This is a genomic window from Streptomyces sp. NPDC031670, assembly GCF_055580545.1.
In genome coordinates, this window is sequence record NZ_JBVILC010000015.1 from 112427 (window position 1) to 168774 (window position 56348).

The following is a 56348-nucleotide window of genomic DNA, read 5'->3' on the forward strand; positions in this document are numbered from 1 at the left end:
CCCGAGGACAGCACGCTCTGGCTGGTGGCGGGCGGCGCCTTCGGCCCCGAACCCGTCGCCACCCTCAAGGGCCGCTGCTCGGGCGGTGTCTGGCTGGACCGCACCGGGCGGATGCTCGCGGTCGACCGGGAGCTGGACGGGCGGACCAAGGCGGTCGCGGTGGACCTGGAGCGCGGCGGCGAGGTGACCCCGCTCCTCCAGATCACCGAGGAGAGCGAGGACCGGCTGCTGCTGGCGGACCCGGACACCGGTCTGCTGCTGCTGCGCTCCGACGCCCCCGGCCACGACCGGCTCGGCTGGGGCGTGCTCGGCTCCACCCTGCCGGTCCGCTTCCCCGAGTGCCTGCGGCTCGCGGACGCGGCGGTGACGCCGTTCGCCGTGCAGCCGGGACAGGTGCTGATGCCGGAGAGCTGCGCGGTGGCGCTGCGGATCGACGCGGCGGCGGGCACCTGGCTGGGGCTGTGGCGCCCGGCGGGCCGCCGGCTGCACCAGCTGGCGGCGCCCGGCGGGTGGCTGGCGGGCTCGGGCCTGTGGACGCGGGACGGGGTGCTGCGGCTGCCGTGTACTACGCCCGCGGCGCCCTGTTCGGTGGCGGCGGTCCCGGCTCCGGCGGACCTCCCCCGGCCCGCCCCCGTACCGCTGAAGCCGCGGGTCCCCCGGCCCGTACCGCTCGCGCAGGCACCGCTGACCGGCCGTCAGTAGGCCGGGAGCGGCTGGTTAAGATCCACGGCGAACGCAAGGACGAAAACACAACGGGGTGACTGCACCACATGTCCGAGACACTGACCGCCGTGTCCGCCGAAGCCATGACGGACGCGGGCGGCCACGGCCGGCACCGGGGCGGCGCCGCGGTGACCGAGGAGCCGACCGCCGAGGGCCACGGCCGCCACCGGCGGGGCGACGGCGACGGGGGCCGCGACGGCCGCTGACGCCGGCGAAGAGGGGTGAAGGGCCCGGGGAACGGTCGGTCCCCGGGCCCTTCACGCATGACCGGGGTGCCCGGCCGCCCGTTCCCTCGAATCGCTAGCCGCGTTTGAGGCCGAGGACCTCCGCCGCCGCGAAGGTCTCGTTCGCCGGGCGGTCGGCGTAGTACGGCGTGAGCAGCTCGTCCAGTTCGCCGTACGAGAAGGTCTCCTTGGCGGCGTCGAACTTGGCGGCCACCTTCGGCCGCTCCACGACCGCGACCATCCCGCCGTGGACCACCATGAGCTGGCCGTTGACGCGGACGGCGGCGGGGGACGCCAGATAGCCGACGAGCGGTGCCACGTGCTCGGGCGCCAGCGGGTCGAGCCGGCCCTCCCCCGGCTCCTCGCCGCCCGGACCCGCGGGCATGGCGGCGAAGACGTCCTCGGTCATCCGGGTGCGGGCGCGCGGGCAGATGGCGTTGGCGGTGACGCCGTACTTGGCGAGGGCCAGGGCCGTGGAGGTGGTGAGGCCCACGATCCCGCCCTTGGCGGCGGCGTAGTTGGGCTGGCCGGCGGAGCCCGCGAGGAACGCCTCCGAGGAGGTGTTGACGATCCGGCCGTAGACGGCGTGGCCGGCGGCCTTGGACCGCTCGCGCCAGTGGGCGGCGGCGAAGTGGGTGGTGTTGAAGTGGCCCTTGAGGTGGACGTGGATGACCGCGTCCCACTCGGACTCGGTCATGGAGAAGATCATCCGGTCTCGCAGGATGCCCGCGTTGTTGACCAGGATGTCCAGTTTGCCGTACCGCTCAATCGCCAGCGCGACCAGTTCCCGGGCCTGTTGGTGGTCGGCGACGTCTCCGGTGTGGGCGACCGCCGCGCCGCCCGCCGCGCGGATCTCGGCGGCGACCTCCTCGGCGGGGCCGGACGAGGCGGCGCCGGTGCCGTCACGACCCGGCTGCCCGAAGTCGTTGACGACGACGGACGCGCCCAGCCGGGCCAGTTCCAGGGCCTCGGCCCGGCCCAGGCCCCGCCCGGCGCCGGTGACGATCGCGCTGAGCCCTTCCAGTGGCAGTGCCATCGGTCGACCGTGTCCTTTCGGGGATGCGGTGGATTCAGAGCTGATTCAGAGGGTGATGCTGGTGCGCAGGGCCTCGCCCGTGCGCATCTGGTCGAGGGCGTCGTTGATCCCGGCGAGCGGCACCCGGTGGGTGATCAGCCGCTCCAGGTCGATCCGGCCCGCCCGCCACAGCGCCACGGCCCGCTCGTAGGAGCGCAGCACGTCGCCGCCGCCGTACAGCGAGGGCAGGATCCGCTTCTCGTCGAAGAACAGCTCGAACATGTTGAGCGGGAAGAAGTCGTCCATGGCGCCCGCGCCGACCACGCACAGCGTGCCGCCGCGCCGGGTCGCGCCGTAGGCGGTGCGGGCGGTGGCGGACTTGCCGACGACCTCGAAGACGTAGTCGAAGCCCTCGCCGGCGGTGATCCGCTGCTTGGCGTCGTCGAGTTCGCTGGGCGAGACGGCCTCGGTCGCCCCGAAGGTGAGCGCGGCCTCGCGCCGGGAGGCCACCGGGTCGACGGCGACGATCTGCGCCGCGCCCCGGACCCGGGCGCCCTGGATGGCGGAGATGCCGACCCCGCCGCAGCCGATGACGGCGACCGACGAACCGGCCTCCACCCGCGCGGTGTTGATGGCGGCGCCGAGGCCGGTGGTCACCCCGCACCCGATGAGCGCGGCGATCTCGTACGGCACGTCGTCGGGGATCGGGACCGCGCATCCGGCGGCGACCACGACCTCCTCCGCGAAGGTGCCGGTGCCCGCGAAGCCGAAGACCTCCACGCCCGGCCGCCTGAAGTTGGGGGTGCCCGCGTTCATGAACCCGGCGAGGCAGAGGTGGGTCTGGCCGCGCCTGCACGAGGCGCAGACACCGCAGGCGGGCAGCCAGCACACCAGGACGCGGTCGCCCGGGGCGAGCGAGGTGACGCCGTCGCCGACGTCGAGGATCTCGCCCGCGCCCTCGTGGCCGGGGACGAAGGGGGCGGGCTGCGGTAGCACGCCGGACATCGCGGAGACGTCGGAGTGGCACAGCCCGGTCGCGCGGATACGGATGCGCACCTTCCCGGGCCCGAAGCCCACCGCCTCGACGTCGTCGAGCACATCGAGCTTGTCCTGGCCGATCTCGTGCAGTACGGCTGCGCGCATGGTGCGGCTCCTTGGATCAGGCGGTGGAGACGTGACCTGAGGCGTGTGACCTCCGGCGTGACCTCAGACGTGTTCGACGAGCGTGTCGGAGAGCACCGGGGCGTCGTCGCGTTCGACGGCCGTCACCGACACCTGGACACGGCCCGGCGCGGCCCACATCCGGATACGCAGGGTCTCGCCCGGGTGAACGACGCCGGTGAAGCGGGTGGTGTACGAGCGGACGCGGGCCACCTCGCCGCCGAGGAGCGTGTCGACGACGGCCTTGAGCGTCATGCCGTACGTGCACAGCCCGTGCAGGATCGGCCGGTCGAACCCGGCGAGGGCGGCGAAGTCGGGGTCGGCGTGGAGCGGGTTCCAGTCGCCGGAGAGCCGGTACAGCAGCGCCTGGTCCTCGCGTACCTTCCGCTCGACGGTACGGTCGGGGGCGCGCTCGGGCCGCTCGGTGCGGGCGGAGGGGCCGCGCTCGCCGCCGAAGCCGCCTTCGCCGCGTACGAAGATCTGGGCGTCGCTGGTCCACAGCGGCCCCTCGTCGTCGGCGGCCTCGGTACGCAGCACCAGGACGGCGGCCTTGCCCTTGTCGTAGACGGCGGCCACCTTGGAGGTGGAGAGCGCCTTGCCGCGCACCGGGATCGGGCGGTGCAGGACGATGCCCTGGCCGCCGTGGAGTACGGCGGCGAGGTCGATCTCGATGCCGGGGGCGGAGAGGCCGCCGACCACGCCCATGCCGGCGCCGGCGACGGTGGCGAAGGAGGGGAGCACGTGCAGCCGCGACTCCAGGGTGTAGCGCAGCTCGTCGGGGTCGGTCGCCGGGACGCCCGCCCCCAGTCCCAGGTGGTAGAGCTGGATGTCCTTGTGATCCCAGACGATCTCGGTGGACCGGGGCTCGGCGGCGAGCGCCTTGGCGACGTCGATGGGCATACGGGAGCTGCTCCTGCTCTTGGGGGTGGGAAGACCTCGGCGCGGCCGTCCGCACCGTCGGCCGCGCCGAGGCCGCCGGGGGGTCGGCTCGGAGCCGGTATCTAGAACGCGTTCTAGGCTTGATGGGGCCTATGTATAACGCAGCGGCGAGCAATAGGGAACAGTTCTGACGTGCCGTCAGGTGCGGCCGGGGTCCGCCTGCGGGCCCTGATGTGCCCGGGGTTCGTCTGCGGGCCGGTGGGTGGTTACTCGCGCAGTTCCCCGCGCCCCTGAAGGGCCCGGAGGTCGGCTGCCGGTCGTGGTGGGCTGATCGCGCAGTTCCCCGCGCCCCTCAAAGGCCCGGAGGTCGGCCGCCGGTCGTGGGTGGTTGCTCGCGCAGTTCCCCGCGCCCCTCAAAGGCCCGGAGGTCGGCCGCCGGTCGTGGTGGGCTGATCGCGCAGTTCCCCGCGCCCCTCAAGGGCGGGGCCTGCGGCCCCTGTCCTCTCGGCGCCGGGTCACCCCAACCCCCCAGGGGCGCGGGGAACTGCGCGACCAGCCACACCCGACCCGCAGACAAACCCCGGGCCTAGAAGGGGCGCGGGGAACTGCGCGAGCAACCCCACCGGTCCGCAGACGAACCCCGGGCCGGGACATTTGTCCTGGGTGACCCCGTACAAGAACATCTGCCACCCACCCCCGCCGCATCCGTAGCGTCAGCCGTATGACGCACACCCCGCCAACCCCCCGCCCCGCCCCCGCCATCCGCTTCACCGGCGTGACCAAGGCCTATGGCCACGTACGGGCCGTCGACGGCATCGACCTCGACATCGCCCGCGGCGAGACCGTCGCCCTGCTCGGCCGCAACGGCGCCGGGAAGTCCACCACCATCGGCCTGCTGCTCGGTCTCGACGAGCCGGACGCGGGCGAGGTGCGGCTCTTCGGGCGGACGCCCGAGCGCGCGGTGCGGGCCGGGCTCGCGGGCGCGATGCTCCAGGAGGGGCAGCCCATCCCCCGCGTCACCGTCCGCGAGCTCGTCGCCTTCGTCGGCTCCACCTATCCCGAGCCGCTGCCCGTCGACGAGGCCCTCGCGCTCGCCGGGCTCACCGAGTTCGCGGACCGCCGCGTCGACAAGCTCTCCGGCGGCCAGGCCCAGCGCGTCCGGTTCGCGGTGGCCGTCGCGGGGGCGCCCGCGCTGCTGGTCCTGGACGAGCCGACCGCCGCGCTCGACGTCGAGGCGCGCCGCGCCTTCTGGGACGCGATGCGCACCTACGCGCACCGGGGCAACACCGTGCTGTTCTCCACCCACTACCTGGAGGAGGCGGACGCCAACGCCGACCGGATCGTGGTCGTGGACCACGGCCGGGTCGTCGCCGACGGCCCCGGCGAGCGGATCAAGCGCGCGGCTGGCGGCAGCCTGGTCTCCTTCGATCTGGCGGGCGGCCCCAGCGCCGGCCTGACCGCGCTCCCGGGCGTCGTCTCGGTCGAGGTGCGCGGCGACCGCGCCCGGCTGCGCACCGACGACTCCGACGCCACGGTCATGGAGCTCGCCCGGCTCGGCGCGGTCCGGGGCCTGGAAGTCGCCCCGGCCAGCCTGGAGGACGCGTTCCTCTCCCTCACCTCCGCCCTCACCTCCGCCGTCGGCCCCACCCGCGAGAGCGAGACCGTCTGATGCCCGGCTACGTCATCCTCGAAATCCGCCGCACCTTCCGCGACGCCTCCTTCGTCCTCTTCGGCATCGGCATGCCGGTGCTCATGTATCTGCTCTTCACCAACATCGGCTCGGGGGACGGCGATTCGGCCGACTGGAAGGTCGCCTCGATGGTCGGCATGGCCGCGTACGGCGCGCTCGGCGCATCCCTGAACGCGGGCGGCGCCGTCGCCTCCGACCGGAGCGCGGGCTGGCTGCGCCAGTTGCGGATCACCCCGCTGACGCCGTCCCGGGTGGTGGCGGGCCGCGCGGTCAGCGGCTCCGCGACCGTGCTGCCGGCGGTCCTGGCGGTGCTCGCGGCGGGCGCGCTGGTCAACGGCGTACGGCTGGCCGTCTGGCAGTGGGCGGCGCTGGCGCTGCTGCTGTGGGCCGGGGCGCTCCCCTTCACCCTGCTGGGCCTCGGCAACGGCTACCGGCTGAGCCCGCAGGCCATGGGCGTGGTCAATGTGGCGTGTCTGATGGGGCTCGCGGTGGTCGGCGGGCTGTGGTTCCCGCTCTCCTCGTTCCCCCACTGGCTCGCCTCCGTCGCCGCGTACACCCCGGCGCACCGCTTCGGTGACCTCGGCTGGGCGGTCTCGAACGGCTCGGCCCCCGGGGCGGGGACGGTCGCGGTGCTCGGCGGCTGGCTGCTGGCGTTCGGCTCGTACGCCGTGATCTCCTACCGACGGTCCGCGAGGACGGTGTGAGCACGATGAACGGGGAGAACGAGACTGTGGCACGACTTCTGCCGAAGGGCCCGGTGCGGGCGGCGGCCGACGCGCGGGCGAAGAAGGGCTGCGACCGCGACGCCGATCTCCCCGGCCCCCCGGCCAGCGCGTACACGCTGCTGCCCTGGCTGCTGATGGGCCTGGGCGCGTTCTCCAGCCTGGTCGAGGGCACGACCCCGAACCCGTGGATCGGCGGCACCGGTCTGCTGGCCTTCAACTCGCTCTACGTCACGGTCGCCTTCCGCGCCTTCGTCAAGGAGAAGCGGGAGAGCCGCTCCACGCTCGCCGTCCTGGCCGCGATGGCCGCGATCACCTACGGCCTGGCCATCTCCTACGGCGGCACCTGGCTGTTCTTCTTCCCGCTGCTCTCGCTGGCCTGCGGCGCGGTGCTGCGGGAACGGAAGCTGGGTCTCGCCGTCATGGTGCTGGCGTCCTCGGCGGGCGCCATCTCCGGCATGGAGGCCGGGGAGGTGTGGGACAACGTGACCATCGCGTACGGCACGTTCCTCTCCGGCATGGTCACGGCGGCGGTCCTCTCGCTCTCCCAGACCGTGCGCGAACTGCGCGACACCCGCCAGGAACTGGCCCGTACCGCCGTGGAGAAGGAACGTCTCCGCTTCTCCCGCGACCTGCACGACCTGCTCGGCCACACGCTGTCGGTGATCGTGGTGAAGTCGGAGGCGGCCCGCCGCCTCGCCCCGCGCGACCTGGACGCCGCGCTGGGCCAGGTCGCCGACATCGAGTCGGTCGGCCGCCAGGCGCTCACCGAGATCCGCGAGGCCGTCACCGGCTACCGCGAGGGCAGCCTCGGCACCGAGCTGGACCGGGCCCGCTCGGCGCTGCTCGCGGCCGAGGTCGAGCCGGTGGTGCGCCTGTCGGGGCCGCCGCTGCCCTCGCAGGTGGAGGCGCTGCTCGGCTGGGTGGTACGGGAGGCGGTCACCAACGTCGTACGGCACAGCGGCGCGACCCGCTGCGAGATCGTGGTCGACGGCGCGCCCGAGCGGGTACGGCTGAAGATCACCGATGACGGGCGCGGCGTACCATCCGTACAGCCCGCGGCCCCCGGCCCCCGGATCGGCGGCACGGGTCTGAAGGGTCTCACCGAACGCCTCGCGGCGGCCGGCGGCTCACTCGACGCGGGCCGCGGGCCGCGCGGCGGCTTCCAGGTGAGCGCCGAGCTCCCGGTCGACCCGGCCGACGCCGCGCTCGAAGCCGAGCTGGGGCTGGGGACGGAACACGGGGCCGTACACGGATGACGGCCCGCACGAGGGGAAGAACGGCATGATCAGAGTCCTGCTCGCGGAGGACCAGGGCATGATGCGGGGCGCGCTGGCCCTGCTGCTCGGCCTGGAGGAGGACATCGAGGTGGTCGCCCAGGTGTCGGCGGGCGACGAGATCGTGTCCACCGCGCTCACCGCCCGCCCCGACGTGGCGCTCCTCGACATCGAACTGCCCGGCCGCAGCGGGCTGGACGCGGCGGCCGACCTGCGCGAGGAGTGCCCGGACTGCCGGGTGTTGATCCTCACCACGTTCGGGCGGCCCGGGTATCTGCGGCGCGCGATGGAGGCGGGCGCGGCGGGGTTCCTGGTGAAGGACGGGCCGGTGGAGGACCTGGCCGAGGCGGTCCGGCGGGTGCTGCGCGGCGAGACGGTGATCGACCCGGCGCTGGCCGCGGCGGCGCTGAGCGCGGGCGCCAACCCGCTGACCGCGCGGGAGCGGGACGTGCTGAACGCGTCGGTGGACGGCGCGACCGTGGCCGACATCGCGGGCAGGCTGCACCTGTCGGAGTCGACGGTGCGCAACTACCTCTCGTCGGCGATCGGCAAGACCGGCACCCGCAACCGCATGGAGGCGGTACGGGCGGCGCGGCAGCAGGGCTGGCTCTGAGTCACTTCCTCGGCGCCGTCGCCCTGGGCAGCCACACCAGCGCGACCACGGTGCTGGCGAGCAGCACGAAGCCGCCGGTGCGGAAGGCGAGCGCGTAGCCCTCGGTGAGCGCTTCGGGGGTCGGGGTGTCGCCGGTACGGGCGGTGGCGACGGTCGACAGGACGGCGAGGCCGAGCGCGCCGCCCATGGTGCGGGAGGTGTTGATGAGCCCCGACACCAGCCCCGCCTCGCCCGGCGCCGCGCCGGAGGTGGCGAGCGAGGCGAGCGGCGTGGTGGCCAGGCCCGCGCCGGTCATCATCAGCGTGCCGGGCACCAGGATGGACATCCAGTACGGGTCGTGCGCGTGCATCGTGGACTGCCAGCCGAAGCCGGCGGCGGCGATCAGCACACCGAGGACGGTGAGGTTGCGGGTCCCGGTCACCGGCATCAGCCGGGGTGCGATCTTGGCCCCGAGGACGATGCTCAGGGAGCTGGGGATGAGGGCGAGTCCGGCGCCCAGCGGGGTGTAGCCGAGCACGTTCTGCGCGTACAGGGTCATGAAGTACCAGGTGCAGAAGGTGGCCGAGCCGCAGGCGAACATCACGACGTTGGCGGACGACACCGCCCGGATGCGCAGCAGCCGCAGCGGCATCAGCGGCGCCGCCGCGCGCGCCTCGACGGCGAGGAACGCCCCCAGCAGCGCGAGGCCGCCGAGCAGCGGGGCGAGCGTCTGCGGCGCGGTCCAGCCGGACTGCTCGGTCTGCACGATGCCGTACGCGAGGACGGCGAGCCCGCCGGTGACGGCGACCGCGCCGGGCAGGTCCAGGCGGTCGCGGGTGGCGGCGCGGCTCTCCGTGATCCACAGGGCGGCGCCGGTGAGGACGAGGGCGCCGACGGGCACGTTGATGAGCAGCACCCAGCGCCACGACAGGGTGTCGGTGAGCACCCCGCCGACCAGTCCGCCCGCCGCGCCGCCGCCCGCGCCGACCGCCGCCCAGGTCCCTATGGCCCTGGTACGGGCCGCGCCCTCCGGGACGGCGGCGGTCAGGATGGTGAGCGTGGAGGGCGCGAGCACGGCGGCGCCGAGCCCCTGCACGCCCCGGGCGACCAGCAGTTGCCACCCTTCCTGGGCGAGTCCGCCGGCCAGGCTGGCGCCGGTGAACAGCGCGAGTCCGACGAGGAACATGCGCTTGCGTCCGAAGAGGTCTCCGGCGCGTCCGCCCAGGAGCATGAACCCGGCGTACGCGATGGAGTAGGCGTTGACGACCCATTGCAGGCCCGTCGGGCTCATACCGAGCCCGGTCCGCATCGAGGGGAGCGCCACGTTGACGACGGAGACGTCGAGGACGACGAGGAACTGCCCGGCACAGGCGGCGAGGAGGACGAGCCAGGTGCGGGTGGGGTGGGTGCGGGTGGGTATGGCGGCGGTTTCCGGGGGCGCTTGGACCATGGGGGTCATGGTCGCACGGGGGGTGCGTTTCCCCACCCCGCCCCTTCCCGAAAGCCCTCTGGCGGGCGACCTGTTGCGGCTCCGGCCGCGGGGCGGCAACCCGGCACGCGGGTGGAGGGGGACGGGGCCGGGGCCGTACCTACTGCGGCCTCCGCAGGAGCGTCACCACCGCCGCGCCGCCCAGACCCACGTTGTGTGCCAGCCCCACCCCCGCACCCCCCACCTGCCGCGCCCCCGCCTCGCCCCGCAGCTGTGTCACCAGTTCCGCCACCTGTGCCAGCCCCGTCGCCCCCAGCGGATGCCCCTTGGAGATCAGGCCCCCGGAGGGGTTCACCACCCACCGGCCGCCGTACGTCGTCGCCCCGGACTCCACCAGCTTCCCGGACTCCCCCTCCCCGCACATCCCCAGCGCCTCGTACGTCAGCAGCTCGTTGATGGAGAAGCAGTCGTGCAGCTCGACGACGTCGACGTCCTCGATGCCCAGGCCGGAGCGCTCGAACACGGACCGCGCCGCCGCCCGAGACATGCCGACCCCGACCACGTCGATGCACCGGCCGGACGCGAAGGACTCCTCCGTGTCCGTCGCCATCGCCTGCGCGACGATCTCCACCGCCCGCTCCGCCAGGCCGTGTTCCGCCGCGAACCGCTCGGAGACGACGACGGCCGCCGCCGCCCCGTCCGAGGTGGGCGAGCACTGCAGCCGTGTCAGCGGCCGGTGGACCGGCGGTGACGCGAGCACCTGCGCCACCGAGTACTCCACCTGGAACTGCGCGTGCGGATTGTGCACCGAGTGCCGGTGGTTCTTGGCGCCGACCGCCGCGAGCTGCGCCTCGGTCGTCCCGTACAGCTCCATGTGCTCGCGCGCCGCGTTGCCGAAGATCTGCGCCGTCGGCGGGGTCGCCTCGAAGCCGTGGGCGGCGGCCATCACCCCGTAGTGGCGGGCGACCGGGGACGTGGCGAAGTCGCCGCCGTCCGCCCCGCCGCCGAGCGCGCCGCGCTTCATCTTCTCGAAGCCCAGCGCCAGTACGCACTCGCTCACCCCGCCCTCCACCAGCTGTCGCGCCAGCATCAGCGCGCTCGACCCGGTGGCGCAGTTGTTGCTGACGTTGTGGACGGGGACACCGGTGAGCCCCAGTTCGTACGCCGCCCGCTGGCCCGCCGTCGACGGCTGGAAGCAGTAGCCCGCCAGTACCTGTTCCACCTGCCCGTAACCGATCCCGGCGTCCGCGAGCGCGGCCGTCCCGGCCTCGCGCGCCATGTCCCAGTACTGCCGGGGGGCCTGCCCCTCCCGCGACTCGGGCTTCACGAAGTCCGTCGTCCCGACCCCGGCCACCAAACTCTTCACGTACCTGCTCCTTCGGCTCGTTCAGTCTCGCGGCAGGCCGAGGATCCGCTCGGCCACGACATTGAGCTGGACCTGCGTGGTACCGCCCGCGATGGTCAGACAGCGGGACATCAGATAGCCGTGGACGGCCTGCCGCGCCGGGCCCTCGGCCGTCGCGCCCGCGGGTCCCAGCAGCTCCAGGGCGAGGTCGGCCACCTTCTGCTGGTGGAGCGTCTGGACGAGCTTGCGCACGCTCGCCCCCGCGCCGGGCTCCAGCCCGGACACCCGGCGCAGGGTGGTGCGCAGCCCGACGCAGGCGAGGGCGTGCGCCTCGGCCGCCAGCGCGCCGATCCGGGCGCGGCAGGCGCCGTCGAGGCCGTCGGCGCGGGCGAGCAGTGCCTCCAGACCGGTGTCGAAGGTCAACTGGTCGGCCATGTGGACGCGTTCGTTGCCGAGGGTGTTGCGGGCGACCCGCCAGCCGCCGCCCGGCTCGCCCACGACCGCGTCCGGCGGCAGGAGCGCCCCGTCGAAGTACACCTCGTTGAAGAGCGCGTCGCCGGTGATCTCCCGCAGGGGCCGGATGTCGATCCCGGGGGTGTGCTTCATGTCGACGACGAAGTACGTCAGGCCCTCGTGCTTGGGCGCCCCGGGGTCGGTCCGGGCGAGCAGGATTCCGTGGTCCGCCCACTGGGCCGCGCTGGTCCACACCTTCTGGCCGGTGATCCGCCAGCCGTCCCCGGTGCGTTCGGCGCGGGTCCGCAGGCTCGCGAGGTCCGAGCCCGCTTCCGGCTCCGAGAACAGCTGGCACCACAGCAGGTCCCCGCGCAGGGTCGGCAGCAGATAGCGCTCCTGCTGCTCCTTCGTGCCGTAGGCGAGGAGCGAGGGCACCACCCAGGTGCCGATCCCGAGCTCCGCGACCTTCACCCCGGCCGCGCGCAGCTCCTCCTGGACGACGAGCTGCTGCACGGGCCCGGCGCCCAGGCCGTACGGCGGCGGCAGGTGGGGTGCGGCGTATCCGGTGGGGGCGAGGGCGCGCCGGGCGGCGGCCGGGTCGAGGCCGCGTACGGACTCCGCCGCCGCGCGGGCCGGGCCCCGGAACGCCCGTGCCTCCTCGGGGAGTTCGAGCCGCAGCTCGCGGCGCGCCCCGGCCCCGGCGAGCCGGACGGCCCTCTGGCGGTGGGCGTCGCCGGCGCCGAGGAGCTGGCGGGCCACCAGGGCGCGGCGCAGATGGAGGTGGGCGTCGTGCTCCCAGGTGAAGCCGGTGCCGCCGAGGATCTGGACGCAGTCCTGGGCGCAGGTGAGGGCCGCGTCCAGGGCCGTGGCCGCCGCCAGGGACGCCACCAGGCCGCGCACCTCGGCCCGCTCCGGCCCGGCCGCCCGCGCCGCGTCCCACACCAGTGCCCGCGCCTGCTCGACCCGGACCAGCATGTCGGCGCAGAGGTGCTTGACCGCCTGGAACCGCCCGATGGGCCGGCCGAACTGCTCGCGCGTCCTGGCGTGGGCGACCGCGGTCTCCAGCGCCCGGGAGGCGGTGCCGCAGGCCTCGGCGGCGAAGAGGACGGCCGCCAGGTCGTGGACGAGCGCGGGGTCCACGGCGAGCGCCCGCCCCTGCGGGACGGCGAGGCGGCGGGCGGTGACCTCGGCGGTGGGGCGGGTGGGATCGGCGCCGTCGTGCGCCCGTACGTCCAGGTCCGCCGCGTCCACCAGCAGCCACAGCACCTCATCCCCCGCCCGCGCGGCCAGGACCAGCAGCTCGGCCTGGGCCGCGGCGAGGACCGGCGGCGCGGTCCCGTCGAGCGTCCAGCCGTGCGGGTCCGGTACGGCGGTGAGTCCGCCGGGGCCGAGCGCCACCGCCGCCGTGCGCGCGCCGGTCGCGATCGCCTCCACCGCCTCCGCGTGCCCGGCCCGCTCCAGCACCGCCGCCGCGAGCACACTGGGCAGATACGGACCCGGCAGCGCGGCCCGGCCCGCCTCCTCCAGCACCACGGCGAGCTCCACGAGGCCACCGCCCCCGTACCGCTCGCCCAGATGGATCCCGAGCAGGCCCTGCGCGGCCAGCGCGTCCCAGAAGGGCGGCCGGGAGGCGGGGGCGCCGTCCGCGTCGAGCAGCTTCCGCACCTCCTCGGGGGGGACGGCCCGCGCCAGCCCGCCCCGTACCGCCTCGGCCAGCTCGCGCTGCTCCCGGGTGATCCCGATGCCCATCCGCACTCCCCGCCGTGGCCGCCGCTGGAACGGCGACAGACTAGAACACGTTCCATTCTGACGGAAGGTCAGATCGAGGGCGGGATCGGCCGGGGATTAGGATGTGGCGCCCGGCAGCGCGAGCACCGGCCGCCGCATCCGTACGAAGCCCCGCGTCCGAACCCCCAGGAGCCCTGACCATGGCGACACCCAAGCCGGAGATCCTCGCCGCCTTCGAGGCCGCCAAGGGGTTCATGCCCGTACGCGAGGGGCTCGCCCTCTACGAGGCGGCCGTCCGGGCGGGCGCGCTGGGCCTGCCGCTCCTGGAGGTCGGCACCTACTGCGGTCGCTCCACCCTGCTGCTCGCGGACGCGGCCCGCGCCACCGGGACCGTCGCCGTCACCGTCGACCACCACCGGGGCAGCGAGGAGCAGCAGCCCGGCTGGGAGTACCACGACCCGTCCGTGGTCGACCCGGAGGTCGGTCTGATGGACACCCTGCCCACCTTCCGCCGCACCCTGCACCGGGCCGGCCTCGAAGAGCACGTGATCGCGGTCGTGGGCCGCTCGCCGCAGGTGGCCCGGGCCTGGGGCGGCCGGGTGGGGCTGGTCTTCATCGACGGCGGCCACACCGACGAGCACGCCACCGGGGACTACGAGGGCTGGGCCCCGCACCTCGCCGAGGGCGGCCTGCTGGTGATCCACGACGTCTTCCCGGACCCGGTCGACGAGTTCACCGGCCAGGCGCCGTACCGCGTCTATCTGCGGGCCCTGGCGTCCGGCGCGTTCAGCGAGGTCTCGGCCACCGACTCGCTGCGCGTCCTGCGCCGGAGTGTGACGGCACCGACACCCCGGGGCCGGAGCCGACCGGATCAACCGCGCAGGCCCTAGCATCACTGCGTGTCGTACGACAGCGAGTCCCCCACCCCGTCCCGGCGCCGTCTGCGCGGCAACCTCGTCATCGTGACCGCCGCGTTGGCCCCGGCCGCTCTGGCCGGCTGGCTGGTGTGGCAGGCCATGGGCGGCTCCGGCGGCCATGACGACAAGCCGCCCCAGGTGCTGCCGCTGCCCAGCGCGTCCGCCGCGCGGCCCTCGGGGAACGGCGGCGCCAAGCCGCCCGCCGTGACCGGGCCGGCCACCCCGGCGCCCTCGGCCTCGGCCTCGGCCTCCACCCGGTCCGCCCGGCCCACCGGGCCGCTCGCGGGGCGGGTCGTGGTGATCGACCCGGGGCACAACCCGAGCAACTTCCAGCACACCGCCGAGATCAACCGCCAGGTCGACATCGGGACGAACAAGAAGGAGTGCGACACCACCGGCACCGACACCGCGGAGGGGTACACCGAGGCCGCGTTCACCCTGGACGTCTCGCACCGGCTGCGGGCGCTCCTGGAGAAGCAGGGCGCGACCGTCACGTACACCCAGGACGCCGACCGGCCCTTCGGTCCGTGCGTGGACGAGCGCGCGGCGATCGGCAACCGGGCCAGGGCGGACGCGGTGGTCTCGGTGCACGCCGACGGCTCGGCGCAGGGGAACCACGGGTTCCATGTGATCCTGCCCGCGCTGGTGAACGCCGGGAAGGCGAACACCGCCCCGATCGTGGGCCCCTCGCGTGAGCTGGGTGTGAGGATCGCGGGGAAGTTCGTGCACGCCACCGGCATGCCGCCCTCCAACTACGTGGGCGACGGCACCGGGTTGGACGTCCGCAAGGACCTCGGCGGGCTCAACCTGTCGACCGTGCCGAAGGTGTTCATCGAGTGCGGGAACATGCGTGATTCCGGTGACGCGGCCCTGCTGACGAGCGCGGACTGGCGCCAGCGGGCGGCCCAGGGCATCGCGGACGGGATCGGCGACTTCCTGCGCAAGTGAGGGGCGCGCCGACGGGAGCTGTCGGCCGCGGGTCGGTCACGGTCTGAGCACCGGGGGGACTTCCCACCCGGTCAGACGATAGATTCTCCTCCGGGTGGGGAACCACCCCCGTGCTTCGCGCCGTGTGCACGTACACCGGCGGCAGCGATGACCGCCCCGACGAGACGACCCAAAAAGGACTATTACGTGAACATCCGCTCCCTCACGCGAGGCGACGGCGTGGTGATCGGAGCAGCGGTGGTGCTGTTCATCGCCTCGTTCCTCGATCTCTACTCGGTCGACAACGCTTGCGTCGGCACCATCTGCTCCCACGCCAACGTTCCGAACGCGTGGGACGCGCTGGGTCTGCTGATGAGCATGTTCCTGGCCGGCATCATCGGCGCGGTCCTCATCGTCGTGGCCCGCTCGCTGCCGCAGCCGCGGAAGTTCGCCGGGATGGACCTGGGCCAGTTCGGCACCGCCTTCACGATCTTCTCGGCGTGGACCGCGTTCTGGACCATCATCGACATGGACAGCGCCGGCGCCGGCATGATCCTCGGCCTGATCGCCGCGCTGGTGCTCGCCGCGGGCGCCGTGGCCGGCCCGATGGTCGCCGCGCTCAAGGCCCCGCTGATGGGCAACCCGAGCCCGGCCGTGGCCCCGTACGGCGGCCAGCCCTACGGCAACCAGCCCGCCGGTGGCTACGGCTACCCGGGCGCCCCGCAGCCGCAGCCGTTCGCGCCCCAGGGCGCCGACCAGAGCCAGGGCGGCCAGACCCCGGCGCCCGCCGCGGCCCAGCAGCAGCCCGCCGCCGGTGCCCCGGCCGGGGACTTCGCCCCGTTCTGGTTCGCCGTCCCGGTGGCACGCCAGCTGTACCCGGAGGACGGCTCGGCCACGCCGATCGCGGAGCTCGCGCCCGGCACCTGGTACCTCGCGGTGGAGCAGCGCGGCGCGGCCCTGGTCGCGCAGACGCAGGACGGCCGCCGCGGTGTCCTGCAGGACACCACGGGCATCCAGCGCGGCTGACCGCGTGTACCGCCGGGAACGGCCCCCCACCCCTTCCGGGGTGGGGGGCCGTTCCCGTACGCTCCCCTGACGATCCGTCAGATACGGACAGGGGGCGGCGGTATGCGGCTGGGACTCGCACTCGGCTACTGGGGCCGCGGCCCGAACCCCGGACATGTGCGGCTCGCCCAGGAGGCGGAACGCCTCGGGTACACCTCGGTGTGGACGGCCGAGGCCTGGGGCTCGGACGCCTTCACCCCGCTGACCTGGATCGCCGCGCACACCTCGCGGATCGGTCTGGGCACGGCCGTCGCGCAGATGGCGGCCCGCACCCCCACCGCGACCGCCATGCACGCGCTCACCCTGGACCACCTCTCGGGCGGCCGGATGACGCTGGGCCTCGGGCTCTCGGGGCCGCAGGTGGTGGAGGGGTGGTACGGGCGCCCCTTCCCCGCCAGCCCGCTGACGGCGACGCGGGAGTACGTGGAGGTGATCCGGCAGGTGCTGCGGCGCGCCGCACCGGTCGAGCTGGACGGCCGCTTCCACGCGCATCCCTACCGGGGCGCGGACGGCACCGGCCTCGGCAGACCGCTGAAGCCGATCACGCATCCGCTGCGGGCGGACCTGCCGGTGCTGCTCGGCGCCGAGGGCCCCAAGAACATCGCGCAGACGACCCGCATCGCGGACGGCTGGCTGCCGCTGTACTGGTCGCCGACCCGCCTCGACGCGTACCGGGCGTCCCTCGACGCGATGCCCGAGGGCTTCACCGTCGCCCCCATGGTCCGCGCCCACGTCTGCGCCGACGTGGCCGAGGGGCTGCTGCCGGTGAAGGCGATGCTCGGCTTCTACATCGGCGGCATGGGGCACGCGGCCCGCAACTTCCACGCGGATCTGATGGCGCGGATGGGGTACGAGGCCGAGGCCCGCCGCATCCGGGCGCTGTTCGCCGAGGGCCGCCGCGAGGAGGCGGTGCGGGCGGTGCCGGACGCCTTCGCGGACGAGATCTCGCTGGTCGGACCGCGTGAGCGGATCGCGGAGCGGCTGGAGTCGTGGCGTACGGGCCCGGTGACGGACCTGCTGGTCATGTCACCGGACCCGACGACACTGCGCGTACTGGCGGAGCTGAACGGCTGACGGTGTGCGGGGCCGGTGGTCAGCCGCCGCTGAGCTGCGAGGCGGACGGCACCTGGTCCTTGACGTCCGCGCCGGCGCTCTTGCCCGCGCCCTTCACGCCGTTGATGACGTTCTCGAACATCCCGACGTCCGCGTCCTTGGCGTCGCCCTTGCGCAGCTTGCCGCCGAGGCCCTTGAGGGACTCGATGCCGGAGCTGAGGGGGGCGACGGCCTTGGAGAGGAGGGGGTCGCCCTTGGCGTTGTTCACGGCCGCCTTCAGCCGGTTGTACGTGAAGGCCCCGGCGAGGCCCGCCTTCACCAGGGCGAACGTCCGGCCCTTGGCGCCCTTCTTGAACTTGCCCGCCTTGTAGGGCTTCACGATCCACTGGTAGGCGGCACCGGCGGCGAGGCCCGCGTTGGCGACGAACCGCGTCTTGGCGAGCTTCTGCTTCTCGAAGGTGCTGGACGGGGAGGCGCTGGCCTCCGCCGCGGTCAGGCTGTTGCGGGCGCTCTTGGTTTCGCCTCCGCAGGCGGTCGTCGACACCAGGAGAGCGGTGGAGAGGACGACCGCCGCGAGTATGCGGCGGAGCGGGAGCGTACTGGGCACGATGACCTCCGGGGACGTTTGGGTCTCCCCGGCAGCGTCACCCGCCCGGCGGCACCGGGCCACCCGGCTGGGCCATTCGAGTCCGGGGCCGGCCACACACGGCCCGCGGGGGAAAACGGGGCCCGACCAGCCACCCACCCCCAGAGGGCCCCCGGCGCTTCAGGAGACGGGCGGGGCCGGGGATCCGCAGCAGTCCGGGGCCAGCCCCCGGGGCAGCCGGTCGCCCGCGAAGACCGCCGCCGTCGCCTCGTCACCCCCCAGCGCCGCCACCGCCAGCAGCAGCGACCCTGCCGTCCACGTCGTCAGCTCCTCCGGCCACACCGCCCGGTTGCCCTCGAAGACGTACCCCGTCCAGTACAGGCCGTCCCCGGCCCGCAGGTGCTGGATGGACTGGAGGATCTCCAGGGCGCGGTCCGACTCGCCCACCACCCACAGCGCTAGCGCCAGTTCGCAGCTCTCGCCGCCCGTCACCCACGGGTTGGGCAGGACGCAGCGCACCCCGAGGCCGGGCACCACGAAGTCGTCCCAGCGCGACTCGATGCGCGCCTTCGCCTCCGCGCCGGTCACCGCGCCACCGAGGACGGGGTAGTACCAGTCCATCGAGTAGCGCGACTTGTCGAGGAAGCGCTCGGGATGGCGGGCCACCGCGTGCGCGAGCGCGCCCGTGGCCAGCTCCCAGTCCGGCTGCGGCTCCTCCCGCTGCTCGGCGATCGCCAGCGCGCACCGCAGCGCCTGGTGGATCGAGGAGCTGCCGGTGAGCAGCGCGTCGGTGACGGGCGAGCCGTCCTCCTCGCGCTTCCAGCCGATCTGCCCGCCGGGCTGCTGGAGCCGCAGCACGAACTCCACCGCCGCGTACACCACCGGCCACATCCGGTCGAGGAAGGTGTCGTCGCCGGTGGCGAGGTAGTGGTGCCAGACCCCCACCGCCACGTAGGCGACGAAGTTGGTCTCCCGCCCCCGGTCGGTGACCTGCGCGAAGTCCCCGTCGTGGTAGGCCGCGTACCAGGACCCGTCGTCGTTCTGGTGCCGCGCGAGCCACTCGTAGGCGCGCCCCGCCGCCTCGTGTTCGCCGGCCGCGTCCAGGGCCATCGCGGCCTCGGTGTGGTCCCAGGGGTCCAGATGGTGCCCGCGGAACCACGGTATGGCGCCGTCCTCGCGCTGCACGGCCAGGATGCCGGCCACGGTCGTGGCGGCCTGCGCGGCGGTGAGGACCCCCGGCAGGACCAGGTGCTCGGTCCGCTCCGGTGAGGTCACTTGGCGCCGGCCTTGCGGGTCGCGGCGAGCGGGGCCTCGGCGCCGAGCGGGGCCTCGCCGTCCAGCGGGGCGAGGTGCGGCTTCGTCGCGTACGCCACGAAGCTCTTGCCCACGACCGGGTTGAGCGCCTGCTCGGCCAGCCGCGTCACCAGCGGCTTCTTCATGATGTCCCAGACGAGCAGCTTGTGGTACGCCCGGACCGGCAGCGCCTTGTCGTTGTCCACGCCGAACGCGCACTTGAGCCACCAGTACGGCGAGTGCAGCGCGTGCGCGTGGTGCGTGCCGTACGGCTTCAGGCCCGCCTCGCGCATCTTGCCGAGCAGTTCGTCCGCCTTGTAGATGCGGATGTGACCGCCCTCGACCTCGTGGTACGCGTCGGAGAGCGCCCAGCAGACCTTCTCCGGCCCGTAGCGCGGCACCGTGACCGCGATCCGGCCGCCCGGCTTGAGGACGCGGACCATCTCGGCGAGCACGCCCTTGTCGTCCGGGATGTGCTCCATCACCTCGGAGATGATCACGACGTCGAAGGACGCGTCGGGGAAGGGCAGGTTGAGCGCGTCGCCCTCCATCGCGGTGGCGGTCGCCCCCTCGGGCGCCTCCCCGGCCTCCTTCATCGCCGCGAACCACTTGGCGACCTCGCGGATCTCCTCGCCGTTCTGGTCCAGCGCCACGACCCGCGCACCGCGCCGGTAGCACTCGAAGGCGTGCCGGCCCGCGCCGCAGCCCAGGTCGAGCACGCGGTCGCCCGGGGCGAGCGGGAAGCGGGAGAAGTCGACGGTCAGCACGGGGTCTGCCCTTTCGGATGGAGAACTGCGGGGGCCGCGGAGCGGCCGGGGGGTGGGGGCGCGGAGCGGCCGGGGGGTGGGGGCGCGGAGCGGCCGGGGCCGGTTCGGTGCGGGATCACCCTGCGGGCTTCTTGGCCGCGGAGCGGCCCTTGCCGGCGATCGCGGAGCGATAGAGCTCGACGGTGCCCTCGGCCGCCCGCGCCCAGGTGAACCGGTCGAGCACCCGCTGCCGCCCGGCCGCGCCGAGCCGTGCGCGCAGCCGCGGGTCGCCCAGCAGCCGTACGAGCGCGGCGGCCAGCGCCTGCGGGTCGCCCGGCGGCACGGCGAGGCACGTCTCGCCGTCGGGCCCGGCCACCTCGGGGATCGCGCCCCCGGTCGTGGCCACCAGCGGGGTCCCCGTCGCCATCGCCTCGGCGGCCGGCAGCGAGAACCCCTCGTACAGCGAGGGAACACAGCTGACCTGCGCCGACCGTACGAGGTCGACGAGCTCCGCGTCGGTGATGCCCTTGACGAAGCGGACCGCGCCGCCGAGCCCGTACTTCTCGATGGCCTGGGCGACCGGTCCGTCCTCGGCGCGCTTGCCGACGACGACGAGGTGCGCCTCGGGGTGCTCGGCGCGCACCTTGGCGAGCGCCTCGACGAGGAAGACGAGTCCCTTGAGCGGTACGTCCGCGCTGGAGGTGGTGACGATACGTCCGGGCACCTCGGCCACCGACGGGTCCGGGGACCACAGCCCGGTGTCGGCGCCGATGTGCACCACCCTGATGCGGTCCTCGCGCACCCCGAGGTGCTCGACGATCTCGCGCTGGGAGGAGCCGGAGACGGTGAGCACGGACGGCAGCCGCCGCGCGACCCGCTTCTGCATCCGGGTGAAGCCGTACCAGCGGCGTACCGAGGAGCGGCGCTTCCAGTCCTTGGCGGCGTCCAGTTCCAGCTGCCGGTCGACGGTGATGGGGTGGTGGATCGTGGTGACCAGGGGCGCGCCGAGGTCGGCGAGCAGGCCGTAGCCGAGCGTCTGGTTGTCGTGGATGACGTCGAACTCGCCCTTGCGGGCGGCGAGGTGGCGCCGGGCCCGCAGCGAGAACGTCAGCGGCTCGGGGAACCCGCCGGTCCACATGGTGGCGACTTCCAGCGCGTCGATCCAGTCCCGGTACTCGTCCTTCCCGGGCGTGCGGAACGGGTCCGGCGAGCGGTACAGGTCCAGACTGGCGAGCTCGGTGAGCGGTACGCCCTCGTCCAGGACGGGGTACGGCTGCGCGCCGATGACCTCCACGCTGTGCCCCAGACGGGCGAGTTCGCGGGAGAGGTGGCGTACGTAGACGCCCTGGCCGCCGCAGAACGGATTGCCCTTGTACGTCAGGAGGGCGATCCGCAGCGGGCGGTCACCCGCACGGGCCGGCTCCCCGGTGTGCGGGTTTGCCTCTATGGCCTCTGCGGTCACTCGCGGCCCCTTCATCGCTGCGTTTCGCCGGAGCGTAACCGCTCGCGCTAATCTAGAACAAGTTCCAGACTTGATCCTTCTTGATCTCCGTCCGGAGCCTGGGGAAGCTTTGAATCTACCGGCAGGTAGCGCGCGTGTGAGGGCCGGATCAGGTGATTCGCGCCACCACCGGGGCCCCTGCCATGCTGTGCCCCCGGAATCGGGCCGCCGGGCCCACCGGAACAGCGCGAATCGGACGACGGAACGGGACAGATGACAGCGGAAGCCAGAGCGGCCATCGCCGCGTCGCCCGTCCTGACCGAGCGCCAGGAGGCGCGCCGCCGCCGCATCCTGCACGCCAGCGCCCAGCTCGCCAGCCGGGGCGGTTTCGACGCGGTGCAGATGCGCGAGGTGGCCGAGGCCGCGGGGGTCGCGCTCGGCACGCTCTACCGCTACTTCCCTTCCAAGATCCATCTGCTGGTCGCCACCATGCAGGACCAGCTCCAGCATCTGCACTCCACGCTCCGCAAGCACCCGCCGTCCGGCGACTCGGCCGCGCAGCGCGTCGCGGAGACGCTGATGCGGGCGTTCCGCGCGCTCCAGCGCGAACCGCACCTCGCCGACGCGATGGTGCGCGCCCTCACCTTCGCCGACCGCTCGGTCAGCCCCGAGGTGGACACCGTCTCCCGGCAGACCACCGCGATCATCCTGGACGCGATGGGGCTGGACCACCCGAGTCCGCAACAGCTCTCGGCGGTCCGCGTCATCGAGCACACCTGGCACTCGGCCCTGATCACCTGGCTGTCCGGGCGGGCCTCGATCGCCCAGGTGAAGATCGACATCGAGACGGTGTGCCGGCTGATCGACCTCACGGCGCAGGACGACGGCCTTCCCGACCGAGGGGCCTGAACCGGACCGCTCCGAACGTGCCCGGACCGGCCCGAGCCGGTCCCGGCCGGGTTGGTTCGGCCCGATCCGGCCGTTCTGACCGGTCCCCCGCAGCCGTCGGTCCCGCCGATTTCGACCCGCCGGACCCGATATGGGCTCATCCGTCGGTGACCCGGCCAGCGCCCGGCGTGCAGGTCCAGCGCCTGGCGGCCATCCGTGCCCACTCTGTGCGCCGTACGCGCCCCCGTGCCACCCCATGGCCGATTATGCGGCTTCCTCTCTCCCGGCCCCCGGATAGAAATGTTTCGCGTGCCAGAGGAAGGCAACCGGTAGGCGGGGAGCTGGAGGGGGCTGAAACGTGATCCGGGTACTTCTCGTGCACGATGCTTGTCTGATGCGGTCGGCGCTGGCCGACCGCCTGGGCCGGGAACCCGGTCTGGAGGTCCACCACGCGCCCTGGAGCAGCGCACCCGCCCGGGCGCGGGTGCTGCGGCCGGATGTGTGCGCCGTGGACCTCGACTGCTCCGACTCGTACGGCATCGCGCCGCTGGGGGAGTTACAGAGCCGGCACCACGGGTCGCGGAACGCGCGCCTCGTCGTGCTGGCCAGCCCCAACCGGCCCGGGCTGCTGCGCCAGGCCGTGGAGGCGCACGCCCTCGGGTACGTCGACAAGGACGCCACCCCGGAGCGGCTGATCGGCGCCATAAGACGGGCCGCCGCAGGTCAGCGATTCGTCGACGACTCGCTGGGCTGCGGTTTCCTGCGGGCGGCCGAGATGCCGCTCACCAGACGGGAGCTGAGCGTGCTCTCACTCGCCGCCGAGGGCGCCTCCATCGCGGACATCGCGCACCGTCTCCATCTGTCCAACGGGACCGTGCGGAACTACATGGCGGCGATCACCCGCAAGACCGGCGCCCGCAACCGTGTGGACGCCATCCGCATCTCCCAGGGCGAGGGATGGGTGTAATCCGGTCAGCTCCCGGTAGAACGCGGACTTTCGCAGCAGTTCGTCGTGTGTCCCGCACTCGACCCCCGCGCCGCCCAGCACCAGCACCTGCCGGGCCCGGCGCGCGGAGCCGGTCCGGTGCGCCACGACCACCAGCGCCGTCCCGGGCCGCCGGGCGAACGCCCGCTCGGCCCGTGCCTCGGCCGCCGGGTCGAGATGGCAGGTCGCCTCGTCGAGCAGGACCAGGGGCGCGGGAGCCGCGTACGCCCGGGCCAGCGCGATCAACTGCCGCTCCCCGGCCGAGAGTCCGGACGGGACCACGGTCGCGTCGAGCCCGCCGAGCCGGTCCACGAGCTCACGGGCGCCCACCGCCGCGCAGGCGGCCAGCAGGGCGTCGTCCCCCGGCGGTCCGCCAAAGGTGCCTCCCCCGGACCCCGCCTCGCACGAGCCGTCCCGAGCCCCCGCGTCCTCGTGGCCGGCCGGGCACAGATAGGTGAGGTTGGCCCGGACGGTGTCGGTGAAGACGTACGCCTGCTGGGGCACCAGGACCCGCGCGCGGGCGCGTAAAATTTCGCCGCTGTCGGGGGCGCGCACGCCCGCCATGAGTTCGGCCAGGGTGGACTTGCCGATGCCGCTGGGGCCGACCACCGCGAGGTGCCCGCCGTGCGGCACGGTCAGGTCCAGACCGTCGACGACGGGCGCGGCCCCCGGCCCGTACGCGAAAGTGACGCCCCGCAGCCGTACGGCCTCGCCGGGACCGGGTTCGCCCGCCGGGGGCACGGGCCGCGGTGGCTGCTCCCCGTCCGCCGTCAGCCTGCGCAGCACCACGAACAGCCGTGCCCCCGAGGTGCCCAGGCCCTGCATCAGGGACTGCAGGGCCGGGATCAGGGACTGGGTGACATAGGCGAGGGCACCCACGAACGCGCCGGGGGTGACCCCGTGGCCGAGCAGCCAGGGCGCCGTGACCAGCAGCAGCACCACGGTCAGCCGGCCGCCGAGCCCCGCCGCGAGCGTACGCAGCACCCCCCAGCGGGCGAGCGAGCGCGAGGCCCGGAACTCGGCGTCGATCCGCTCCCCCGCGTCGGCCGCCACCCGGTCCTGTGCCCCGGCCGCCGTGATGTCGCGCAACCCGGCGACGGCGAGGCCGAGTTCGGCCGCCAGCGCCTCGTCGGCGGCGAGGAACACCTCCTGGCGGTGGGCGAGCGGGCGCAGCGTGGCGAGGAACAGGGCGAGGGAGGCCGCCAGCGGCACCGCCACCACCAGCAGCAGCACCGGTGCCAGTGAGCAGAGTCCGATCAGCGCCCCCACGGCGGTGACGACGAAGGTCCGGGACACCATCACCAGTCCGGCGAGTGTGTCGCGGGCGATCTCCACCTGGTGGGTGAGCCGGGAGACGGCCGCCCCGTCGGGCGCCCGCAGCGCGCGGCGCACCACCCGGCGTACGAGGTCGTCGCGTACGGGCTCGACGAGCGCGGCCACCGCCAGATGCACCCGCCCGGTCCCGAAGGCCCCGGCCACCACACCGAGCGCCGCGAGCCCCAGCCACGCGAGGCCGGTCCCGGTGCGGCCCGCGAGGAAGCCCCGGTCGAGCGCCCGCGCCAGCGCGAAGCCGAGCAGGAACGTCTCCCCCGCCTCCAGCGCCGACCAGGCGGCGAGCCGGAGCAGCGCCCGCCCCCGGGAGCGTGCGAGTGCCGCCACGCGCCCCTTCACGCGGCCTCCTCGGCGAACACCGCGCGGTACTCGGGCAGTCGCCACAGCTCGGCATGGGGGGCGAGCGCGCGCACCCCGCCGCCGTCGAGCCACACCACCACGTCGGCGCGGGCGGCGGTGGTGACCCGGTGGGCGACGATGAGCCGGGTGCCCGGCGTCAGCTCGTCGAGCAGCGCGCGGGAGACCCGGCGCTCGGTCGCGGAGTCGAGGCTCGAGGTGGCGTCGTCGAGGATCAGCAGCCGCCCGCAGTGCGCGAACGCGCGTGCCAGACCGAGGCGTTGGGCCTCGCCGCCGGACATCGGGGCCTGCTCGCAGGGGGTGTCGTAGCCGAGCGGCAGTCTGCGGACGAAGTCGTCGGCGCAGGCGGCCCGGGCGGCGGCCGTGACCTGCTCCGGGCCGGGTTCGTCGGCGCCGAAGGCGATCGTGCCGCCGATGGTCGCGCCGAGGAGCGCCGGGCGGGCGAAGGCGTGGCCGACCTCGCGGCGCAGGTGCCGCCGGGAGAGTTCGGGCAGCGGAACGCCGTCGAGGAGGACCGTGCCCCGGTCGGGGTCGGTGAGCCGGCCCGCGACCGCGGCCAGGGCGCTCTTTCCGCTGCCGGAGCGTCCCACCACGGCGGCCACCGTCCCGCCGGGAAGGTAGAGGTCGACGTCGTCGAGGGGGCCGGTGCGGACGCTGCGGAGCTCCAGCGAGCCGGGCCCGTCGGGCAGTCGGCGTGTTCCGTACGTCATGGCGGGCGGGGTGAGGGCCTCGGCGAGGCGGTCGGTTGCGGCGCGTCCGCGCACCAGTCCGTTGAGCTGGCCGACCAGGGTTCCGGTGCCGGTGGCGAGGACGGCGTACCGCCAGGCCGCGAGCATCCCGCCGACGCTCAGCGCGCCGTCCGCGAGCCGCAGCCCGGCGACCGCGAGCACGGTGAGCTGGAGCAGCGGCAGCAGCGCGGAGGCCTGGGCGGTGGAGCGGCCGGTGACGCGCCACATGCGGTGGCCCTGGCGGGAGAGTTCGGGCAGCGGCGCGAGGATGCGGGCCGCGTCGCGGTCGGCGGTGCCGGCCGCCGCGATGGTGCGGGCACCCTCCACGGCTTCGGTGAGCCGCCCGGCGATCTCGCCCTGGGCGCGCAGATAGGCGGTGCCCGCGTCCCCGGACCGGCGGACGAACACCTTGAGCAGCAGGACGAGTACGGGCATCCCGGCGAGCAGCGCGAGCGCCGTCCAGCCGTCGGTGAGGGCGAGCGCCACCAGTCCGCCGACCGGGGTGAGCACGGCGGCGAGGGTGGCGGCGAGGGTCGCGGGGAGAGGTCCGGCCTGGGCGGCGTTGCCGACGAGCCGGGCCACCAGATCGCCCTCGGCGACCGTGGTGCGGGGTCCGGCGGCCAGCACATGGCCGAGGACGCGGGCGCGTATCCACGCGGTGGTGCGGGCATTGGCGACGGCGGTGACCAGGCCGTCGAGGGCGCCGAGCAGGACGGTGGCGCCGGTGAGCGCGGCGCACAGCGCGAGCCAGGGTCCGGCGGCCGAGCGGTCCTCGCCCAGCAGCAGGTCGAGGGTGCGGCCGAGCGCCCACGGCAGGGCCAGGCCCGCCCCGGCGAGGGCCGTGGTCAGCAGCAGCACGAGGGCGGCGGGCGCCGCGCCGTACCGGACGGTCTCGCGGAGAAAGGGGCGTGGAGCCAAGGGGCCCTCCGGGGCGCGCAGGCCCCGGGCGGAGAGCAGATCCGCCCGGGGCCGCGTCACACGGTTGATCAGGACCGATCACGGTTGATCAGGTGCAACAGGGATTGATCAGGGTGGTGCGGGTGTCTCAGAGACAGAGCAGCTGGCTGGCGCCGCTGTGCTTGTCGCACAGCAGCAGGCTGACGCTGCTGTCGCCGCCGCCGCCGGTGGTCTCGGGAACGTCCATCTTCTGAAGGTCGAGAAGTGTCATGGCCATCTCCTTTTGTCGGGACTTTCGTCGGGATTTCTTCGTGGGGACGGGGTTACCGTCCGGCCCCTCGCGGGGCCGTCCTGGGGGCCACCGGAAGCGGTGGCAGGAAGGGCAGCCCCGCGGGGCGCCTTCGGGCGGACGCGGCGGCGGGCAGCGAGCCCAGGGCGAGCAGAACGCCCGCCGTACCGGTCGCGAGGTCCATGGAGAGCCGCATCATCTGGTTGCCGGGAAAGGCCAGATGGCCTTCGTACGGCACGGCGTACCAGGCGAGCGCCGCGCTCTGCGCGTCCAGGTCGGCACGCGCGGCGCGGGTGCGGGCGAGGTGCAGCACCATGCCCGCGCGGCCGTCGAACAGGCCCGGCTGGGCGTAATACCGCAGCCGCGCGGTGGGCAGGATCGCGGCCCTGGCCTCGGCGAACTCCTCGTCGTACCGGTGTGCCAGATAGTCGTCCAGCACCATCGCGATGCCGACGCCGCCGGAGCCGAGGTAGGGCATGGTCCGTACGCCCTCGTCGACCTGGAGCGCGCCCGAGCGGTCGGTGACGCAGGCCGCGAGGTCGCGGCGGAGGAACTCGGCGGCGTGGTCGAGGAGCGCGGGTTCGCCGGTGTGCTCGTAGAGCCGCAGGAAGAGCAGCGCCGGACCGCTGGCGCCGTGCAGCAGACCGGCGCGTCCGCGCCCGCCGCCCTCGTCGGGCCGCGGCTCCCCGGCGATGATCCAGGCCGCCTCCAGGGCCCGGTCGCGCAGATCGCTCTCGCCGGTGGTGCGGCCGAGCGAGTCCAGCGCGAGCCCGAGCCCGGCCAGGCCCCCGTGCAGGCCGGGCGCGAGCCGCTGCCACTTCTCGTCGAGCACCCGGTCGACGAGGTCGAGGGCGCGTTCGGTGTGGCCCAGGCGGTCCAGGACGTACGCCACGCCGCTCAGCCCGTCGTAGAAGCCCAGCGGGCAGCCGGCGGGCGGCTCCTCGGTGCGGCGCAGCAGCCACTCCTCGCCGTCCCGGTAGCGCCCGGCGCCGGTGGCGTCCAGGGCGTAGAGCACCCCGGCCGCGCCGTACGCGACGCCGAGGCCGCCGCCGTCCGCGAACTGCGAGATGTCCCCGGGGAAGAGCCGGTCCTCGCGTTCGGGCGTGGCGGAGGCGAGGATCGCGCGGACCATCGAGTCGCGCCCGGCCGGCCACTCCTCGGGCCGGGCGGGCAGATAGGGCCGCGCCAGGGGCTCGTCCGTGCCCCGGATGACCCGCACCGCCTCCTCGAAGAAACCTTCCGGCACAGCGGGGAACTGGCTCTTCGCGACCTTCGCCAGATGCGCCGCCTTGTCCTGGTCGACCACGAGCAGCGTCGTCATCGGCACGAACAGGGCGAGCCGCAGACAGGCCAGCGCGTACCGGTCGACGTCGAAGCCCTTGCGGTCGCGCGGGGCCACGAACCCGGGGTGCGCCATCGTCTGCCCCTCGTGCTCGTCGAGCGGCACCGCGGCCTCGAAGTCGAGCAGCCGCACGGAGACCTCCCGGCCGCCGTTCGCCTCGTCCCCGTCCGGCCCGACCATCACGTTGAACATGTGCAGGTCGTTGCAGACCAGCCCGCGCGAGTGCACCGCCTCGACCGCCCGCTCCACGGCCCGGTGCACCGCGAGTGCCCAGGTCGTGTACGAGGCCACCGCGTCCGGGTCGGGGTCGACCGCGAGGAGCGGGTGGCGCTCGGCGAAGAACGCGTTCAGCGTGCGCCCCTCCAGGAAGTCCATGACGAGGAAGCGGTGGTCGCCCAGCTCGAACCAGTCGCGCACCTCCGGCGCCACCCCGAGCCCGGAGATCCGCTCCAGGGCCGCCTTCTCCCGCTCCAGCCGGGTCACCGCGTCGCAGCCGTCGGCGGCGAGCCCCGCGTACGGCCGGGCCTCCTTCAGGACGACCTTGCTGCCGTCGCGCACATCGGTCCCGGCGTACACCCCGCCGCCGTTGGAGAAGTGCAGCGCCCGCTCGATGCGGTACGGCAGGTCGCCCACGGTCGTCGCGTTGCGCGCTTCCAGCTGGGGCCGCAGGAACGGGGGCAGCGTCACCCACTCCGGTATCTGGAACGCCGGGTCGCGGCGGTCGGGGACCAGCTCGCCCCGGGCGTTCTCGATCGCGGGGACCAGCGCCCCGCCCTCACCGACGCAGTGCCGCTCGACGAAGCCGCCGTAACGCACGTACAGCGGACCGGAGTTCCAGCGCAGATCGGTGAGGATGTACGGGCCCGGCTCGCCGTCGAGCAGTTCGCCGAGCTCGGTGAGTATTCGCTCCAGCTGGTCCACGCCGGACGGGTAGATCGTGGCGAACTTCCCGCTGGAACCGCGCCCGGCGTACTTGGAGTTGCGCAGGTGCAGCGGCTGGCGGCCCGGCACGAACTTGAACGGGATCGCCCGGGGGACGCAGTACTCCCACACCTGCGCCGCCATCTTCTCGGCGTTGTCCAGACAGGCCGAGACGTGGATCTTCCAGCCCTGGCGGGGTGTTCCCGGGCGCGGCCCGCCCGCCTCGTCGACGGGGCTGAAGTGGAGCCAGTCTCCGGAGAGCGTGGTGCGCCATCCCTCGGGGACCGGGCGCAGGGCCGTCTCGAAGAGCGGTACGGACTCGCCGGTCGTGGCCGAGGACAGACGGTCCGGAGTCTCGTAGAACTGCCTGTCGGCCAGACAGAAGACCTCGTACCGCTTGTCCATCGCTTCCCCCCTCGGTGGCGTGGCAACGAAGGTGCCACGCCTGCCGGGGCCAGGACAGTCGCATGTGTCATACGGTGACTGTGCGGTACGCATGCGTCAATTTGTGTTCGAACAAGGGGCGGCCGACGGCGGACGCACTCACTCCTCGGGAGGGAAAACGGCCTCGCCGGAGTCCCGCAGGGTGATGCTGATCGCCTCCACCGGGCACCCCTCGGCCGCCGCAAGCACCTGCTCACTGGCGTCCGCGTCCGGACGTCGGGGCCGGGACTGGCGAGCCGTGTCCAGCGCGAAGGACCCCGGCGCGGTGCTCACGCACATCCCCGACCCGATGCACACGCTCCGGTCGACCTCGACATGCCAGCGGTCGCCCATCACGCCCCGCCCCCGTACCCGGCCGGAAGGTGGATCATCTTGTGCTCCAGGTACTCGCTCAGCCCCTCGGGCCCGAACTCCCGCCCGAGGCCCGAGTTCTTGTAGCCGCCGAACGGGCCGAACATGTCCAGGCTGAAGGTGTTCACGTTGAACGTCCCCGTGCGCACCCGGCGGGCGAACTCGACGCCGCGCTCCACGTCACCGGTCCACACGCTCCCGCTGAGCCCGTACTCGGAGTCGTTCGCGATCCGCAGCGCCTCGGCCTCGTCGTCGTACGGCAGCAGGCAGATCACCGGTCCGAAGATCTCCTCGCGGGCGATCCGCATGGAGTTGTCGACATCGCCGAAGAGCGTCGGCTCGACGTACCAGCCGCGGTCCCGCCCGGCCGGACGGCCGCCGCCCGCCAGGATCTTGGCGCCCTCCTCCTGGCCGATGCGGATGTAGTCGAGCGAGCGCTGCTGCTGGCGCCTGGCGACCAGCGGGCCGACCTGGGTCGCGGGGTCGAGCGGGTCACCGACGACTAGCTGTCCGGCGGCGGACGCGAAGGCCTCCGCGAACTCGTCGTAGCGGCTCGCGGGCGCCAGGATGCGGGTCTGGGCCACGCACGCCTGCCCGTTGTTCATCCACGCGGCCGGGACGACTCCGGCGACGGTCGCCGCCAGGTCCGCGTCGGGCAGCACGACCGCGGCGGACTTCCCGCCCAGCTCCAGGGTGACCCGGGTGAGGTTGCGCGCGGCGACCTCCATCACGCGCCGGCCCGCCGCGACGGACCCGGTGAAGGAGACCTTGTCGACGTCCGGGTGCCCGACCAGGTACTCGCTGACCTCGCGGTCGGCGGGCAGGATCGACAGCACCCCCTCCGGCAGCCCGGCCTCGCGGGCGATCTCGCCGAGGATGTACGCGTCGAGGGGCGTCTCCGGGGACGGCTTGAGCACCACCGAGCACCCCGCGAGCAGCGCGGGCGCGAGTTTGGCGGCGGCCACGAACTGCGGGACGTTCCACGGGACGACGGCCGCGACGACCCCGACGGGTTCGCGCCGGACCAGGATCGGCCCGAGGACGCCGGTGCGCGGCTCCTCGTACGGGAAGTCGCGGGCCACGGTGATCGCCGCGTCCCAGACCATCATCGCGCCGAGCGCCTGCGCCAGGACGCTCCAGGAGTACGGGGAGCCGTTCTGCGCGCTGATGGAGCGGGCGATCTCCTCGTGGCGCACGGCGATGGCGTCCTTGATACGGGAGACGACCTCGATGCGTTCGGCGAGCGGCAGCCGTGGCCAGGGGCCCTCGTCGAACGCCTTGCGGGCGGTGGCGACCGCGTGGTCGACGTCGGCGCGCGAGGCGTGCGGTACGCGGCCGATGAGCTGCTCGGTGTGGGGGGAGATCACCTCGATGACGTCGGATCCGCGGGGGTCGGTCAGCTTCCCGCCGATGTAGAGCTGTTTGTGTTCGACCAGGTCGTTGGTGGCTTGGGTCATGGCTGGGCGCCTCCCGCTCGACCGCCCCGCGGCGGCTGTCCGACGACGTTCCTGACGACGTTGCTGACGACGTTCCTGACGGCTTATCAGATCTGCCTGAACTGATACCAGTTCCCCTATCAGGAGTCCACGGGCCGGGAGAGGCGGTGAGCGGGACTTGAGGACGGACTGAAACACGTTCTACTGTGGCGGCATGACGCAGGGGACGCGGGGGCGGACGACGGGGACGGCCGATCACGGCGGGGGCGTCCGGTCCATCGAGGTGCCCATCCCGGACAACCCCCTGGGCCACACACTGGTGTACGTCGTCGACACCGACCGGGGTCCGGTCCTGGTCGACACCGGCTGGGACGACCCGGCGTCCTGGGACACGCTGACCGAGGGCCTGCGGCGCCTGGGCACCCACGTCGCCGACATCCACGGCGTCGTCCTGACCCACCACCACCCCGACCACCACGGGCTCTCGGGCCGGGTCCGGGAGGCGTCCGGGGCGTGGCTGGCGATGCACGCGGCGGACACGGCGGTCGTACGGCGTACCCGGGAGGCCGAACCGGGCACCTGGCTGGACTACCTGGCGGCGAAGCTGGCGGCGGTGGGGGCGCCGGAATCGCACCTCGGGCCGCTGCGGGAGGCGCGGGCGCTGCCCGGGCTGCGGGCGGCGCTGCCGGACCGGGAGATCGTCCCCGGCGACCTGCTGCCGCTGCCGGGCCGCCGGCTGCGGGCGGTGTGGACGCCGGGCCACACGCCGGGCCACGTCTGCCTGCACCTGGAGGAGCGCCACCCGTCCGGGCGGCCGGGCCACGGCCGCCTCTTCTCGGGCGATCACCTGCTGCCGGGGATCAGTCCGCACATCGGGCTGTACGAGGACCCCGACGACGCGACGGTGACGGACCCGCTGGGGGATTACGTGTCCTCCCTGGAGCGGGTGGGCCGCCTGGGGGTGGCGGAGGTCCTGCCCGCCCACCAGCACGCGTTCACGGACGCGGCGGCACGGGTCCGTGAGCTGCTGGCCCACCACGAGTCGCGCCTGACGGGCCTGCTGGCACTGTTGGCGACGGAGCCGCTCACGCCGTGGGAGCTGGCGGTACGGATGGAGTGGAACCGCCCGTGGCCCGAGATCCCGTACGGCTCGCGGAACATCGCGGTGGCGGAGGCGGAGGCGCATGTGCGGCGGCTGGTGAAGGGGGGCCGGGCGGAGCCGGTACCGGGCACGCACCCGGTGTCGTACCGCGCGGTGTAGCCCCAGCTCGCGCAGTTCCCCGCGCCCCTGAGGGGGCCGGGGTGAACCTGAGAGTTGCAGCGGCCGGAGGTGCCTTGAGGGGCGCGGGGAACTGCGCGAGCAACCCACCACCCACCCGCAGACGAACCCCCGGCCACTCACACCCCCTCGAACCTCCCCCGTGCCTCGAACGCCGCCCGCCGCGTCGCCCTCCGCAGCGCCCTCAGTACGGTCGACCCCAGCCCCAGCGTCAGGACCGTCGTCAGCGCCGCCCGCCCCAGGTCCCACCCCAGCGACGTCGTCGCGCAGTACGCGGCGAAGCGCAGCAGGTTCTCCCCCAGCGGGTCGCCGGGGTGGAAGGAGATCCCGGACGACATCCCGCCGATGTACGTCCAGCCCTGGAGGTTCATGACCGTGCCGTACGCGAAGGACGCGACGCAGCCGTAGACCGCGAGCAGACCCAGCTCCCCCCGGCCGCGCAGCCGGTGCGGCCCGGGCAGCAGGCCCGCGCCCATCGCGAACCAGCCCATCGCCAGCATCTGGAACGGCATCCAGGGACCTACACCCCCCGTGAGCAGCGCGGACGCGAACATCGTGACCGCGCCCAGCACGAAGCCGAAGCCAGGTCCGAGGACCCGCCCGCTCAGGACCATCAGGAAGAACATCGGCTCCAGGCCCGCCGTACCCGCCCCCAGCGGACGCAGCGCGGCGCCGACCGCCGCGAGGACGCCGAGCATGGCCACGGCCTTGGCGTCCATGCCGTCGTCCTCGTCCGCGATCGTGGCGACCACCACGCCCACGAGGAGCGGCAGGAGCGCGGCGAAGAGCCAGGGGGCGTCCTGGGAGTGGGCGAGCCCCGAGTCCGCGTCGGCCAGCAGCGGCCAGCCGAAGGCCGCGACGCCGACGAGGGTGATCAGGGCGAGGGCGCTCACCCCGCGCGGGCCGAGCCGGACCGCCTTCGCCTGGCGGGTGCGGGGCAGGTCACGCGGTGGCGTTGTCATGCGAGGGCCTCCCGTACCTGGGTCACCGTGAGCCACGGGTCGGGCGCCAGGATCTTGGCGACCTGGGGGGCGAAGGAGGGCGAGGAGACGACCACGTCGGCGGTCGGGCCGTCCGCGACCACCTCGCCGTCCGCGAGGATCACCACCCGGTGGGCGATCTCGGCGGCCAGCTCCACGTCGTGGGTGGCGAGGACGATCGCGTGGCCCTCGGCGGCGAGGTCGCGCAGGACGTCCGCCAGGCGCGCCTTCGCCGCGTAGTCCAGACCGCGGGTCGGCTCGTCGAGGAGCAGCAGCGGGGGCCGGCCCGTCAGCACGATCGCCAGGGCGAGCGCGAGGCGCTGACCCTCGGACAGGTCGCGGGGGTGGGTGTCGTCGGGGACACCGGGGAGCAGGGCGGTGACCAGGTCGCGGCAGGTGCCGGGGGTGGCGCCCGCGTCCGTGTCGGCCGCCGCGCACTCGGCCTCGACCGTGTCCGCGTACAGCAGGTCGCGGGGTTCCTGCGGTACGAGGCCGACCTCGCGGATCAGGTCGCGCGGGGGTGTGCGGTGGGGGGTGCGGCCGTTGACGGTCACCGTGCCGGTGGTGGGTTCGGTCATGCCGACGAGCGTGTTGAGGAGGGTGGACTTGCCGGCGCCGTTGCGTCCCATGAGGGCGACGGTCTCGCCGGGCGTGACGGTGAGGTCCACGTGGCGCAGGGCCTCCACCCGGGCTCGGCGGACGCCCAGGTTACGGACCGCGGCGGTGGCCGTCGCGGGGGGCGTGGAGGGGCGGGTTCCCCGGCGCAGACGGGCGAGCGCGGCGCGGAGGCCGGTCGGCTCCGGCTCAGGCCCCGGCCCCCGCTCGGGCTCCGGCCCGCGCTCGGGCTCCCGCTCCCCCTCCGGTACGGGGCCATGGGGGCGCACCCGTCCTCCGCCCCGGTGGTCGTCCCCCGTCGGTGGCCCCGGGACATGGGCGGCGAGGCTCGCGCGCAGTTCGTGCGCCCTGCGCCGCGCGTCCCGTACCGACAGCGGAAGCGGGGTCCAGCCCGCGAGACGGCCCAGCGCCACCACCGGCGGGTGGACCGGGGACGTGGCCATGATCTCGGCGGGGGTGCCCAGGAGCGGGGGCTCGCCGCCCGACGCCAGGAGGATCACCCGGTCCGCGTACTGCACCACGCGCTCAAGGCGGTGCTCCGCCATCAGGACCGTCGTGCCGAGGTCGTGGACGAGGCGTTGCAGCACGGACAGGACCTCCTCGGCCGCCGCCGGGTCCAGCGCGGACGTCGGCTCGTCCAGGACCAGCACCTTGGGGTGCGGGGTCAGGACCGAGCCGATCGCCACGCGCTGCTGCTGGCCGCCGGAGAGCGTGGCGATCGGGCGGTCGCGCAGATCCGCGAGGCCGAGCAGGTCGAGGGTCTCCTCGACGCGGCGCCGCATCACGTGCGGGGCGAGGCCGAGCGACTCCATGCCGTACGCGAGCTCGTCCTCGACCGTGTCGGTGACGAAGTGGGCGAGCGGGTCCTGACCCACCGTGCCGACCAGGTCGGCGAGTTCGCGCGGCTTGTGCGTCCGGGTGTCGCGGCCGTCGACCGTCACCCGGCCGCGCAGGGTGCCGCCGGTGAAGTGCGGGACGAGACCGGAGACCGTCCCCAGGAGCGTGGACTTCCCGACGCCGGAGGGGCCCACCAGCAGGACCAGTTCGCCTTCGGGGACGGTGAGGTCGACGTCCCGGAGCGTGGGGGCGGGCCGGCCCTCGTACGTGACCGACACCTCGTCGAAGCGGATCATCGGGACTCCTGGGGATCGGGCGGGGCGGGTGCCGGGTTCGGCGCGGGGGTGACGAAGGCCGGGAGCAGGCCGAGGAGGGTGGCGAGGGCGGGCAGGAGCGGGAGCGTGGGCGCGGTGAGCGGGACGACGCCGGGATGCAGGGCGTCCGGCGCGTGGCCACCCGCCCAGATCATGGCCGCCGCCACCGCCGCGCCGGAACCGGCCACCAGCCAGGCGCGGGCGCCCCAGCGGTCGGGGCGGTAGCGGGTACGGACACTGCGGCGTCCGCCCAGCCGCAGGCCCGCCAGCGCCGCGGCGAGGCCCGCGAGCAGCACCGGCAGGCCGTAGCGGGCGCCTTCGGCGGCGAGGAGTCCGTACGTACCGGCGCAGACGCCGAGGAGTCCGCCGAGGGTGAGGACGGTGGTGGTGCGGCGGACGGCGGGCGGTACGTGCGCGGTCCGGCCGTACCCGCGGGCGTCCATGGAGGCGGCGACGGCCACCGAGCGCTCCAGCGCGCCTTCCAGGACCGGCAGTCCGATCTGGAGGATCGCCCGGATACCGCCGGTGGGACGGCCGCGCAGCCTTCGGGCGGTACGGAGGCGGGCCACGTCGGCCACCATGTTCGGCGCGAACGTCATCGCCACGACCACGGCTACGCCCGCCTCGTACAGGGCGCCCGGGAGGGACTTGAGGAGGCGGGCCGGGTTGGCGAGGGCGTTCGCGGCGCCCACGCAGATGAGGAGGGCGGCGAGGCGGGCGCCGTCGTAGAGCGCGAAGAGCATGCCCTCGGCGGTGACGCGACCGCCGACGCGGATGCCCTTCGCCCAGTCCGGCAGCGGCGCCTCGGGGAGCGTGAGGAGGGTGTGGGTGCCCGGGATGGGCGAGCCGAGGGCGATGTTGAAGACGAGCCGGATGGCGACGACGGCGAGGCCGAGTTTGACGAAGGCGGTGTACGAGCGGGCCCAGGGGGCGTCGGTGCGCCGCGCCGCGACGACGTAACCCGCGACCGTGACGAGGAGGGCCAGCAGGAGGGGGTTGGTGGTGCGCGAGGCGGCGGTGGCGAGCCCTATGGCCCACAGCCACCAGGCCGCCGGATGCAGGGCGTTGGCCCTGTTCGCGTACGGGGTGCGGCGCGCGGCCGGGGGCCTCGGGGCGCGGTGCCGCTCGGCGGCGGGCCGGTGGGTCCCGCGGCCTTCGGCCGACGGCTGCGGGCCCGCGGCGGGCACCCGGACGTCGGACGGTTCCGTACGGGTCTTCCCCCGGGGCGGCGCGGGCGGCTCGCGGTGGTCGTCGTTCTCGGGCATCGGTGGTGTACGCCGTCAGTTTCGGTGCCGGCGGCGGGACCGCAGGACCGCGGCTGCGGCCACCGCCAGAACGGCTGCCCCGCCCGCCAGCAGACCCACCGACGGGCCGCCGCCGGACGTCTTGGGAGCCGGGTCGTGCGACGCCTGCCGCGACGACACCTGCTCGCCGCAGCCCGTCCTCGGGTAGCCCGCGATGGCGCACAGCAGGGCCGCGCTGTTGTAGCGCAGCGGCTTGGCCACCGCCGCCAGCGCCTCCGCCGTCGTCGCGTTCTCGGGGACGCGCGCGCACGCCGTACGCGCCGCCGGGGGCGTCTCGCCGCCGGGCGCGTCCTGCGGGGTGCCGAAGTCGAGCGCGAGGGCGACGCGCTTCCTGCCGGACTCGGCGGGCGTGCCCGCGCACACCTCGGCGAAGGTCGGCGACGAGCGCGGGACCGCCGCGTCCTTGGAGTCCGCGCTGACCGCGAAGCGGAAGCCCTGGACGTCGCCGTCCGAGGGGTGCGCGGTGGCCGGGCCCTGCGTGGCGTACGTCCACGTCGTGCCCTGCCGCTCCCAGAACGACCAGTAGCGGTACCCGGCCGCGTGGGCGGGCCCCGCCACCGCCCCCGCGCCGAGCGTCAGCGCGAGAGCGAGGCCGAGTGCGGGGGCGAAACCGGCCGGGAGCGGCCGGCGGCGACGGCGGACCGGTGTCACTTCTGCGCGTTCTTCCTGCGGGCGCTGACCAGGAAGCCGACGCCCACACTGGCGACGAAGAAGACGCCGACGAGCCACCACACCGACATACCGGAGGAGTCGTCCTTCTTGTCGGCGGACTTGGCCGGCTTGCCCGCCTCGGCGGCGGACGTGCCCGCCGGGGCCGGGCCGGTCGCGTTCAGCTGGGCGACCAGGTCGGCGCCGCCGAAGTCCCTCGGGTCGGCGCCGGTGGCGTTGGCGGCCAGGACGAGCTGGGCGTAGGCGGCGGGGCCGTTCTCCTTGGCCCAGCCGGACGTGTTCTTCTCCAGCCACTTCAAGGACGCCTCGGCCTGGGCCTTCTGGCCGGCGGCGGCGAGGGCGACGACGGCGTCGGCGGTGTTGCCGTAGTCGGGCTGGCTCTCGGCGCCCGGCATCGCGGAGTTGAGGTGGCCGGTCTTGGCCATGGTCCTGGCCAGGTACGCGGCGCCGTTGTGCGCGGCCTGCTCGGGCGTGGCCGCCTTCTCGCAGGTGGTGCCCTTGGCGTCGGCCTGGCCGGCGGTGGCGGCGAGGCCCTTGCCGTACGCGGCGGTCACGGCGGCGGCGCTGGCGTCGGCGTTCGCGTACAGCTTGGCCGTCTTCAGGTCCGGCTGGTACGCGAACGCGCCCGCGCCCGGCGTGCTGTCGCACGGCAGCGCGAAGGTGAGCAGCGCGTCGAGCGGCGACTTGCCGCCCTTGGCGGACTTGGCGTCGGCGGGCTTCTCCCCGGCGGCGGCGAGGGCGCCGATCACGACGGAGGTGGAGTTGGCGTCGCTCTTGCCGCCCGGGTTGTAGGACCAGCCGCCGTCCGCGTTCTGGACGGTCTTCAGCCAGGAGACGCCCTTCGTCACGGCGTCGGTGTGGTCGCCGAGCGCGACGAGGGCCTGGACGGCGGCGGCGGTGGCGTTGGTGTCGAGGACCGTCTTGGCGTCGCACGGCTTGGCGGCGTCGACGCGGTACGAGGCGAAGCCGCCGGTGTCGCACTGCTGGCCGGTCAGCCAGGTGACCGCCTGGGCGGCGGGCTTCACACCGACCGTGCTCTGGGCGAGCAGGGCGAGGGACTGCCGCCAGACGCCGTCGTACGCCGGGTCCTTCGCCCCGTACAGCCCCGGGGGGAGCGTGCCGTCGGCGAAGGCGGGGGCGGTGGCGGCGGCGCCGCCGAGGACGACGGTGAGGGCGGCTATCGCTGCGGTGCGGCGGCGTACGGTCATGGCTGGGCGGTGCCTCTCCTGCGGGGGCCGGGCGGCAGGCGGGCGCGGGGGCACGCCGGCTCCGGACCCGTGTACCTCGACGGGCCGGTCATCGGCGGCTTGCCGGTGACCGTTGAGCCGGTCATGTCCGTCGGGGTGATCCGGCTCGCCGCTTCTTGGGGTGACGGCTCACGGTTGCGGGTCAGCGCCGGATTCGCACCGGCTTCCCCCCATACGGTCATGAACGACGCCTTCACTGTACCGGCCCCCCACACCCCCCTCCGGGGGTCCCCCACCGAGCCTTCGCCTGCGGCCCGGCGGGAGCTGACCGCGCAGTTCCCCGCGCCCCTGGGGGTCGGGGTACCCCGGACCGCGCCGCCCGGCCACTGCGGCTTCACCACGGGACCTCTTTCGCCCGCGGACCGTGCTGGCTCACTCGCGCAGTTCCCCGCGCCCCTAACCACCCAGGGGCGCGGGGAACTGCGCGACCAGCCACAGACAACCCGCAGCCAAAAACCGGGCCCCAAAAGGGGCGCGGGGAACTGCGCGGCCAGCCCCCACCGGGCCCGCAGGCAAAACACCAGGGGCGCAGGGGCGAAGCCCCAAGAGCCGGCTACAGCCGCTGCAGAATCGTCGCCGTCGCCAACGCACCCCCCGCACACATCGTCACCAACCCCAACTCCCCACCCCCCCGCTCCAGCTCATGCAGCGCCGTCGTCAGCAACCGCGCCCCCGTAGCCCCCACCGGATGCCCCAGCGCGATAGCCCCGCCGTTCACGTTCACCTTGTCCAGGTCCTGGTCGAAGACCTGCGCCCACGACAGCACCACGGACGCGAACGCCTCGTTGATCTCGACCACGTCGATGTCCCGCAGCGACATCCCCGCCTTCCCCAGCACCGCCCGCGTCGCGTCGATCGGCCCGTCCAGATGGAAGTGCGGATCGGCGCCCACCACGGCCTGCGCCACGATCCGCGCGCGCGGGCGCAGCTTCAGCGCCCGCGCCATCCGCTTCGACGCCCACATGATCGCCGCCGCCCCGTCGGAGATCTGCGAGGAGTTCCCGGCCGTGTGCACCGCCGTCGGCATCACCGGCTTGAGCCGGGCCAGCGCCTCCATGGACGTGTCCCGCAGCCCCTCGTCCCGGTCCACCAGCCGCCACATCCCCTGCCCGGCCGCCTGCTCCTCCTCCGTCGTCGGCACCTGCACCGCGAACGTCTCCCGCTTGAAGCGCTCCTCCGCCCACGCCACCCCCGCCCGCTCCTGCGAGAGCAGCCCGAGCGAGTCGACGCGCTCGCGCGTCAGCCCCCGGTGCCGGGCGATCCGCTCCGCCGCCTCGAACTGGTTCGGCAGGTCCACGTTCCACTCGTCCGGGAACGGCTTACCCGGCCCGTGCTTGGACCCCGACCCCAGCGGCACCCGCGACATCGCCTCCACCCCACAGCTGATCCCCACGTCCACCACCCCCGCCGCGATCATGTTCGCGACCATGTGGCTGGCCTGCTGGGACGAGCCGCACTGGCAGTCCACGGTGGTCGCCGCCGTCTCATACGGAAGCCCCATCGCCAGCCACGCGTTGCGCGCCGGGTTCATCGACTGCTCACCGGCGTGGGTGACCGTCCCGCCGACGATCTGCTCCACGCAGTCCGCGTGGATGCCGGTGCGCCCCAGCAGCTCGCGGTAGGTCTCGCCGAGCAGATAGGCGGGGTGGAGATTGGCGAGAGCGCCTCCGCGCTTGCCGATCGGCGTGCGTACGGCTTCGACGATGACGGGTTCCGCGGCCATGAGCTCGTCCTCTCCTCAACGACTCCAAGCCCGGCCGCGGGGCCTCCCGGAGCCGCCGCGGACCGAACTAGTACGCGTTCTAGTTCTGCTTGCAGTCTGGTGAGGGCTACCCCCGGTACGCAAGGGTTGTGCACCTATCGCGCGCGCTCCCGCGCGAGAACGAACACCCCCCGCACCCTTGCGACTTGTAGAACCCGTTACTACCTTTCAGGCAATTCTGATGGGTCGTCAGAAACCGTGTCCGAACGTGCCGACCGGATGGAGCTGCCGATGCGCTGCCCCCACCTTCCCGAGGGGTTCGACTTCACCGACCCCGACCTGCTCCAGGACCGCGTCCCGTACCCGGAGTTCGCCGAGGCGCGGCAGACCGCCCCGGTCTTCTGGTGCTCGCAGCCGCACGGTCTCGCCGGCTTCGGCGACGACGGCTACTGGGTGGTGACCCGGCACGCCGACGTCAAATACGTCTCCACCCACCCGGAGCTCTTCTCCTCCACCACCAACACCGCGATCATCCGCTTCAACCAGAACATCACCCGGGACCAGATCGAGGCCCAGCGGCTGATCATGCTGAACATGGACCCGCCGGAACACACCCGCGTACGCCAGATCGTCCAGCGCGGCTTCACCCCGCGCGCGATCCGCTCGCTGGAATCCGCCCTGCGCGACCGCGCCCGCCGGATCGTCGACACGGCCCTCGCCGCATCCGAAGGCCACGACTCCTTCGACTTCGTCACCAACATCGCCGTCGAGCTGCCGCTCCAGGCGATCGCGGAGCTCATCGGCGTACCGCAGGAGGACCGCACGAAGATCTTCGACTGGTCCAACAAGATGGCGGCGTACGACGACCCCGAGTACGCCCTCACCGAGGAGATCAGCGCCGAAGCCGCCATGGAGATCGTCAGTTACGCGATGAACCTCGCGGCGGCGCGCAAGGAGTGCCCGGCGAAGGACATCGTCTCCACGCTGGTCGCCGCCGAGGGCGAGGGCAACCTGCTGGCCGACGAGTTCGGCTTCTTCGTCATCCTGCTGGCGGTCGCGGGCAACGAGACGACCCGCAACGCCATCAGCCACGGCATGCACGCGTTCCTCACCCACCCCGACCAGTGGGAACTCTACAAACGCGAGCGCCCCGAGACCGCCGCCGAGGAGATCGTGCGCTGGGCGACACCCGTGGTGTCCTTCCAGCGTACGGCGGTCCAGGACACCGAGCTCGGCGGCGAGAAGATCAAGGCGGGCGACCGCGTCGGCCTGTTCTACTCCTCCGCCAACAACGATCCCGAACTCTTCGACGAGCCCGAGCGGTTCGACATCCTCCGCGACCCCAACCCCCACCTCGGCTTCGGCGGCGGAGGCCCGCACTTCTGCCTCGGCAAGTCGCTGGCGGTGCTGGAAATCAACCTGATCTTCAACGCCATCGCGGACGCCCTGCCGAACCTCACCCTCGCGGGCGACCCGCGCCGCCTGCGTTCAGCGTGGCTGAACGGCATCAAGGAGCTTCAGGTCACGCCGTAACGGATCTGACGAACGCGCCGAACGCGGCGGGAGAGAGCGTGATGACCGGGCCGTCCGGGACCTTGGAGTCGCGGACGGCGACGGTGTGGGGGAGGTCTGCGACCTCTATGCAGTCGCCCCCCTGGTCGCCGCTGTGCGAGGACTTGCGCCAGGCGGCGCCGTGGAGGGTGGCGCATTCGACGCACTCGCCGCCCTGGTTGCCGCTGTAGCTCGACTTACGCCACTGGGCGGCGGCCAGCTCAGAGTTGTTGCTCCCCATAGCGCTCCTCCATTACCTGCCGGATCAGCTCTGCCGAGTCCCGCAAGGACAAGGAGGCTGCCTGGAGGTGATCGTAATAGAGGCAACAGTCCTTGACGATATCCGGGTTGGCCGTTGGATGCCCCATGCCGTAGCCCTCGGTGTAGACGATCGCCGGGTCGTCGGAGAAGCGGAAAACGGTGAAAGATCCTTGCAACCCGGCATGCGCCCCGACTGTGTGCGGCAGCACCTGGATGTTGACGTGCGGGAGGTTCTCGTAACCCAACAGGCGCTCAAGTTGCTCACGCATCACTACTCGGCCGCCGATCTCCTGGCGCAGAGCCGATTCGCTGAGGATCGTCCACAGTACCGGCGGGTGCTCCTTTTCCAGGATCCGCTGTCGAGCAAGCCGTACCGCTGTCCGGTCGTCCAGATTGGTGCTGTCCACCACACCCAGCACCGCCCGCGCGTACCCCTCCGTCTGAAGCAGCCCATGCACCATGTGCGTCTGGAACGTACAGATCTCCGTCGCCCGAGCCTCCAGCTCGGCCACCTGCTGGAACCACGCCGGAAGCTGGCTTCGCAGGACGAGGGGGAGCAGCCGGGACAGTAACCCGCCCGTGCCGAGCGCCGCGTCGGCGCGCTCGCTGAAGTCCGCCGTGGGGAGTTTTCTCGCTGTCTCGATCTGGCCGATGAGCGAGCCGGTGTACGCGATGATCGCGCCCAGTTGTTTCTGGGTGAGCCCGCCCGCCTCGCGGTAGCGGCGGAGCTCGTATCCGTAGTAGTCGAGCGGCGACGCGCTCGGGTCGAGGACGTTGATGTGGACCACGGCGGGTACCCCCTCGGACGCAACTCCGCTGACACGTGCGCGGGTTGTATTCGTTTCGTAGCCGAGAGTAGCCATCGGGCTGGACGCTCGTACCGTGAACGACAATTCCCAGTACGGCATGCGCTTGACGGTCGGTGCGCACTCCGCCCGCCACGTCCGCAGGATCGTCCGTACCCACCTCGACTCCTGGGCCATGTCCGACCTCGTGGACGCGGTCGAACTCGCCGTGACGGAGCTGCTCGCCAATGTGGTGCGGCATGTGCCTGACCGCTACTGCGAGTTGCTGCTCCAACGCCGCCCGCACGGCGTCCGGGTCGAGGTGTCGGACCGCCATCCGCAGCTTCCGCTTCCCCTCGACGCGTCGGAGGAGGACGAGTTCGGGCGCGGGCTCGTCCTCCTCGATGCGGTGGTCGACCGGTGGGGGGTGACACCGGGGCAGGTCACGGCCGGTAAGACGGTCTGGTTCGAGTGCGGCAGCGCACCGGCTGCCGCCCCCGTCAGTAAGCCGTCGCCCAGAAATTCAGCCCGCGTAGTCGCGGATCACCTTCCGCGCCACCCGTGACCGCGCGCCCGCGAGCTCCGCGTCGACGGCGGCGGTGCAGTCGTCGGTCGGGCGGACGGCGGCCGGGTACGGCACCGGAGCCTCGGCCAGGCGCCTGCGGCGCAGGTGGGTCGGCGGGTGGGTGGAGTCGACGGCGTGGCCGCGCAGGGCTCCGGCCCGGCGCAGGCGCTCGTACTCGTGCTCGGGTACGGCGGCGATACGCCCGGCGAGGCGGTCCCACAGACCCCGCTCGGCCTCCTCGCGCGCTCCGTCCGCGCGACCCTTGGACTGGGCGGTGACCGACTCGCGGCGCAGCTCCAGCCGCACGGAGTCCGTGACCAGGAGGCGGTCCAGCAGTTCCACGGCCGCCTCGGTCGAACCGGCGCGGGCGGCGGCCTCGTCGGCGAGGTACTCGGCGCGCTGGGTCGCGCGCAGGGTGAGGTGGTCCAGCAGGCCGAGCACGCCGTACACCGCCCATCGCGGCACAGCCATCAGGTAGTTGGCGAACCGCTCGGCCAGGCCCGGGTTCGGGATGGGGGCCAGGAAGTACACCCACAGGGCGAGTGAGCGCAGCGCGCTGTGGAGGACGTGGCCGTGCCGGGTGTCGCCGTTGGCGTAGTGGCCCAGCTCGTGGCCGAGGAGGGCGACGCGCTGGCGCGGGGTCAGCACCTCCCACAGGCCGAGGCCGAGGTAGAGCACCCGGCGCCGGCGTATCCCGTAGGTACTGACGGCCGCGTTGGCGTCCGGGTCGATCACCACGGCGTCCACGCCACGCGTCCCGACGACGGCCGCGACCTCGTCGATCAGGCCGAACAGGCGGGGCGCGTCGGCTCGGTGCAGCACCGGCTCCTCACCGGTTTCGGGCAGGGAGCCGAAGCGGGGGCGGAGGACGTACGCGATGCCCAGGAGCACCAGGCCGAGCGCCCAGCCGCTGAAGGTGTCGAAGCGGCAGGCGATGAGCGCCACCCCGGCGACGGCGAGGCCGAGCGTGACGGCGTGCACGAGGAGCGCCAGGACCCACGCGAGGACGTTGGGCAGGTCCTTGCGGGGACGGCCGTCGACCCCCTCGGCGAAGAGCTGCTCGCCGTGGCGCCGGGCCAGCCGTCGCCGCAGCGCTTCGAGTCGCCCCTCGGGCGCCTTGGGCGCGCTCGGGTCGACGTTCCAGCCGCAGGCGGCGCACCACGTCACGAACCTCGGGTCGACGGGTACGTCCTCGCCGCAGTCCGGGCAGAGCTTCGCCGCCGATTGTCCGGTCTCCACTGTTGCTTTCCCCTCCCCTGCGTGGCCCCTCCCCTGGCGCCGCGCGCGAAGCCGGCGCGGTGCGCGCCGACGAGGCAGGGTATGACCTCACCCCTTGATTGCCCGCATGGCGACTGAAATAGTTGTCGGCGCACTGTGTGTCAACGGAATCGGTGGGGGAATGAGCTTCCAGGAGCAGAATCAGCAGCAATCGGGGCAGCTCGCGGTGACCGGGCGGACCCGGCACCGGCGGCTGCGGGAGCAGGGCAGCACCGAGGTGGCCGACCTCGACGCCGTGCTGCGCGCCGGCTTCGTCTGCCACCTCGGCGTGGTGGTCGACGGCACGCCGATGGCCGTTCCCACGGTGTACGGCGTGGACTTCGCCACCCGTACCCTCTACCTCCACGGCTCCGTGGCCAGCCGCAGCCTCGTGCAGGCGCCGGACCGCACGGTGTGCGTCACCGTGACGCACATCGACGGGCTCGTCCTCGCCCGGTCGGTCTTCGAGCACGGGGTCAACTACCGCAGCGCGATGATCTACGGCGTGCCGCGCCCGGTCACCGGCGGCGACGAACTCCTGCACGGGCTGCGGGTCGTGACCGAGAACTGCGCTCCGGGGCAGTGGGAGTACGCGCGCGAGCCCAGCCGCAAGGAGCTCGCCGCCACCTCGCTGCTCGCGCTGACGCTGGAGGAGGCGTCCGTGAAGACCGCGTCCGGGCCGCCCCAGGACGGGGACGGCCCGGACGGCGAGCTCGGGCTGTGGGCGGGCGTGGTGCCGCTGCGGACCTATTTCGGCGCGCCGGAGCCCGACCCGGCTCTGCCCGCCGACATCGCGCTGCCGCCCCATGTCGCCGCTCTGGGCGCGGGCGGCTCGGGGAGCTGAACGCCGCGCGGGCCCGCCAGTACGTACACCAGGGCGAAGCCCGCGCCGACGACCGTCGCGCCGCCCACCGCGTCCAGCACCCAGTGGTTGGCGGTGACGACGATCGCGCAGACCGTGAAGAGCGGGTGGAGCAGGCCCAGGGCCTTCATCCACAGCCTGGGGGCCACCACCGCGATCACGATCCCGCACCACAGCGACCAGCCGAAGTGCAGCGAGGGCATCGCCGCGTACTGGTTGGTGACCTGTGTCATCGCCCCGTAGTCCGGATTGGCCAGGTCCTGCGGGCCGTGGACGGTGTCGATGAAGTCCATGCCCGGCATCAGACGCGGCGGGGCCAGCGGGAAGAACCAGAAGCCGAGCAGGCCGAGGAGCGTGGCGAAGCCCAGCGCCGAGCGGGCCCAGCGGTAGTCCACCGGGCGGCGCACGTACAGCACGGCGAGGATCGTCAGCGGCACGATGAAGTGGAACGTCTCGTAGTAGAAGTCGAAGAACGAGCCGAGCCACTTCACGTGCTGGATCGCGTGGTTGGCCCAGTGCTCGATGTCGATGTGGAGGGCGCTCTCGATGGACACGATGGTGCGGCCGTGCGCCTGGGCCGTCTCCCGCCCGGCGGTGGCCTCCAGCCGGATGTGGGAGTACGCGGAGTAGCCGACGCGGATGACGAGGAGTTCCAGGAGAAGGTTGGGGCGGCTGAGCACCCGGCGCCAGAACGGCAGCAGCGGGACGCGGGCCCAGCGGGCGGGGAGGGGGCGCGCGTACGTGGTGGGGACCGGCGTGCGGAAGTGCTCGGAGGTGCGCGCCAGGAAGGGGACCAGACAGGCCGCCGCCAGCGCGGTCAGCAGCGGAACGTTTTCTCGCAGCGGCTGGAGTAACCCCACGTTGGGCAGCAGCACCGCGCCCGGGAGCGTCATCACCAGGACGACCACGGCGGGCCAGGCGGCCCGGTCACGTGCCTTGGTCCCGGCCCGGCCGACGATCGCCAGCAGCACCCACAGGAGCTGGTGCTGCCAGGCCGTGGGCGAGACGGCGACCGCGACACAGCCGGTGAGGGCGACGGCGAGCAGTAACTGCCCGTCGCGCGCGTACCGGACGGCCCGGCGCAGCCCGACGACGGCCACGGCGGCGGCGAGGACGACGAACAGGGCGATCTCCAGCGGACCTTCGAGGCCGAGACGGAGCAGCGCCCCGTGCAGGGACTGGTTGGCGAGGCCGTCGGGGCGCGCACCCAGCCCGGCGCCCGCCACGTGGTGCACCCAGTACATCCAGGAGTCGTGCGGCATCACCGCCCAGGTCAGCGCGGTCGCCCCGGTGAAGGTGGCGGTGGTGGAGAGAGCCGCGCGCCGGCGTCCGGTGAACCACAGCAGCGGGACGAAGAGGAGCACGGTGGGCTGGAGGGCCGCGCCGACGCCGATGAGCACCCCGGAGCAGCGCTCACCCCGTACGGCGAAACAGCCGAGCAGGACGAGCAGGACGGGGATGATGCTGGTCTGCCCGGTGGTGAGGGCGTTGCGGACCGGCAGCGAGACCATGAGCAGACTGATGGCGACGGGCACGGCCGGCACCGCACCGCCGCGCGAGAGCGGTCCCGGCAGCGCGCGGGCGGCCACGGCGCCCAGCACCGCGACCAGCAGCAGCGTGGAGAACGTCCAGGCCACCCCGAGCGCCTGCTCCGCCGCGTGGGTCAGCGGCTTGAGGACGAGCCCGGCGAAGGGAGTGCCGGTGAAGTGCCCGGTGTCGTACAGGTCGCCGCGCACGTGCAGCACGCCGTCCGTGCCTGCCGCGCCGGTCCAGGTCTCCAGGTCGGTGAGCCGTTTTCCGGGGGGCAGCCGCAGGACGTGGGCCATCTGCCGTATCGCGAGGACGGCCGCCAGGAGCCACATGACCACCCGGGCCGTGCCCATCCGGGTGCCGGCCGCCTCCGCGTCCAAGTCCACCGTGCTGCCGCGTCCGCCGTGCTCCGCATTCGCCACGCCGCGCCGAACCTCCCACCGTCTCCCGTTGGCCCGCTGTTCGTCTGCCGCACGGCCCTCCGGCCGTGGGGCGGCCTGCCCTCAGAGCCTCGCACCACCCCGGTCAAGAGACTCAGGCAACCCCCACTTCGCCTGACTGTCACCCGTGTTTTGACCGGAATCACCACGACCGGCGTCCACGGCGTACCGGAACCGGACCCGCCGCGATGCCGTCGTAGCTCCCGTCGGCGATCCCGCCGACGGGTGGCGTACGGAAGGCGGGGGCATGCGCGGCAGAGGCGTCGGACGGCGGACTTGGCTGGTCACGGGGGCGTTGCTGGCGTTCCAACTCGGCTCGCTGGTGTCACCCGCGTACGCCTGCGGGTGCGGTGCGATGGTCCATGGCACGGGTACGCGACTGGCCGTGCGTCAGGAGACGTCGGCGGTGCGGTGGGACGGACACAGCGAGCAGATCGTGATGAGTCTCACGGTCGACGGCGACGCCCCGAAGGCGGCGTGGATCATGCCGGTGCCGCACCGGGCGACGGTGACGCTCGGCGAACGCGCGCTCTTCTCCGATCTGGAGCACGCGGTGGCGCCGGTGCACCGGGACCGGGACCACTTCTGGCCGGAGGACGGCGACTGGCCGTTCTCCCACGCCCACGACCGCCGCGCGGTCGGGGACGGCGCCGCGGCCCCGGGTGCGGCGGCGCCGCCGGTCGGTGTGGTGGGCCGCGAACGCCTCGGCCCGTTCGACGTGGCCCGCCTCACGGCCACGGACCCGGCCGCGCTGCGCGACTGGCTGACGGCGAACGGCTTCCGGCTCCCGCCCGCGCTCTCCACCGAGCTGCGGCCGTACGTCGACGCCAAGTGGGAGTACGTGGCGGTCCGCCTGGCCCCCGCGTCCGGCGACGGCCCCCTGTCGGGCACGCTCGACCCCCTCAAGCTGACGTTCGCGAGCGACCGACTGGTCTACCCGATGCGGCTGTCGCGCCTGGCGAAGACGGCGCAGTCGCTGCGGCTGTACGTGGTCGCGGCCCACCGGATGGAACCGGGGTCGGCGATCGGGGGCGGGGCGCCGGAGGTGCTGTACGCGGGGCGGGTACCGGATGAATCCGCCGAGCTGGCGAGGTTCGCGGGGACGTACGGGGCCGGGGCCCCCTACCTCACGGCCCTGAACCAGTCGTTCGAGCGCCCGTCGCAGATCACGGGCGACCACGAACTGGTCCGGGCGACCGACGACGCACCGTTCCAACGGGTGATCTACCGGGACCGGTTGATGCGGGTGGGTGGGGTGCCGGCGTGGCTGGTTTCGGTGGGGGGCGGGGTGGTGGCCGTTCTTTCGGCGACGCTCCTACTCCTGCGCCGCAGGGCAAACCGCCGCCCGGTCACCCCACCACGACCGGTGGTGGTACCGCCACCGCTGGGGTGAGGTTTGTGGCGGCGGGGGGGCGGTGGCGTGCGGGTCTGCGTTCGTCTGCGGGCAGGTGGGGGGCTGGGCGCGCAGTTCCCCGCGCCCCTTGGGGGCTGGCCGCCTCCCCGAGGGAACAGGCTCAGCCACAGCCCCCTCGGGCGACGGCCGCCGCAACCACGGACCCCCCAGGGGCGCGGGGAACTGCGCGAGCAACCCACCACGGCTCGCAGACGGAAGACCGCCCGGTTACAGCTCCAGCATCCGCTCCGTCAGCTCACGGCACTCCCGCAGCGCCAACCGCAACTCCTCCGTCTCGCTCTTGGCGGAGAGGTCCGGCCGCCGCTCCTTCACGAGTTCCGCGATCCGCGCGGCCGTCTCGCCCAGTACGGCGTCGGCCTCCTCGGCGGACTTGCGGGGCTCGTCGATGAACCCGGTCACCGCCCGGTGCAGCCGCAGCGCCCACTTGTCGCGCTCCTCCGTGGGGAGCAGGGCGAGCGGCGCGAGGTCGGCCGGCGGAGGCGGCGCGGGCTGCTCGCCCGGCACCATGGCCGTGGCCGTGGCCGAGCCGGACGCACCCATACCCGGCTCCGGCACGCTCAGCGCGGGGTCCTGGGCCCGCCCGGCCGCACCGGACCCCGGCACACCCGTACCGGTCTCCGTACCGGAATCCCGTCCCCCCGGATCGGACGCCCGTACCGCCGGAGCCACTTGGGGAGCCGCCGGGACCGCAGCCTCGTCCAGGCCCCCTTCAGGCCGGGGAGCCGCCCCCGATTCGTCGTGATGCCGCATCACACCGCCCCCTTCGCATGGCGCCGCGGCAGAGCCGGGCGGCGCGTCGGCTGGGCGTGGCGCGGCCCGGCCGTCAGTAGCTCCTCGAACAGGCTGCGGGCCTCGATGACCGCCTCCCGTATCTCCTCGGTGTCACCCGTGCCCCGGGCCGCGCGGTGCACCCGGCGGTAGCCGTCGAGCTGCCCGGCGTGGTGCACGGACAGCGCCGCGATCTGCTCCTCGTACGCCTTCGCCGCCGGGAAGCCCCGCTCCTCGGCGAGAGCCGCCACCAGCTGGTCGGCCGCCTCGGCCGCCCGCCGCGGCGAGTCGACGAACTGCTCCTGCACGGCCGCCCAGCGCGCGAGGTAGTGCTCGCGGACCTCGGGGGCCAGCGGGCGCACGGAGAGCGAACCGTGCCGCTTCAGCCGCTCGGTGAGTTCGCGTTCGGCGGCCCGGCGGTCCCCGTCGTGCAGGACGACCGCCCGGTCGTATTCGGGACCGAAGCGCTTGCGCAGTCCGCGCCCCCCGGCCGCCGACCCGCGCAGCGCGAACCGGACGACGACGGCGAGCACGGCGAGGGCGAGCACCGCGATCAGGACGACAATCACGATCGTGGACATGTGTGCCTTCCCGGTGAGTTGGGCCTTGTCCGCCGGGTTGCCGGGAATTCGGTGGCCAAACGGTGCCTGCGTCGGGTAGGCAGACGCCATGAGTTGGATCATGAACCGCGAGCCGTACGACTCCCCCGACGCGGCACTGCTCCGCCGCGAGTACTACGACGAGGTGGCGAGCCGCTGGTACGGGCGCCCGGCCACCGCCGAAGAGATCGAGCACGGCCTCACGGACGACGGCGCCGACCGGCTGCGGCCTCCGCTGGGCGACTTCGTGGTCGGCCGCCGCGACGGGGTGGCCGCCGCGTGCGGCGGCATCCTGCTCTGCGAGACCGCCCCGGTCATCGACGGAACGGCCCCCGCCACCGCCGAGCTGACCCGTGTCTACGTACGCCCGGGTCTGCGCGGCACCGGCGGCGGCGCGGCCCTGCTCACCGCGCTGGAGACGGCGGCGCGCCGGCTCGGCGCCCGCCGCGTGGCCCTGGACACCCGCCACGACCTGGTCGAGGCGCGGGCGCTGTACGCGCGCAACGGCTACCGCGAGATCGCCCCCTACGCCCAACGCCCTTACGCGGAACGGTGGTTCGCCAAGGAGTTGTGAGGACCGGAGCGGAAAGGCGCCCCGTGCACCGCGCGAAGCGGCCCGCTCACCGCAGGCGGCACCCCCCACCCTCAGGAGGGACCCCGCTCACCGCATGTGGTCCCGGTGCGGCTGCGGCCCGCGCGGCAGCTCCCCGTCCGATCCGGACAGCTCGGCCGTCAGCTCCTCCACCAGTCTGACCAGGTCGGTCGGGCGGTCCGGGCCCCACCAGTCGCCGAGCAGCTCCGCCAGGGACTCCTCGCGGGCCCGGCCGAGCAGCAGGGCGGTCGCCCGTCCGCTGTCGGTGGCGAGCAGCTCCCTGCCCTCACGCCGGGCCAGACCGCGTTCCTCCAACTGCCGCCCGCCCTCCGTGATCACGGTGAGCGGCACGGGCGTGTGCTCGGCCAGGGCGGCGGGTTCGGCGGAGCCGTGCCGCTGGATGCGCAGCAGCAGCCAGCTCGCGGCGGGCAGCAGGTCGAGGCCGGCCCTGGCGGTGATCTTCTGGTAGACCGCGCGGCGGCCCTCCCGGGTGCCCAGCACCGACAGCGCCCGCGCGCACTCGTCGTACGACGAACGCTCGACGGGGTTGGACGCCACGGTCTGGCTGGCGTCGGGCGCGGTGACCGCGCCCCGCAGCTTGTCCTCGCGCAGGAACCAGGCGATGGCGAAGGCGAGCAGCGTCACCGGGACCGCGTAGAGGAAGACATCGGTGATCGACTGCGCGTACGCGTGCAGCACCGGGGGACGCAACCGCGGCGGCAGTTGGGCGATCGTGCGCGGGTCGGCGGCCAGTCGGGAGGGCCCGGTGCCCGGCGGGAGCACACGGCCCGCCAGCGCGTCGGTGAGCTTGCCGTTCAGCCGGTTGGTGAAGATCGTGCCGAAGATCGCCACACCGAAGGAGGCGCCGATCGAGCGGAAGAAGGTCGCCCCGGAGGTGGCCACGCCCAGGTCCCGGTAGGCCACCGCGTTCTGGACGACCAGGACGAGCACCTGCATCACCAGGCCGAGCCCCGCGCCGAAGACGAAGAAGTACAGGCTCATCTCCCAGGTGGAGCTGGCCTCGGTGAGCCGGTGCAGCAGCAGCAGACCGACGGTGACGATGGCCGTGCCCGCGATCGGGAAGACCTTCCAGCGGCCGGTACGCGACACGATCTGGCCGGACACGGTCGACGTCAGCAGCAGCCCGAACACCATCGGCAGCATGTGCACCCCGGACATGGTGGGGGTGACGCCCTGCACGATCTGGAGGAACGTCGGCAGATAGGTCATCGCGCCGAACATCGCGAAGCCGATGACGAAGCTGATGACGGCGACGAGCGTGAAGGTGCGGATACGGAACAGCTTCAGCGGAAGGACCGGTTCCGCGGCCTTCCGCTCGACGGCGACGAACGCGGCGAGCAGCACCGCGCCCAGCACCGCGAGCCCGATGATCTGCGCCGAGCCCCAGGCCCAGGTGGTGCCCCCGAGCGAGGCGACGAGGACCAGACAGGTGGCGACGGAGGCGATCAGGAGGGTGCCGAGGTAGTCGATGGTGTGCCGGGTGCCGTGCACGGGGATGTGCAGGACCGCCGCGATCACCAGGAGCGCGACGACGCCCACCGGCAGGTTGACGTAGAACACCCAGCGCCAGCTGAGGTGTTGCGTGAAGAGTCCGCCGAGCAGCGGACCGAGGACGCTGGTCGCCCCGAACACGGCGCCGAACAGGCCCTGGTACCGGCCGCGTTCGCGCGGCGGGACGAGGTCGCCGACGATCGCCATCGACAGGACCATCAGCCCGCCGCCGCCCAGGCCCTGGAGCGCCCGGAAGGCGATCAACTGCCCCATGTCCTGCGCGATTCCGCACAGCGCCGAGCCGATGAGGAAGATCACGATGGCGGCCTGGAACAGCTTCTTCCTGCCGTACTGGTCACCGAGTTTGCCCCAGAGCGGGGTCGCGGCGGTGGAGGCGAGCATGTACGCGGTGACCACCCACGACAGATGCTCCATCCCGCCGAGTTCGCTGACGATGGTGGGCAGGGCGGTGGAGACGATGGTCTGGTCGAGCGCGGCCAGCAGCATGCCGAGCAGCAGCGCGCCGATGGCGACGAGCACGGTCCGCCGTTCGCGTCCGGCGCCGGGCCCGTCCCCCGGGGAGAGTGCCGTGGGGGCCGTTTCCTGAGCCATGGGCACGCCCCTCTCTGTCGCCGTCCGTGCCCCGCCTCTCTCCATCCTGATAGCAATGTCCGAAAATGGCCTGCCGGGCAAGCCGGGGCCCCCTCCGACGCCCCGCCCGGGACCTGCATAATCGCAGGCAGTTCAAGGGGAGGGGACCCAAAATGACGGGACACGCATGTCCTGAATGCGGTGCATACCGCGAGCCCACGGGCAGACCGACCTGCACGTGCCCGGCACCGGACCCGGCGCCTCAGGAGGACTTCGACCCCCTGCGGATCAGGCCGTACGTAACCCTGGAAAACCTGAACCAGCCCCTGACCGCACCCCCGGGGGCACGGGGAACGGCGGGCCCAGCCCACGACGACCCGCACCCGGCACCCCACACCCTGGCCGCACTCCCTGACACCGACCACCCCATCCCCCCAGGGGCGCGGGGAACTGCGCGACCGGCCACGGACAACCCGCGCCCGACCACCCGCAAAGGCAACCGCACCCCCCGCCCCCTCTGGCTGACCCTCGCCGCCGCAGCGGCAGCCACCACCGCCTTCGCCGTGAACGCCCTCCTCGGCGGCGGGGACGAGGGCGAAACCGGCGCGTCCACCACCGTCAGCACCGCCCCCTACACGGAAGCCACCCCCACCCCCTCCACCCCGAGCCGCCCCCACACCCCCCGCACCCCCACCGGCACGGCCGCCCCCTCCCCCCACAAGCCCACCTCGTCCCCCACCCCCACCCGTACGTCCGCGCAGCCGTCCACCCCCACCCGGTCCCGCCGCCCCGCCGCACCCCCCGCGGCCACCCCGTCCCAGATCACCGGCACCGTCGACGACACCACCACCGCCCCGGCCCCGCCCCCCGCCACCGCCCCCGTACTGCGCCGGGGCGACAGCGGCCCCGAGGTCGCGGAACTCCAGGACCGGCTGGCCCAGTTGACGATCTACAACGGGAAGATCGACGGCCGCTTCAACTCCAAGACGGAGAACGCGGTGCGTACGTACCAGTCGTACATGGGTCTGGAGAGCGACCCCCCGGGCGTCTACGGCCCGGAGACCCGCAGGGCGCTGGAGGCGCAGACCTCCTAGGCGGACACACAGGCGCACCCCGCCCCGGGCGCCCGACCACGGACGGGCCGCCACCGTCACCCCGCCCCCGGCACCCCCACCCCCGGTTGGACCATGACGCTCCCCGTTTTGTATCGTGGTGGAACAAAGTGGTTCCGCCCGTACTCCCTGACCGGCGGGCGGAGCCACTTGTCTCCGCTCCCGCCCCCAGGAGTCCGCCGATGACGGCCACGCCCACCACCCTGACCGCCCGCGCCCTCCTCCTCGACATGGACGGCACGATCGTCAACTCCGACGCCGTCGTCGAGCGCTGCTGGCGCCGCTGGGCCGTGGAACACGGGCTGGACCCCGAGGAGGCGCTCAAGGTCGTCCACGGCCGCCAGGGCTACGCCACCATGGCGGTCCTCCTCCCGGACCGCCCGATGGAGCAGAACCTCGCGGACAACCGTGTGATGCTCGCGGCGGAGACGGCCGACACCGACGGCGTCGTCCCGGTCCCGGGCGCCCCCGCCTTCATGGCTTCCCTCGCCGGACTCCCGCACGCCCTGGTGACCTCGGCGAACGAGCCGCTGGCCCAGGCCCGGATGGGCGCGGCCGGGCTTCCGGTGCCGGCGGTACGCGTCACGGCCGAGCGGGTCGGCGCGAGCAAGCCGGACCCGGAGGGCTTCCTCAAGGGCGCCGCCGAGCTGGGCTTCGACCCGGCGGACTGCGTCGTCTTCGAGGACTCGGAGGCGGGCATCCAGGCGGGCCTGGCAGCGGGAATGCGGGTCGTGGGCGTGGGCCCCCGCGCCGCGGCCCACCACCCGACGACGCACGTCCCGGACCTGACGCACGTCACGGTGGCACAGGCCCCGACGGGCGGGCTCACCCTCACGATCACGCCGTAGCCGGGGCCCGAGGGGCGGTCCCGCAGGGCCGCCCCCACGGGCGGGGAACTGCGCGCCCAGCCACAACGGCCCGCAGCCAACCACCACCCCGCCCCGGCCCCGGTCCCCGGCCCCGGGACGCGCCCGCGTCAGCCGGTGACCGCCTCGAACAGGCTGAACCCCGCCAGCGCGGCCATCAGCGCCGCCGCCACCTTCGTGATCAACCGCAGCGGTACGTACTTCATGAGCGTCCGCCCGCCCACGATCCCCAGCCCGGCGACCGCCCACAGCGCCAGCACCGCGCCCAGCCCCACCGACAGCGGGCTGTCGTACCGCGCGGCCAGGTTCGCCGTCATGATCTGCGTGAGGTCCCCGAACTCGGCGACCAGGATCAGCATGAACCCCGCCCCGGACACCTTCCAGAACGATTGGTCGGCCGGGGCCTTCACCCCGTCCTCCTCCTCGTCCTTCTTGAAGAGCAGCATCGCCGCGCCCGCGAGGAACAGGACGCCCACGATCGCCTGGAGCAGCCGGTGCGGCAGCAGGGTCAGCACACTGCCCGCCGCGATGGCGAGCGCCACATGCAGCAGGAACGCCGCCGCGACGCCGACGAACACGTACGACGCCTTGTAGCGGGTGCCGAGCATCAGACCCGCGAGCGCGGTCTTGTCGGGCAGCTCGGCGAGGAAGACCACACCGAAGGTGATCGCGAGGACGGTGAAGCTGAACACGGAGTTTTCCTCAATCGGTCGGGCGCGGCGCGGCCGTACCGAGAGCGTTTCGCGAAAGGAATCCGGGGTCGCTTCGGCACGGCAGCGCCATGAAGCAAGCACGGACATGGACACTGCGGCCGAAGGTCTCGCTGGCGGGCCTCGCGGGCCTGCCTCCGGGCGCCGGCTGGTCGCTCCCTGGGGAGGTTCCAGCAGTATGTCGACGGTCCGGCGAAGAGCTACTCCCCTTCTGCTCCGTACAGAATACGTGACGCCATCCGCGCCCGGCAGGGGCCAAGGTCCCAAGGCCCCCGGATCCCACCCGGACGCACAGCGCCCCCGCGCCGGGCCCCGCGTCACCCGTCCCGCCGCGTCACCCGTCCCGGTGCGTCACCTCCCGGTGCGTCACGTCCCGGTGCACCCTCCCCCGCGCCACCAGCTCCAGCACCACCGAGACCGCCACCGCCTGCACCGCCATCAGCGCGACCAGCACGAACAGCTGCACCGCGCCCGCCTGCACCGGTGACGCCCCGCCGAGCAGCATGCCGACGAACGCGCCCGGCAGCGTGACCAACCCCACCGTCCGCGTCTGGTCGAGCCCGGGCAGCAGCGCGTCGGCGGCGGCGGGCCTGGCCACCTCCAGCCGGGCGTCCCGGTCGGGCAGGCCGAGCGCCATCCCCGCCTCCACCTCCCCGCGCCGCCCGGTCAGCTCGTCCAGCGCGCGCCGCCCGCCGAGGACCGTCGCGGTGAGCGCGCCGCCGATGAGGATGCCGGTGACGGGGATGAGCG

50 protein-coding genes, 1 pseudogene and 1 riboswitch (2 of these 52 running past the window's edge) are annotated in these 56348 nt (G+C 73.6%); of the genes and pseudogenes, 20 read left to right on the forward strand and 31 right to left on the reverse strand.

Annotation, left to right across the window (positions count from 1 at the left end):
• On the forward strand, positions 1–702 hold the 3' portion of the coding sequence (locus tag ACZ5ID_RS26105; RefSeq protein WP_468902453.1) for a hypothetical protein. Its footprint begins 408 nt before the window's first position; only the last 702 of its 1110 coding nucleotides appear in the window; its start codon lies off the left edge, out of view; its stop codon occupies positions 700–702.
• A gap of 68 nt (positions 703–770) precedes the next feature.
• A complete protein-coding gene (locus tag ACZ5ID_RS26110) occupies positions 771–929 on the forward strand; it encodes a hypothetical protein (RefSeq protein ID WP_468902454.1) in 159 nt (52 codons plus the stop codon).
• Positions 930–1023: 94 nt separating this feature from the next.
• On the opposite strand, the gene ACZ5ID_RS26115 is transcribed toward ACZ5ID_RS26110, so the two are convergent.
• The 3 genes from ACZ5ID_RS26115 to ACZ5ID_RS26125 all read right to left on the reverse strand — a co-directional run bounded on the left by ACZ5ID_RS26115 (position 1024) and on the right by ACZ5ID_RS26125 (position 4023).
• Entirely contained in the window at positions 1024–1983 is a 960-nt protein-coding gene (locus ACZ5ID_RS26115) for a 3-oxoacyl-ACP reductase (RefSeq protein ID WP_468902456.1), read from the reverse strand.
• A 45-nt stretch (positions 1984–2028) separates the two neighbouring features.
• A complete protein-coding gene (locus tag ACZ5ID_RS26120; protein WP_468902457.1) occupies positions 2029–3105 on the reverse strand; it encodes a Zn-dependent alcohol dehydrogenase in 1077 nt (358 codons plus the stop codon).
• A gap of 63 nt (positions 3106–3168) precedes the next feature.
• Positions 3169–4023, reverse strand: coding sequence for a MaoC/PaaZ C-terminal domain-containing protein (locus ACZ5ID_RS26125; protein ID WP_468902458.1), 855 nt, complete (start codon positions 4021–4023; stop codon positions 3169–3171).
• 700 nt (positions 4024–4723) lie between these two features.
• Between ACZ5ID_RS26125 and ACZ5ID_RS26130 the strand changes: the two genes are divergently transcribed.
• From ACZ5ID_RS26130 to ACZ5ID_RS26145, 4 genes are read left to right on the forward strand one after another with little or no spacing between them, the layout of a single operon-like run.
• Positions 4724–5671: an ABC transporter ATP-binding protein gene (locus tag ACZ5ID_RS26130; protein ID WP_468902461.1), complete on the forward strand. Its 948-nt coding sequence runs from the start codon at positions 4724–4726 to the stop codon at positions 5669–5671.
• Positions 5671–6396 carry an ABC transporter permease gene (locus tag ACZ5ID_RS26135; protein WP_468902464.1) on the forward strand — a complete coding sequence of 242 codons (726 nt, stop codon included), beginning with the start codon at positions 5671–5673 and terminating at the stop codon, positions 6394–6396. Before ACZ5ID_RS26130 ends, ACZ5ID_RS26135 begins: the two co-directional genes overlap by 1 nt.
• Positions 6397–6449: 53 nt before the next feature.
• Positions 6450–7673, forward strand: coding sequence for a sensor histidine kinase (locus ACZ5ID_RS26140; protein WP_468902648.1), 1224 nt, complete (start codon positions 6450–6452; stop codon positions 7671–7673).
• A gap of 25 nt (positions 7674–7698) precedes the next feature.
• Entirely contained in the window at positions 7699–8304 is a 606-nt protein-coding gene (locus ACZ5ID_RS26145; RefSeq protein WP_468902467.1) for a response regulator, read from the forward strand.
• A gap of 1 nt (position 8305) precedes the next feature.
• Here ACZ5ID_RS26145 and ACZ5ID_RS26150 read toward each other — a convergent pair whose 3' ends face one another.
• The 3 genes from ACZ5ID_RS26150 to ACZ5ID_RS26160 form a co-directional block, all read right to left on the reverse strand.
• Positions 8306–9733, reverse strand: coding sequence for an MFS transporter (locus ACZ5ID_RS26150; RefSeq protein ID WP_468902469.1), 1428 nt, complete (start codon positions 9731–9733; stop codon positions 8306–8308).
• Positions 9734–9872: 139 nt separating this feature from the next.
• A complete protein-coding gene (locus tag ACZ5ID_RS26155) occupies positions 9873–11078 on the reverse strand; it encodes a thiolase C-terminal domain-containing protein (RefSeq protein WP_468902472.1) in 1206 nt (401 codons plus the stop codon).
• Positions 11079–11099: 21 nt separating this feature from the next.
• The gene (locus ACZ5ID_RS26160) at positions 11100–13259 is read right to left on the reverse strand and encodes an acyl-CoA dehydrogenase (protein WP_468902474.1); all 2160 of its coding nucleotides are present in this window, start codon (positions 13257–13259) and stop codon (positions 11100–11102) included.
• Positions 13260–13438: 179 nt separating this feature from the next.
• Here ACZ5ID_RS26160 and ACZ5ID_RS26165 point away from each other — a divergent pair, with 179 nt between their 5' ends.
• From ACZ5ID_RS26165 to ACZ5ID_RS26180, 4 genes are all read left to right on the forward strand, one after another.
• Positions 13439–14128, forward strand: coding sequence for a class I SAM-dependent methyltransferase (locus tag ACZ5ID_RS26165; RefSeq protein WP_468902477.1), 690 nt, complete (start codon positions 13439–13441; stop codon positions 14126–14128).
• A 9-nt stretch (positions 14129–14137) separates the two neighbouring features.
• A complete protein-coding gene (locus tag ACZ5ID_RS26170) occupies positions 14138–15103 on the forward strand; it encodes an N-acetylmuramoyl-L-alanine amidase (protein WP_468902479.1) in 966 nt (321 codons plus the stop codon).
• 186 nt (positions 15104–15289) lie between these two features.
• On the forward strand, positions 15290–16108 hold the full coding sequence (locus ACZ5ID_RS26175; RefSeq protein ID WP_468902482.1) for a hypothetical protein: 819 nt from the start codon (positions 15290–15292) through the stop codon (positions 16106–16108).
• A gap of 102 nt (positions 16109–16210) precedes the next feature.
• Positions 16211–17221 (forward strand): LLM class F420-dependent oxidoreductase, encoded by a 1011-nt coding sequence (locus ACZ5ID_RS26180; protein ID WP_468902484.1) that lies wholly within the window; start codon positions 16211–16213, stop codon positions 17219–17221.
• Positions 17222–17240: 19 nt separating this feature from the next.
• On the opposite strand, the gene ACZ5ID_RS26185 is transcribed toward ACZ5ID_RS26180, so the two are convergent.
• The 4 genes from ACZ5ID_RS26185 to ACZ5ID_RS26200 form a co-directional block, all read right to left on the reverse strand.
• On the reverse strand, positions 17241–17807 hold the full coding sequence (locus ACZ5ID_RS26185) for a hypothetical protein (RefSeq protein ID WP_468902486.1): 567 nt from the start codon (positions 17805–17807) through the stop codon (positions 17241–17243).
• A 159-nt stretch (positions 17808–17966) separates the two neighbouring features.
• Entirely contained in the window at positions 17967–19061 is a 1095-nt protein-coding gene (locus ACZ5ID_RS26190) for a prenyltransferase (protein ID WP_468902489.1), read from the reverse strand.
• Complete coding sequence (locus ACZ5ID_RS26195; protein ID WP_468902492.1) at positions 19058–19846, reverse strand: class I SAM-dependent methyltransferase; 789 nt, start codon at positions 19844–19846, stop codon at positions 19058–19060. Before ACZ5ID_RS26195 ends, ACZ5ID_RS26190 begins: the two co-directional genes overlap by 4 nt.
• Before the next feature lie 115 nt (positions 19847–19961).
• Positions 19962–21287, reverse strand: a complete 1326-nt coding sequence (locus tag ACZ5ID_RS26200) for a glycosyltransferase family 4 protein (RefSeq protein WP_468902495.1) — start codon at positions 21285–21287, stop codon at positions 19962–19964.
• A gap of 252 nt (positions 21288–21539) precedes the next feature.
• Between ACZ5ID_RS26200 and ACZ5ID_RS26205 the strand changes: the two genes are divergently transcribed.
• Positions 21540–22175: a TetR family transcriptional regulator gene (locus ACZ5ID_RS26205; RefSeq protein ID WP_468902497.1), complete on the forward strand. Its 636-nt coding sequence runs from the start codon at positions 21540–21542 to the stop codon at positions 22173–22175.
• 373 nt (positions 22176–22548) lie between these two features.
• A pseudogene (locus ACZ5ID_RS26210) lies at positions 22549–23037 on the forward strand (LuxR C-terminal-related transcriptional regulator); the annotation flags it as partial.
• Here ACZ5ID_RS26210 and ACZ5ID_RS26215 read toward each other — a convergent pair.
• The 6 genes from ACZ5ID_RS26215 to ACZ5ID_RS26240 all read right to left on the reverse strand — a co-directional run bounded on the left by ACZ5ID_RS26215 (position 22963) and on the right by ACZ5ID_RS26240 (position 31257).
• Positions 22963–24810 (reverse strand): ATP-binding cassette domain-containing protein, encoded by a 1848-nt coding sequence (locus ACZ5ID_RS26215; RefSeq protein WP_468902499.1) that lies wholly within the window; start codon positions 24808–24810, stop codon positions 22963–22965. The pseudogene ACZ5ID_RS26210 and the gene ACZ5ID_RS26215 overlap by 75 nt on opposite strands.
• Positions 24807–26534 carry an ATP-binding cassette domain-containing protein gene (locus tag ACZ5ID_RS26220; RefSeq protein ID WP_468902503.1) on the reverse strand — a complete coding sequence of 576 codons (1728 nt, stop codon included), beginning with the start codon at positions 26532–26534 and terminating at the stop codon, positions 24807–24809. Before ACZ5ID_RS26220 ends, ACZ5ID_RS26215 begins: the two co-directional genes overlap by 4 nt.
• Positions 26535–26601: 67 nt before the next feature.
• Positions 26602–26724, reverse strand: a complete 123-nt coding sequence (locus tag ACZ5ID_RS26225; RefSeq protein ID WP_468902506.1) for a SapB/AmfS family lanthipeptide — start codon at positions 26722–26724, stop codon at positions 26602–26604.
• A 52-nt stretch (positions 26725–26776) separates the two neighbouring features.
• Positions 26777–29410: a class III lanthionine synthetase LanKC gene (gene lanKC / locus ACZ5ID_RS26230; protein ID WP_468902508.1), complete on the reverse strand. Its 2634-nt coding sequence runs from the start codon at positions 29408–29410 to the stop codon at positions 26777–26779.
• A gap of 138 nt (positions 29411–29548) precedes the next feature.
• Entirely contained in the window at positions 29549–29782 is a 234-nt protein-coding gene (locus ACZ5ID_RS26235) for a ferredoxin (protein WP_468902511.1), read from the reverse strand.
• The gene (locus tag ACZ5ID_RS26240; RefSeq protein WP_468902514.1) at positions 29782–31257 is read right to left on the reverse strand and encodes an aldehyde dehydrogenase; all 1476 of its coding nucleotides are present in this window, start codon (positions 31255–31257) and stop codon (positions 29782–29784) included. Before ACZ5ID_RS26240 ends, ACZ5ID_RS26235 begins: the two co-directional genes overlap by 1 nt.
• A gap of 193 nt (positions 31258–31450) precedes the next feature.
• Here ACZ5ID_RS26240 and ACZ5ID_RS26245 point away from each other — a divergent pair, with 193 nt between their 5' ends.
• Positions 31451–32497, forward strand: a complete 1047-nt coding sequence (locus ACZ5ID_RS26245; RefSeq protein ID WP_468902517.1) for an MBL fold metallo-hydrolase — start codon at positions 31451–31453, stop codon at positions 32495–32497.
• Positions 32498–32634: 137 nt separating this feature from the next.
• On the opposite strand, the gene ACZ5ID_RS26250 is transcribed toward ACZ5ID_RS26245, so the two are convergent.
• From ACZ5ID_RS26250 to ACZ5ID_RS26275, 6 genes are all read right to left on the reverse strand, one after another.
• A complete protein-coding gene (locus tag ACZ5ID_RS26250; protein ID WP_468902520.1) occupies positions 32635–33477 on the reverse strand; it encodes an ECF transporter S component in 843 nt (280 codons plus the stop codon).
• Positions 33474–35243 (reverse strand): ABC transporter ATP-binding protein, encoded by a 1770-nt coding sequence (locus tag ACZ5ID_RS26255; protein ID WP_468902523.1) that lies wholly within the window; start codon positions 35241–35243, stop codon positions 33474–33476. The genes ACZ5ID_RS26250 and ACZ5ID_RS26255 overlap by 4 nt, the downstream gene beginning before the upstream one ends.
• Positions 35240–36526 (reverse strand): energy-coupling factor transporter transmembrane component T, encoded by a 1287-nt coding sequence (locus ACZ5ID_RS26260; protein ID WP_468902526.1) that lies wholly within the window; start codon positions 36524–36526, stop codon positions 35240–35242. Before ACZ5ID_RS26260 ends, ACZ5ID_RS26255 begins: the two co-directional genes overlap by 4 nt.
• A gap of 15 nt (positions 36527–36541) precedes the next feature.
• Positions 36542–37216 (reverse strand): SCO2322 family protein, encoded by a 675-nt coding sequence (locus tag ACZ5ID_RS26265; protein ID WP_468902528.1) that lies wholly within the window; start codon positions 37214–37216, stop codon positions 36542–36544.
• Positions 37213–38442 carry a prenyltransferase/squalene oxidase repeat-containing protein gene (locus ACZ5ID_RS26270; protein ID WP_468902530.1) on the reverse strand — a complete coding sequence of 410 codons (1230 nt, stop codon included), beginning with the start codon at positions 38440–38442 and terminating at the stop codon, positions 37213–37215. The genes ACZ5ID_RS26265 and ACZ5ID_RS26270 overlap by 4 nt, the downstream gene beginning before the upstream one ends.
• 133 nt (positions 38443–38575) lie before the next feature.
• Positions 38576–38651: riboswitch (cobalamin riboswitch) on the reverse strand.
• Between the two features lie 383 nt (positions 38652–39034).
• Entirely contained in the window at positions 39035–40204 is a 1170-nt protein-coding gene (locus tag ACZ5ID_RS26275) for a steroid 3-ketoacyl-CoA thiolase (RefSeq protein ID WP_468902533.1), read from the reverse strand.
• Positions 40205–40474: 270 nt separating this feature from the next.
• Between ACZ5ID_RS26275 and ACZ5ID_RS26280 the strand changes: the two genes are divergently transcribed.
• On the forward strand, positions 40475–41716 hold the full coding sequence (locus tag ACZ5ID_RS26280) for a cytochrome P450 (RefSeq protein ID WP_468902650.1): 1242 nt from the start codon (positions 40475–40477) through the stop codon (positions 41714–41716).
• On the opposite strand, the gene ACZ5ID_RS26285 is transcribed toward ACZ5ID_RS26280, so the two are convergent.
• Together ACZ5ID_RS26285 and ACZ5ID_RS26290 are read right to left on the reverse strand one after the other, a co-directional pair.
• Entirely contained in the window at positions 41706–41975 is a 270-nt protein-coding gene (locus ACZ5ID_RS26285; RefSeq protein WP_468902537.1) for a DUF397 domain-containing protein, read from the reverse strand. The genes ACZ5ID_RS26280 and ACZ5ID_RS26285 overlap by 11 nt on opposite strands.
• Positions 41956–42783, reverse strand: coding sequence for a helix-turn-helix domain-containing protein (locus tag ACZ5ID_RS26290; protein ID WP_468902540.1), 828 nt, complete (start codon positions 42781–42783; stop codon positions 41956–41958). The genes ACZ5ID_RS26285 and ACZ5ID_RS26290 overlap by 20 nt, the downstream gene beginning before the upstream one ends.
• 94 nt (positions 42784–42877) lie before the next feature.
• Between ACZ5ID_RS26290 and ACZ5ID_RS26295 the strand changes: the two genes are divergently transcribed.
• Positions 42878–43345, forward strand: coding sequence for an ATP-binding protein (locus tag ACZ5ID_RS26295; RefSeq protein ID WP_468902543.1), 468 nt, complete (start codon positions 42878–42880; stop codon positions 43343–43345).
• Here the strand turns inward: ACZ5ID_RS26295 and ACZ5ID_RS26300 are convergent.
• Positions 43304–44584 carry a M48 family metalloprotease gene (locus ACZ5ID_RS26300; protein WP_468902546.1) on the reverse strand — a complete coding sequence of 427 codons (1281 nt, stop codon included), beginning with the start codon at positions 44582–44584 and terminating at the stop codon, positions 43304–43306. The genes ACZ5ID_RS26295 and ACZ5ID_RS26300 overlap by 42 nt on opposite strands.
• 160 nt (positions 44585–44744) lie before the next feature.
• Between ACZ5ID_RS26300 and ACZ5ID_RS26305 the strand changes: the two genes are divergently transcribed.
• A complete protein-coding gene (locus ACZ5ID_RS26305) occupies positions 44745–45446 on the forward strand; it encodes a pyridoxamine 5'-phosphate oxidase family protein (protein WP_468902549.1) in 702 nt (233 codons plus the stop codon).
• Here the strand turns inward: ACZ5ID_RS26305 and ACZ5ID_RS26310 are convergent.
• Positions 45350–47416: a bifunctional glycosyltransferase 87/phosphatase PAP2 family protein gene (locus ACZ5ID_RS26310; RefSeq protein WP_468902552.1), complete on the reverse strand. Its 2067-nt coding sequence runs from the start codon at positions 47414–47416 to the stop codon at positions 45350–45352. The genes ACZ5ID_RS26305 and ACZ5ID_RS26310 overlap by 97 nt on opposite strands.
• Positions 47417–47681: 265 nt before the next feature.
• Between ACZ5ID_RS26310 and ACZ5ID_RS26315 the strand changes: the two genes are divergently transcribed.
• On the forward strand, positions 47682–48827 hold the full coding sequence (locus ACZ5ID_RS26315; protein WP_468902556.1) for a DUF2330 domain-containing protein: 1146 nt from the start codon (positions 47682–47684) through the stop codon (positions 48825–48827).
• A 228-nt stretch (positions 48828–49055) separates the two neighbouring features.
• Here ACZ5ID_RS26315 and ACZ5ID_RS26320 read toward each other — a convergent pair whose 3' ends face one another.
• Together ACZ5ID_RS26320 and ACZ5ID_RS26325 are read right to left on the reverse strand one after the other, a co-directional pair.
• The gene (locus ACZ5ID_RS26320) at positions 49056–49451 is read right to left on the reverse strand and encodes a hypothetical protein (RefSeq protein WP_468902558.1); all 396 of its coding nucleotides are present in this window, start codon (positions 49449–49451) and stop codon (positions 49056–49058) included.
• 146 nt (positions 49452–49597) lie between these two features.
• Positions 49598–50197 (reverse strand): hypothetical protein, encoded by a 600-nt coding sequence (locus tag ACZ5ID_RS26325; RefSeq protein WP_468902561.1) that lies wholly within the window; start codon positions 50195–50197, stop codon positions 49598–49600.
• 88 nt (positions 50198–50285) lie between these two features.
• On the opposite strand from ACZ5ID_RS26325, the gene ACZ5ID_RS26330 reads away from it, so the two are divergent.
• Entirely contained in the window at positions 50286–50789 is a 504-nt protein-coding gene (locus tag ACZ5ID_RS26330; RefSeq protein ID WP_468902564.1) for a GNAT family N-acetyltransferase, read from the forward strand.
• Positions 50790–50876: 87 nt separating this feature from the next.
• Here ACZ5ID_RS26330 and ACZ5ID_RS26335 read toward each other — a convergent pair whose 3' ends face one another.
• Positions 50877–52931, reverse strand: coding sequence for an MDR family MFS transporter (locus ACZ5ID_RS26335; protein ID WP_468902567.1), 2055 nt, complete (start codon positions 52929–52931; stop codon positions 50877–50879).
• Between the two features lie 542 nt (positions 52932–53473).
• On the opposite strand from ACZ5ID_RS26335, the gene ACZ5ID_RS26340 reads away from it, so the two are divergent.
• Positions 53474–54004: a peptidoglycan-binding domain-containing protein gene (locus tag ACZ5ID_RS26340; RefSeq protein ID WP_468902570.1), complete on the forward strand. Its 531-nt coding sequence runs from the start codon at positions 53474–53476 to the stop codon at positions 54002–54004.
• Between the two features lie 200 nt (positions 54005–54204).
• Positions 54205–54870 (forward strand): HAD-IA family hydrolase, encoded by a 666-nt coding sequence (locus ACZ5ID_RS26345; protein WP_468902573.1) that lies wholly within the window; start codon positions 54205–54207, stop codon positions 54868–54870.
• 128 nt (positions 54871–54998) lie between these two features.
• On the opposite strand, the gene ACZ5ID_RS26350 is transcribed toward ACZ5ID_RS26345, so the two are convergent.
• Together ACZ5ID_RS26350 and ACZ5ID_RS26355 are read right to left on the reverse strand one after the other, a co-directional pair.
• Positions 54999–55580 carry a TMEM165/GDT1 family protein gene (locus ACZ5ID_RS26350; protein ID WP_468902576.1) on the reverse strand — a complete coding sequence of 194 codons (582 nt, stop codon included), beginning with the start codon at positions 55578–55580 and terminating at the stop codon, positions 54999–55001.
• Between the two features lie 352 nt (positions 55581–55932).
• Positions 55933–56348 carry the 3' portion of an ABC transporter permease gene (locus ACZ5ID_RS26355; RefSeq protein ID WP_468902579.1) on the reverse strand. 352 nt of this gene lie beyond the right edge of the window, so 416 of the gene's 768 nt are visible here — the last part of the coding sequence; its start codon lies off the right edge, out of view; it ends in the stop codon at positions 55933–55935.

Excerpts from the sequence above, each read along its gene's own strand:
- ACZ5ID_RS26235 (WP_468902511.1), bottom strand. The coding sequence starts at position 29,782 with ATGGGCGACCGCTGGCATGTCGAGGTCGACCGGAGCGTGTGCATCGGG.
- ACZ5ID_RS26255 (WP_468902523.1), bottom strand. The coding sequence starts at position 35,243 with ATGATCCGCTTCGACGAGGTGTCGGTCACGTACGAGGGCCGGCCCGCC.
- ACZ5ID_RS26165 (WP_468902477.1), top strand. The coding sequence starts at position 13,439 with ATGGCGACACCCAAGCCGGAGATCCTCGCCGCCTTCGAGGCCGCCAAG.
- ACZ5ID_RS26125 (WP_468902458.1), bottom strand. The coding sequence starts at position 4,023 with ATGCCCATCGACGTCGCCAAGGCGCTCGCCGCCGAGCCCCGGTCCACC.
- ACZ5ID_RS26130 (WP_468902461.1), top strand. The coding sequence starts at position 4,724 with ATGACGCACACCCCGCCAACCCCCCGCCCCGCCCCCGCCATCCGCTTC.
- ACZ5ID_RS26315 (WP_468902556.1), top strand. The coding sequence starts at position 47,682 with ATGCGCGGCAGAGGCGTCGGACGGCGGACTTGGCTGGTCACGGGGGCG.
- ACZ5ID_RS26335 (WP_468902567.1), bottom strand. The coding sequence starts at position 52,931 with ATGGCTCAGGAAACGGCCCCCACGGCACTCTCCCCGGGGGACGGGCCC.
- ACZ5ID_RS26245 (WP_468902517.1), top strand. The coding sequence starts at position 31,451 with ATGACGCAGGGGACGCGGGGGCGGACGACGGGGACGGCCGATCACGGC.
- ACZ5ID_RS26260 (WP_468902526.1), bottom strand. The coding sequence starts at position 36,526 with ATGCCCGAGAACGACGACCACCGCGAGCCGCCCGCGCCGCCCCGGGGG.
- ACZ5ID_RS26150 (WP_468902469.1), bottom strand. The coding sequence starts at position 9,733 with ATGGTCCAAGCGCCCCCGGAAACCGCCGCCATACCCACCCGCACCCAC.
- ACZ5ID_RS26135 (WP_468902464.1), top strand. The coding sequence starts at position 5,671 with ATGCCCGGCTACGTCATCCTCGAAATCCGCCGCACCTTCCGCGACGCC.
- ACZ5ID_RS26205 (WP_468902497.1), top strand. The coding sequence starts at position 21,540 with ATGACAGCGGAAGCCAGAGCGGCCATCGCCGCGTCGCCCGTCCTGACC.
- ACZ5ID_RS26275 (WP_468902533.1), bottom strand. The coding sequence starts at position 40,204 with ATGGCCGCGGAACCCGTCATCGTCGAAGCCGTACGCACGCCGATCGGC.
- ACZ5ID_RS26225 (WP_468902506.1), bottom strand. The coding sequence starts at position 26,724 with ATGACACTTCTCGACCTTCAGAAGATGGACGTTCCCGAGACCACCGGC.
- ACZ5ID_RS26330 (WP_468902564.1), top strand. The coding sequence starts at position 50,286 with ATGAGTTGGATCATGAACCGCGAGCCGTACGACTCCCCCGACGCGGCA.
- ACZ5ID_RS26305 (WP_468902549.1), top strand. The coding sequence starts at position 44,745 with ATGAGCTTCCAGGAGCAGAATCAGCAGCAATCGGGGCAGCTCGCGGTG.
- ACZ5ID_RS26270 (WP_468902530.1), bottom strand. The coding sequence starts at position 38,442 with ATGACCGTACGCCGCCGCACCGCAGCGATAGCCGCCCTCACCGTCGTC.
- ACZ5ID_RS26280 (WP_468902650.1), top strand. The coding sequence starts at position 40,475 with ATGCGCTGCCCCCACCTTCCCGAGGGGTTCGACTTCACCGACCCCGAC.
- ACZ5ID_RS26250 (WP_468902520.1), bottom strand. The coding sequence starts at position 33,477 with ATGACAACGCCACCGCGTGACCTGCCCCGCACCCGCCAGGCGAAGGCG.
- ACZ5ID_RS26110 (WP_468902454.1), top strand. The coding sequence starts at position 771 with ATGTCCGAGACACTGACCGCCGTGTCCGCCGAAGCCATGACGGACGCG.
- ACZ5ID_RS26325 (WP_468902561.1), bottom strand. The coding sequence starts at position 50,197 with ATGTCCACGATCGTGATTGTCGTCCTGATCGCGGTGCTCGCCCTCGCC.
- ACZ5ID_RS26145 (WP_468902467.1), top strand. The coding sequence starts at position 7,699 with ATGATCAGAGTCCTGCTCGCGGAGGACCAGGGCATGATGCGGGGCGCG.
- lanKC (WP_468902508.1), bottom strand. The coding sequence starts at position 29,410 with ATGGACAAGCGGTACGAGGTCTTCTGTCTGGCCGACAGGCAGTTCTAC.
- ACZ5ID_RS26180 (WP_468902484.1), top strand. The coding sequence starts at position 16,211 with ATGCGGCTGGGACTCGCACTCGGCTACTGGGGCCGCGGCCCGAACCCC.
- ACZ5ID_RS26285 (WP_468902537.1), bottom strand. The coding sequence starts at position 41,975 with ATGGGGAGCAACAACTCTGAGCTGGCCGCCGCCCAGTGGCGTAAGTCG.
- ACZ5ID_RS26240 (WP_468902514.1), bottom strand. The coding sequence starts at position 31,257 with ATGACCCAAGCCACCAACGACCTGGTCGAACACAAACAGCTCTACATC.
- ACZ5ID_RS26120 (WP_468902457.1), bottom strand. The coding sequence starts at position 3,105 with ATGCGCGCAGCCGTACTGCACGAGATCGGCCAGGACAAGCTCGATGTG.
- ACZ5ID_RS26115 (WP_468902456.1), bottom strand. The coding sequence starts at position 1,983 with ATGGCACTGCCACTGGAAGGGCTCAGCGCGATCGTCACCGGCGCCGGG.
- ACZ5ID_RS26345 (WP_468902573.1), top strand. The coding sequence starts at position 54,205 with ATGACGGCCACGCCCACCACCCTGACCGCCCGCGCCCTCCTCCTCGAC.
- ACZ5ID_RS26160 (WP_468902474.1), bottom strand. The coding sequence starts at position 13,259 with ATGGGCATCGGGATCACCCGGGAGCAGCGCGAGCTGGCCGAGGCGGTA.